We start from the raw sequence: 49,468 nt of genomic DNA on the forward strand, positions 1-49,468 counted from the left end.
TCCCCTGCCCTGGTCAGTTCCACCCTTCTGGTCGAGCGGATGAACAGCGGACAGCCAAGCTCCCTTTCCAGCGACATCACATGATTGCTTAAGGCCGGCTGGGCAATGTGCATCCTGGCAGCCGCCCGCCCGAAGTGCAGTTCCTCGGCCACTGCTTTGAAGTAGGTGAGTTGGCGTAATTCCATGAAGGCTATCCACTTGTGCTAACAAACTGCGTGCTGCGTTCGGTGATTCACGCTTAGATTGCTTTCATAGTTCTATAATACGTGGTTTCATAGATTGTCAAATGTTGTGTTTTCCGCCATGGATGCACGGCAGAGAGTAGCAATGAATCTTCGGCGTTTGCGAGTTTCTAAAGGAATCTCGCAAGATGATCTTGCGCTTACGGCTGATATCGAGCGCTCTTATGCGGGGCACCTCGAACGCGGCAGCAAAAACCCGACAGTGGTCACGCTCGAGAAAATTGCAACGGCTCTTTCATGTGATATCTCGGAGCTTTTCGCTCCCGTGTCTAATGACACAAAGCCAATCGAACCACTTCGTAGCGGACGACGACCTCCAAATCGAGATTGACGTTCGTGACAAGATTTGAACCGCCCCTCGGTTAGACTCGCGACGTTGGCGGCGGCGACGCCCCGATCCGACAGGCGGGGCTAGTCTGCATGGAAGAGCGGGCGGTTTCGTGCCAGCAAGCGGCCGCGATCGGTGGCCGTTTTTACGCGAACTCCAGCACACTTCGTTGCATGGTCGCCAGTTCCCCAGTGAAGTGCACGGAAAACAAATCCTGGTCAGGCGCAGCTGGTTGCGCCTGAAGCAGAGCATCTGGTTTCGTCGATCCGCCGCCGGCCGCGGCGGCATTGATCTACGTGGATACCTCTTCCAGAAGCCAGTTGAGGCAGTAACCATCCGGATCGCGCTCGAGCTGCTCTGTCGAAGCGGATTGTATAAGCAGAAACGGGCCTGGCATCGCGGCGATCTTTGCGAGCATATCGGAGACACGATAAGCATCGCCTTCAAGGACGGGTTTCTAAGGCTTTTAGGCGATGGTGGCACTCCCTCCAGGCCCACCATCCTTATTGAAATCATTACATAATCCGCTTCTGGCCCACCGTGCGGGTGGGCCACCTATTTGACCACCCGAATGGCGGCCCGGAGCTTCTTCACCGAACGGACGGCATCAAGGCGTTCGCTGCTGGCAAAAGCTTAAGCTACCATCTTCCTGCGATTGGCTTCCTCCAGATACGGGGTCGGCTTCATTCAGCGAGGAGTGGCCCATGGCGTTCATGTTTTGCGGACCCGTCGCGCCGTCTTCGGCCAGCTTGATGCCGAAATTCTTGCGCAGCCCGTGCAGGGTGTAGCCGTGCTTGCCTTCCCTCTTGTTGGCGACCGGGATGCCTGCCTGCTTGCACCACTTGGCCATCGTGCCGGTGATGAGCAGCACATGGCCGCTGCGTGTTGCTACCACGTCATCCGGCGTGGTTTGGGCACGACCAGCGAGCGCCAAGCCCCTGCAGAGAAACCGGGTACGCCGTGCTCATGGCAAAATCACTTTTCGGGACTTTTCTCGTGCCCCAGATGTTACCTTTGCGGCAATCATGCGTGGCTGCCTGTCCTGCTGATAGGAGTTCGGGGCCAGTCTGAAGGAGATTTCGGTGACGAGCTTGCGACGCAGCGCCGTGGTGTAGTCACTCGGTTCCTTCGGTGCCATGACGAAGGCCTGGTCGCCGCCGATGACTTCCTCCGCGAAATAGGTTGCCAGGGGGCGGTCGGGATTTTCGTCCCCTGACGGGACCGCGATTGCATTGATCGTGTAGCCCTTGCCGATCGCCGTCGTCCTGGCTTGCTGAACGGGCATACCGTCATTGTTTTCGCCATTGCCGGATATGTCGATGACCTTTCGCTCGGCGTGGCCCGGAAATCTGTCGAGAAGCAGGGTTCCGACCGCGATCGCCGAAGAAATGGATGTGCCGCCCCTGATCCTGCGGCCGATACCCGTGTCGCCCCCGCGGCTGATAATATCGGCGGCTGCTTCGGCATCCTGTGGTCGGCAAATCCTCGTCCATGGCAGGACGGATTTTATACTCTGCGGACTTGCCCACTCGAAATAGCTGATCGCAATGCAGCCTCGGAGGCTGCTTGAAAGAGCCTTCAAGATCTGGGGCGACGTCAAGGCGGCAGCATGACCGTTCCTTTGCAGGTCCGCGGTCGCGGGGTCGATCGAAGACGAGAAATCTACAGCGAAGACCACTGCGACATCGACGTCGAGTCCTTGTGCCTCTTCAGGTCCGGAGGCGCGCGCCTCGAATCCCACCGCCGACATCACAACAAGCGCCGTCGCCAGTTTGGTACAACTACCCATGAGCCCCTCCGCCAGTTCGTGACGAGTGCCGCGCGTAACCTGGCATCGTCGCCTTTACGACGGACTCTAGCCGGAGCAACGATTGCTTTGGCCCCCCTTGTGGGGGTTGCGCGGGCGAAAACGGCTGCCAATGAAACTGAGCCAAGCCTTGGCCAGACCGATTTCCGCGGCGTACGTTGCGCCGCGGATCATTGATTTGCCGATTGTTTCATGTCTTCTATCTGTTTGCTGATGCCAGCAACGCAGGGGTAAGGCGATGGCGATTGACGTCGATCGGCTGCAGCGCGCATCCATGAACCTATCCGAAGTGATCGCCGATCCTGCACGCTGGGACGGTATTCTGGAGGACTTGGCGACGTCGTTAGGCGCGATGGGCGCGGGTCTGATCCCGCAGTCCGGGTCCGAAGGGGCGATTGCAACGGCCAGCCTCAGGGATTGCCTCCACACCTATGTTGCCGAGGGTTGGGCACAACAGGACAGAGAAAGCCATCGACGCGCGCGGGCGATCAACATGCGGGGCGAGGTGGCGCTGGATAGCGATCTGATCGACCGCGACGACCGCTATAACCCGTTCTTCGATGATTTCCTTCCTCGCTTCGACGGAAAAGGCTGGGCGGGCATCGGCCTTCGCGCCGGCCCCGACTTCTGGTCGCTAACCTTCCACAGGTCTGTCTGCCAAGGGGCATTCGAAGAGGCAGAGAGGGCCATTCTGCAACAACTTTCTGTGAGATTGCACGAAATCGGCAGCCTCGCGCATCTGGCAGGGCGCGTGACGCTGTCTGGGGTCGCCAAGTCGTTCGACCAAATCTGCAAGGCCGTAGTGGCGATTGACCAGACAGGGCGGTTCATTCACGCAAATGCCACGGCAAAGCGGCTGTTGGGTACCTCCCTCCATGTCGTCGGTGGCCGGCTGGTGCTTCGTGACCGGCATGCCGCAGACGAATATGAAAAGGTGGTCAACCGGCTGCAAGGGTTGCGCGAGGGTAAGACCTTGCGCGCGGCCCCTATCATCGTCCGGCGCGACGACGCTGCCCCTCTCGTTATCAGGGTCCTGCCCGTCGACGGCGCGGCTAAGTCGCCGTTCATTTGCGCTCGAGCTCTGCTGCTTCTCAACGAAGTGTCACTGCCGGGCAGGAACGAGTGGCAGATTTTCGCCCGCGCGTTCGGACTCAGCCCGGCAGAAGCGCGCCTTGCGGAACTTCTCGCGAGCGGCAGTTCTCTCGAAGACGCCCGAGATTCTCTCGGAATCACCAGGGAGACCGCCAGAAGCAGGATCAAGGCTGTCTTCGAAAAGACCGACACGCATCGCCAGGGCCAACTGGTGGCATTGCTGGCTTCGTTAACCTAACATGTGACGGATCGGCCTAATTTCGTTGAGTGTGTCACAAACGGAAAAGGCTGGTTGGCTCGATCGGGTTTGATGCAGTGGGAAGGTAGGGACATCACGTTGCGATGTAGGTTCCCCAGGTTGAGATGTGCAAAGCCTGTTATCGCCTGTCTCTCGTCCAAATTGGATGGAATCGCAGACCAGTCGTCCAGACTTTTCTCAGGCACGGCCGCGCCGCAGGCGGTATCCTGAATATTGAGACCGGGTCAGGTCAGCATACAATTGCCTCTCGTTCATCAGACTCACCGGATGTTTGCCCGTACGATCATCCTGAAGTCCATTGCGTTCATTGGAAAAAAGGCACTGATCAATTAAAACCAACCCCTGCGCCAGAACCAAAGCAGCGGTGCGACGGCGCTCAGGATGATGATCGCCCACGCGAAGGGATATCCCCACGTCCAGCTCAGCTCTGGCATGAACTTGAAATTCATTCCCCATATTCCGGCCATTAGGGTGGGTGGCACACCAACGACAGAAGCGATTGTCAACACCTTGAAGATGTCGTTCTGTTCGATGGTGATGAAGCCCAGGACGGCATCCAGCAGGAACTGCGACTTGTCGGAGAGGTGCGTCTCATAGTCGCTCAGCGAGGCAACGTCTTTCGTCACCGCATGGAGTTGGTCTCGGAATTCGTCCGACAGCATGTCGTGACACACATCCAGCGTGAACGAAGCCATCCTGCCGACACCCAGCAGCACGTCTCTAGCTTTTGAGGATCGGTCACCAAGTGCCCCAACTTTGGAGAGCGCTTGACGGAGCGTGAAATTGGAGCTGCGGGGAGATGCCGAGCCGCGAAGATTGCCCTTGAAGACACTTTTGGATACCTCGTCGACGGCAGTGGCTAGATGTTCCAGAACGTCTGCGCCGCGGTCTACGATAGCCTCTAGCAGCGCGACGAAAACTCCCATCCCGTCAGCAGGGCTCTCTTCCTGTTTCAGTCGTTCAGCGACGGCATCGAACGCTGGCAAGCTTTCGTATCGGATGGTCACCAGAAAATCGGGACCGACGATAAAGCCGGCCGGAGAAAGCTCGGCGTGCTCGATCGTCGCATGTCCTATGACCGGCGCGCTCAGGTAGAGACGGTTACCCTCCTTTGACAACCTGCTCGACACTTCGATCTCGCTCAGAGCCTCCTTCGTTGGCACCCTCACCTTCGCCCGACGTTTTACAAATTCGATCTCCTTTTCGTCAGGGTTGAGCAGGTCCATCCAGATTACATGACCCGGCAAATCGTCATCGGCTCCGCCCGACCTGACGGTGCCATCCATGTCTCGATATATGTTCAGCAAACTTGGCTCCTGGAAACTCGGGAGGGACGGGTTCAAACGAACTAGCCGGTCCTTTTTTACCCGTCTACGACATTCTTGAGGCTCGTTCAGAGGACCAAATTAACAACCCATTCGCTCATAGACCACAAGCCCACGAAATCGAACTTCATCAGCAAGCGTAATGGAACGCCCGATGCTCGCCTCCTCGCAACATGTGGTGAGGACGCGAGTTAGATAAATCTCTATACATCGAGCAGGACACCTGCCCGCAGCCCCAGTGGATGAATTGCGCCGCCGAGTCGAGATGGCAAGCCGCCCGTCGAAAATGACATGACATCATCGACTGCCATCGTCTCAGTGAGTGTTTGGTTACCCTTGGTCTCGCTGTAGCAGGCCGTCCACCCACCGACGATGTCGGGATAGGAGGAGCGACAGCCCCTCCCACGGCTTGATCAGCGAGCCGATCGAAATCGCGACGGCCGCCCACTGCGGCGACCGCCTTTTTTATTCAGTTTCGGTATTGGTGGTTTCCCTGCTCTCCGACTGCGCCCGTGCCGGGCCAAACACGCGCCGCCTAGCAGAAGCAACGTCAGCCGCAACGTCAAGAAGTCGGTGATTGCCGGGACCGTGCTGAGGATGATGTCGGCGGGCGCGGCGAGCTCGATGAACCGCAGCGACCAGGCGCGCGAAAGCACCGGCGCCAGTCGGGGACGAGTTTTCATAGTGTTCGCTTAGAGGTTGGGCCGCATACCTCTTTTGGATGAGGTGCTATGTACGGCGAGTTGTGTTCCTATGAACCCGACAGCAATGATGCGGTCGACTCGGTAGTATGCAAAATGAAGCTCGCCTCCCCGGCGGGCTTTTTGCTGTCATCCCGTCAGAACGGCTTCGGCTTGAGAAGGTACCTGCCCGCAACGGCCTCGTGCTTCCACCCGAACCATCGGCACTTGTGGCGATAGCCCCAGATGCGGCACCGGATGTCAGTTCGATCACAGTCCAGTAGGAGACCGGCGGGTAAGGCTCGAAGCTCTTGAAGATCAGCTTTGAACCAATCCGATGGATAGCCTGGCACGAAGGCATTAAAGCGACCGACAGCTTCGTTGCGATGCCGGGCATGCTTCGGATCTTGTCCATGAAAATTGACTGAGAGACAAAAGCTCCGATGTCGGTGCTATCTGCAATCGCTGCAGATGTCCTGATCGTGTTGTCCTTACCCCGCTTGAACTTCCGATCAATGCACCGAGTCAGACGACGGAGCATTCACCCGGGTGGCTGCGAGGCCGACGTATGCGCCAATCAGGACAGTCGCCATCTCCTGCACCGAGCGGCAACCATCGTTGTAGAGTTCGATAGCTGCATCGCAGAGAAACGACGACGCTTGATCATCCCAAGCAACATTGTAATGCCGATACCATTCCCTGACAGCCTTCGACATTATCAAACGATCTTGCGGTGCTACCTTCGCCATGCCCGCTCTCATAAGTCGTCAGTGGTGACCGAGCTTGGTTTCGACCTTCTTTCTCGAGTTGCCGACGCTCTTCACCGCTTTTTTCACTGCATCCTTGGAGACGCTTTCCTTCTTGGCTTCGTAGGCAACCTCGTGATCCTGACTGCCGGCGACCCGGACGCGATCCTGAGCTCGGCCTCGTGGTGTCTGCTTCTGTGCCATCGGGCTCTCCTTTAATTGATCAGCGCAAGATAAACTCGCAACGATTCCGGTGGTTCCCGGGAGATGGTGATTGTCGACATGCCCGCTTGAAGCGGGTCCCGAACCCGCTATGCAGTGTCCGAAGCAGGGATCAGGATCAGGATGACGATGATGCGCTACCCATGGACACTGGAACGCGAGGGCCGCGAACCACGCGGCGGTCTCGATACCGCCGATGCCCTGACAGAGATCCTTCGCAGCGAAGATCTGCCCGGTGTCATGCCCCCGGACTGGCTAGTCGCCACACTTCGGATGGACCAGGACGACGAACGCGCTTCCATACACTCGTCGCCGTTTGGATGGACGGTCCGCCGAGGGCGCTTCAGACCTCATGTCGGAGCGCCCTTGGGTCGGAGACGGCGACGCGACCCCTCAGCAGATCGTATCCGCGCCGCAAGACACCTCCTGCGGCCAATCGCTCGTGCTGGCTCATGTTCCCACAAGTCATCCACGGTGTGTCCACACGTTACTCACAGCGTAACCTGTGGCCGTTACATCGGATTTTGTCCATGCGGTCTATCTGTGGATCACATTCCACTCGCAGACTGCGACAACCCGGCCTGTTTTTGTTGCCGCGAATTCCCAGCCGCGTATCCTCGCCAACACCCTTCTTGAGCGCAGGCGGCGGACCTCGAAGGGCGCGGCGGCGGACAGAAATTGTCCCCGCCGCTCTCTCTGGTGTGGAACGCAATCCAACGCGAGATGCGACCGTTTCAACCATCAAGGCAGCGTTTTCGCCGGAATCAATCTGTGAACGTGATTCTGCAAGTTATTGAAAAATGATTCGTTTCGTGTCGGAACGAATCACCCTGGCACGTCTTTGAGTCGCGTATTAGTGATTCGGAGTATGTGTGATGGCCTCAGGACAGCGTGCCCAGTGGAAGGGCTTTATAAAGTTCGGCGAAGTCACGTGCGGGGTGGCGCTCTATACCGCTGCATCCACCTCCGACCGGATCACTTTCAACACCATCAACAAAGCCACGGGCAACCGCGTCAACCGGGTCTTCATCGACAGCGAGACCCAAGAGCGGGTGGAAAAAGAGGCTCAGACCAAGGGCTTCGAGATCGACAACGGTCAATACATCATCGTCGATCCCGAGGAGGTCGCCGCCGCCATCCCTGAGAGCAACAAGACCCTCGACATCGAGGCGTTCATACCCTGCTCCGACGTCGATGATGTCTATTTCGACAAGCCCTATTATCTGACACCGGACAAGATGGGTGGAGACGCTTTCGCCGCGCTGCGCGACGGCATGAAGAATTCGAACGTCGCGGCCATCGCCCGCACGGTCCTCTTCCGCAGAATGCGCACTGTGCTGATACGTCCCCACGGCAAGGGTCTGATCGCAACCACCCTGAACTACGACTACGAGGTCAGGTCGAGCGCCAAGGCGTTCGAGGCGATGCCCAAGATCAAGATCCAGGGAGAGATGCTTGATCTCGCCAAGCACATCATCAGCACCAAGAAGGGTGATTTCGATCCGGCAACATTCGACGACCGCTACGAAGCCGCCCTTGCCGATCTGGTAAAGGCCAAGCTGGAAGGCAAGTCGCTTCCAAAGCCGAAGAAGGTGGAGGTTTCGAAGCCCAATGATCTGCTGGCAGCGCTGCGCGAGAGTGCTGGCATCATGAAGGCCGCAGCGGAAAAACAGAAACGCACTGCGGCCAACGCCAACACTGGTACCGGACGGGAGCGGTCCGCGCGCGGGGCGACAACGAAGTCCGCTGCGTCAAAGGCTGCACCGCAGCGCAAGGCAAGCTAGGAGATAGGCGATGGCTCCGAAATATTATTGGAAGGGCTACCTGAAGCTCTCTCTTGTCACCTGCCCCGTGGCGATGACCCCCGCGACATCCGAAAGCGAGAAGGTGCGCTTTCATACGCTCAACAAGGAGACGGGCAACCGCGTCGTCTCCCAGTATATCGACTCCGTCACTGGCAAGCCCGTCAAGGACGCGAACGAAGCCAAGGGTTATGCCCGCGGTGAGAACGACTACGTGATCCTGACCGACGAGGAACTGGATGTCGTCGCGCTCGACACGGTGAAGACGATCGACATCGACAAGTTCGTCCCGGCCGATAGCATCGAATGGATCTACCTTGAGAAGCCGCACTACCTGATGCCGGACGACGCGGTCGGCAACGAGGCGTTCGCCGTCATCCGCGACGCAATGAAAGCCGACAAGGTTTTCGGAGTCTCGAAGCTGGTCATGGGCCGCCGAGAGCGTGCCGTTGTCCTTGAGCCGCGCGGTGAAGGCATCGTGCTGTGGACTTTGCGTTTCGGCGACGAGGTTCGGCCCGAGGAGAACTATTTCGAGGACATCCACGAAAAGGCAGATCCGGATCTCATTCCGCTCGTCCAGCAGCTTATCAAGCAGAAGACCGCCCGATGGTCGTCGGACATGGCGAGCGATCCAGTCCAGGAGAGCCTGCTCAAGCTCATCGAAGAAAAGAAGAAGCTGCTGAAGCCGAGGAAGAAGGCTGCCAAGGGCAACGCCGGAGAGGCCGCTGCCGCTTCCAACGTCGTGAACATCATGGATGCCTTGCGCAAGTCGTTGGAAGCAGATCTCAAAGGTAGGAAGGCGGGGTAGTCACATGCACTTGCTGGAAACGAAGATTGTACACGAGACAACCGGATGGCGGGTAGACTTTGTCGGCGACGATGGTGAAGCAGTGTCGATCAAGGTCGCTGACGGTCACGCTTCAAGCGAGGATGAGGCAATTCAGCGTGCAAAGGAGGTCATGGTCCAGTTAACGGCATATGGCACGCGCGGAGGCGGACGGAGCATCAATCCGTACGATGCCGCCAGCAACGGCAACTTCGACGACGGCGAGCTGCCGCTCGATGCGCGACACTGACCCAGTGTTGGAGACGACGCGGGCCTTCGGTCAATAAAAAAGGCCGGGGCGAAACCGCACCGACCTTCCTCATCATCGCCTCTTACCAGTGCCAGTACATCCGTGGTCAAAAGCATTTCGGCGATGCGGCGTTGCGAGCCGCGAATTTCAGCGCTCATCAGCAATGCCTGTGAGAGAGTTCTATCTGTGCAATGTGTCCGCAACAAGTCTGACCAGAAAACTAGCCGAAGAATGAGCCACCTGATGTCAGGACGTGGGTCAGGCCTGGGAAGCGGGCCAGTCGTTTGACGGTTCCTCAATAACGTCGTCCGATTGGTCTTCTGCGGGATCCGGGTCGTGGTCGTACGCCACCCTCAGGCGGCCGAGTTCATTCTGGATGGCATCGTAGACATCCGTCGCCTTTGCGCCTTTCACGACGAACGTGTCGATGAATTCTTCGAGCTTCATGCTCAAGTCGTCCGCCAGTCCTTTGTCATTGCCGCTCCTCCGGATGAATAACAATACCCCTGAAGCGAAGGCCCCACGTCGGGCAATGTACGGAAGCACGTATGCTTGGAGTAGCGCCCTCGTCGGGTTCGGGATCTGGAAGCGCTTCCTTGCGGGGTATCCCGTCGGATCGCGCGGTGGCGTGTCAACGGGCGGCGGCGATGGCAGCGGCACGCTGCCTCGTTCGGCACGGACATGGGGATCCTCCACACTGCGAAAACGTGGGAAATCACCGGGTGTTCCGTTGACGCTCGGCCCCTTCGACACCATCTGCTGCGACATGTCCAAGACGAAGACGAAAAGCAAGGAAAGCGACGATCCCGAGCTGATCAGGGAGTGGCCGCTTCCCGTGGTGGCGACCCTCGGTTCTGGTGTCAGGGTGAAGGGAATCCTGCAGGAAATCCGCTCCCGGCTACCATCCCCGGTCCGGAAGTCGCTGGACATGCAGGCGGCAGGGCTCATCCTCGTCATGCCAGAGACTTCGAAGACAGTATTCAGAGCGACTGCATCGGCCGTTTCCAGCTTGCTGGACGGCATCGCAGACCTTCCTATCATTCCCCGCGAGATCGAGGATATCCTGACGATCACGGCATCAGAGCGGAAGCGCTGGCTTGAGGACGGCCGTCTGCCCAGCGCTGGAACACGAACAGTCAGGCTGCAAGGACGCGCAAGGAAGATCACCTTTCACGTGTTCGACCCCCGGGTTGTCGAGGATCTGCTCGACCGTGGCGCCGTGGACGAATGGCGGGAGGACGACGCTGCGGCAAAAGCGGAAAATCGCAAACGAGCCGCATATCAGGCGAAGTTGACGCGTTCGCTGAAGAAAAGCGAAAAAGCCAAACAAACCGAACGACCCGATGAAGCCGCAACCGGGTTAATCGGATGGGACGAGTTCGGTAGCGACGGCCTCCTTCGGTAGGGCAAATGCGCTTCGGGTCAGTGGAAGTTCCGAGCCTTCATCTTCAAGGTATCAATATGGAGATCGGGAAATGAAGACGTCGCGCGGCTGAGCCGCAGGCACTGTTGGCTGACGACCGAGCCGCTGGACAACGAAACGTCCGTGAAAACCGTTGCGACCTTCCTCATCGTTCTATTACCGGTGCCCGTTCGTCCGGACCGAAGCTGCGTTGCGAGCGGCGAATTGATATCAGCGCTCATAGGAACGCCAATGCAGCGTTTTGAACCATGCGCGTCATATATCGAGCGAAAATGCTTGTGTGCTCATCCAGGTCCTGGCGACACCGGGGATGATTGCGAAGTCCTGCCACCGCAAACGAACCAGGCATGGGCTGGTATCCCTTGCGCGCTCGAAGGCGCTCCAACAAACGTGGATCCCACAGGTGACTGAGGCGCAAAAGCAAGATGCGGCGACGTCGATATTGCTTGGTGCGAATTCTCCGCTCGTGACTCCGGCGCGGATCAACTTCCCGATGTCGGTCTTGAGTCCATTGAGATACGGCATGAACGACGGCAAAATACTTCTGAAGCTAGAACAAGAGGCTAAACATTTGGGGGTCGCTATCGCGTGCCTCTGACATCAACTGATGGTGACCGAGAGCGGCTTCCTCAAGACAGCTGGCCGCGTCGCCTGGTTCGTCAATGGCAAGCGGGGGAACGCGCAGGGTGGTCTCCGGGAAATCTCCGACGATGGCGTCCCATATCGAAGCCTTGGAGGGAGGACTCTGTACACGCTGGCCGGGACTTCCCAAGGAGTCGGGCGATGTCAGCGACGCTTGTCTTCGACAGCCCGTACAGCCGACACGGGGCCATGCCGGCTTCTACGGGACACGTGTTCGGCGCGCGGCCGGTGTCTTGCAGGTTTGGCTATTTCCATCTTCCGATCCTAATAAATCCTTGCCGTTGGCGGCAAAACTTCAGTACGCAATCTCCCCATCCTTGATTGGCGCGCCGTCGGAGGAGAGCTCCTCCTTCAGAATCTCCCGCGCCTCGGGGCTGATGACAGCGACTGGTGCCGCGACGGCAAGACGCGCGGCCGAGCCTGCAAAGTTTGCGGCGCTCACGCCGATTTGGTCTGCCGCGCTTGCCTGTCCGCCATCCAGGCTCTGCCCAGCCAGCCGCCGTCCGAGCAGGCGCACGATCTCCGGGCTGTCGGCAAAGGCGTTATGGCCGAGTGGGTCGTTCGTCGCGATCGCGCTCGTGTCGATGACGGAAACGCCGAGTTCATTGAAAAGAGGTGCGTAGGGTCTGAGATCGGAGCCGCCGAGACGTTTGACCCCGCCCGAAAGCCAGCCCGAGACTTCCAGCGCCTTGTCGTTTTTCGATGTCAGGATAGCAAAGTGCGGCCGCTTCGGTCCCATCTCGGTGAACTGGCGGCGGAAGACGTCGATATCGATGTCCGGCGATGCGAGCACAACGTTCTTCACCTTCGCCGGGATCGATTTCTCGCGCATAGCCACGCCGCGGAGTGCCTCCGCCGCCAACCAGCCGCCCATCGAGTGAGCGAGGATCGTCACATCCGAGACGTCGGGGCTCTTCACCGCCTGGAGGATCAGATCCTCGAGGGCGCGGCGCGAGTAGTTGGCGCTCTCCTTGTCGTAGAGGTAGTCGAAGACGCGCCCTCTGGACGGCCAGGTGAAGAGGATCGCCGCGGCGTCGGTTCCCGAGTCATGGACGATCTGCGCGAAGCGGAAGACCGCATCGGCATAGGTGTTGTTGAATCCATGAACGAAGATGATGACCTGGTGCTTCTTGTTTCGATTTGCCCGGTACCAGTCGAGGGCCTGCCCTTCGGACTGGACCCTGGCGACCTGCGTGACCGCGAACTCCTTTTGCGGGTTGGGCGGCATGCGCGACGGCCACTGCACCTCGCCAATCTTGCGGTTCCGGTCGGGGGGAATGGAGACGTCGACGCTGTTAAGCGAGATCGCCGTCCCGCGGTCGCCGGAAAAGAGCTTGCCGGGATCCTCCGAAGGCTTGCGCGTCGTGGCGACAAGCATGGTGACCCGAGTGGTGCCGATCGGGGCGACGGCGAGTGGCCGCAGGACCTCTTGCGCCCGGCTGGCGCAACCCGATGCGGCAAGCGACAGGGCAACAAGCACTGGGACGGCTTTACATGCGTACCGAACGGTCGCGATCGTCGTAGTGCGGCGGTATCCCTGGGCAACGCCTCCAGGGTGCGAGGGCGATCCTGTCATTTCAGTTCTGCTCCACTTCGTGGGGGATACGGAACCAGGCGACGTAGAGCGCCGGCAGGAACAGAAGCGTCAGCGCCGTGCCCACGACGATCCCGCCCATCATGGCGTAGGCCATCGGTCCCCAGAATATCTCGTGCGAGATCGGAATCAGGGCGAGCGTCGCGGCCGCGGCAGTGAGCATGATCGGTCGCATGCGATGCTCGGTCGCCTCCACCACCGCCTTCCATGGCGACATTCCCTCCGCTCGCAACTCCTCGATCTGCACGATCAGGATGACGGAGTTGCGGATGAGGATTCCGACGAGCGCCAGGACGCCCAGCAGTGCGACGAATCCTAAAGGCGAGTTGCTGGCGAGCAGCGCCACGACGACGCCGATGAGGGCCAGCGGCGCCACCGAGAAGACCAGCAACAGCCTGTGGAAGCTCTGGAGTTGGATCATCAGCAGCGTCGCCATGATGACGAACATGGCAGGTGCCACCTTGGTGATCGGGCCCTGCGACTTGGCGCTTTCCTCGACCGCGCCGCCGACTTGGACAGAATACCCGGCCGGTAGCGTCTTTTCGAAGGCCGCGACCTTATCGGAGAGCGCCTTCACGACCGTCGCCGGCTGCGTCGCGTCGCCGATGCCGGCCTTGATCGTGATGGTCGGAACTCTGTCGCGCCGCCAGATCGTCGGCTGTTCGAGTTCGTAGTGGAAGGTCGCCACCGAGGACAGCGGCACGGCCTGGCCACTGCTGCTCTGCAGTTGCAGGTCAAGCAGGGTATCGATCGAGCCCCTCTCCTTTTCTGCGGCACGGCCGACGACATCGACCAGATAGATGTCGTCGCGGACCTGCGTCAGCGCGCTTCCCTGGACGACGGTGTTGAGGGCCGTCGCGATATCCTGGGAGGAGACGCCAAGCTGTCGGGCCTTGTCCTGCAGCACGTCGATCTTCACGACGCGCGCCGGCTCGTTCCAGTTGAAGGCGAGGTTTCTAAGCGAGGGATGGGTGCCGACGATCGTGCCGAGCTTCTGTGCCAGGTCGCGCACCGTCTGCAGGTTCTCGCCGGACACGCGATACTGGATCGGCTTGCCGACCGGAGGTCCGATGTCGAGAAGCTTCACGTAGGCGTCTGTTCCCGGAAAGGTCTTCTGAAGATAAGTTTCCATCTCCCGCTTCAGCTTGTCGCGAACGTCGAGATCCTTGGTGACGATGACCGTCTGGCCGATGGACACGTCTGCCGGCTGCACGTCGAAGGAAAGAAGGAAACGCGGCGCACCCCTCCCGACGTATGTCGACCAATGTTCGACGTCAGGGTTGCCGGCCAGCATCTTATGTTCGAACTGACCCATCTGGCGGCTCGTCTCGGCGATCGAACTGTTCTGCGGCAGGCTCCAGTCGACGATCAGTTCCGGGCGGTCGGAGCTTGGGAAGAACTGCTGCTGCACCATCGACAGACCGACGACCGAACCAGCAAAGACCAAGACCGTCGCGACGATGGTGATCCAGCGCCAGCGCAGGCAGAACTGCAGCAAGGTCGAGAACGCCTTCGCAAAGCGGCCCTTATGCTCGGCATGCTTCTTCATGGTCTTCGGCAGGATGGTCACGCCGATCAGGGGCGTGAACAACACCGCGACCACCCATGAAACGACCAAGGAAACCGCGATGACGACGAAAAGCGTGAAGGTGAACTCGCCCGCGCTGCTCTTGTTGAAGGCGACGGGAATGAAGCCCGCCACGGTGACCAGCGTGCCGGTCAGCATCGGGAACGCAGTGGACGTGAAGACGTAGGTCGCAGCGCTCCTGAGGCTGTCGCCCGCTTCCAGCCGCGCGACCATCATCTCGACGGCGATCATGGCGTCGTCGACGAGAAGACCCAGCGCAATGATCAGCGCTCCGAGCGAGATGCGCTGCAGCGAGATGCCGGTGTAGAGCATCACCAGGAAGGTGATGGCGAGCACCAGCGGGATTGCGACCGCCACCACCATCCCCGCTCTCATCCCGAGGCTGATGAAGCTGATGGCGAGCACGATCGCGACGGCTTCGAACAGGGCCTTGGTGAAGCCGCCGACGGCCTCCTCAACCACCTTCGGCTGATCGGAGACCTTTTCCACGGAGACGCCGATCGGAAGCTCCTGGATGATGTTGCCCATCGTCTTTTCAAGGGATTCCCCGAAGGCGAGCAGGTTACCGCCGGTCTTCATGCCGATCGCCAAGCCGATGGCTGGCTTTCCGTTGAAGCGGAAGAGCGATGTCGGCGGATCGACGTAGCCGCGGGTGATCGTGGTGACGTCCGTTAGCGGGAAGAAGCGGTCGTTTACCCGGAGATTGATCCCGCGCAACGTCTCCTCGGAGATGAACCGTCCGCCGACCCGCAAGGCGACGCGCTCCGGCCCGGTTTCGACGAAGCCGGACTGGGTGACGGCGTTCTGCGCCTGCAGTGTGGCGATGATCGCGGCGCGGTCGATGCCCAGGGCGGCGATCTTGCGGGTGGAGAATTCCAGATAGATCACCTCGTCCTGAGCCCCGACGATGTCGACCTTGCCGACGTCGGGGATCTTGAGAATCTGCGTCCGGGCGTTCTCGGCGTAGTCGCGCAGTTCCCTCTGGCTGAGTCCCCTGTCGCCCGTGAAGGCGAAGATATTGCCGTACACGTCGCCGAACTGGTCATCGAAGAAGGGTCCGACAACACCCTGTGGAAACTCGTGCCTGATGTCATCGACCAGGTTGCGGACCCGCGACCAGGTGGGTTTCACGTCCCGCGCGTTCGTTTCCGGCAGCAGGTCGACGAAGACGGTCGTCTGACCAGCCGTCGTGATGCTGCGCGTGTGTTCGAGATTGTCGAGTTCCTGCAGCTTCTTTTCGATGCGGTCTGTGACCTGCTGCGTCACCTCAGTGGCCGAAGCACCGGGCCACTGTGCCTGGATCACCATTGTCTTGATGGTGAACGATGGATCCTCCTCGCGACCGAGGGCGAGATAGGCAAAGGCGCCCGCCACCGCGAACATGATCATAAAGTACCAGACGAGAGAGCGATGCTCGAGCGCCCAGTCCGAAAGGTTGAATTTTTTCACGGGCGTGGCTCCTGTGCGAGTTTCACTTTCTGTCCGTCGACAAGTTCATCTATCCCGGCAACGACGATCTCTTCCCCCTCCCGCAGGCCCGATAGAATCCTGACGGAACGGGCGTCCGGTGCCGGGCCATCCAGCTCCACCGCTCTCGCGGCGACCGTAGCCGTCGAGCGATCGACCACCCAGACTTGGTCGCCCCCGCCCTCGGCGTGGATGGCGGACACGGGTAGCGCGATCGCATTGGCGCTTTCATCGGCAAGCGGCGTCGTGGTCACCACGGCGCCGAGGCGGAAGATATCGGGCGCCTGATCGATGGCGATCTTCAGCCGATAGGTGCGGGTGTTCGGATCGGCTTGGGGCGCGATCTCGCGGACGACGCCAGTGACCCGAATCCTGCTGTCGAGCTGGAGGGCCACGTTGAACCGGTCGTCCCGGCGTACGTCGCTGAACTGCGCCTCCGGAACGTCGACGACCACATCGCGTTGCTCGAGCCGTGCCAGCTTCAGGACCGGTTGGCCCGCCGACACGGTCTGGCCCATTTCTACGAACGTGGCGGTGACGACGCCATCGAACTCTGCTCTCAGCGCGGCGTAGCCAAGCTGCTCATTCGCCTTGGCAAGGCTGGCCTTCGCTTTCGCAGCATTGGCGGCCGCCGACTTCAGTTGCTGTTCGGCAAGATCGTGATCGGCAATGCTTGCCGCGTTGCTTTGCATTAGCTTTCGCTTGCGCGTTTCCGTCGTAACGGCGTTCTCCAACTGCGCCTGCGCGTTGCGAAGATCGGCCCCCGCGCTCTTGACCGCTAGCTGGAGGCTGAGAGGATCGATCTCACCAAGGACGTCGCCCTTGTGCACGAGGTCGCCAACCTCGACCTTGCGAGACACCATCCGCCCCAGGGTCCGGAACGCCAGATCGGTTTCGATGCGAGCGCGAACGATCCCCGGCACGCTTGGTGCCTGGTTCCGTTCGGCCGAAGCCACGACGACTTTGACGGGACGAGGTCCCGCCTGCTCTTCTGCGGCGGAGTTTTGATCGCAGCCCACGAGCAGGGGAATTGACAGAAGAATTGAAAGAGAGCTGCATATCCGGACGAGTGTCATCTCACTTCCCTTCCCAGGCGACTGCCTGGCCTTCCTTGAGGAATTTGCCGCCTTCGGTGACAATCAGGTCTTGCGCCGCCACGCCGGTGGTGACGACGAAATCGTTCTGGCGGTACCGGCCGACCGATATCTTGCGGAGCGAAACCGAGTGGTGCTGGGGACTGACGAGCCACACGGCTGGTTGGCCTCCCGCGGAGGCGATCGCGGTATAGGGCAATATGATTCCGTCGCGCTGCGAGGCCTGCAGCTTGCCCACGACCGGCGTCCCGAGCGGCCATCGTGCCGCTTCCTGAAGGCCGACCTTGATCCGGATCGTGCCACCCTTCCCGTCGATCACGGGAGAAACTTCGCGTATGCCGGCGTGCACATTGCGCGCGGCATCGGAGACTGACGCGACCTCGACGTCGTTCAGCGGTCGTCCGTCGAGGAAGAACGCCTCGAAGACGTCGAACACCGCGTCCCGCGGACCGTCATGGGCGAGCGTGAAGGCGGACTGCGCCGGTGACACCACCTGCCCTGTCTCGATCCCGCGCGCGGTGACGATGCCGTCCGCGGCGGCCCTCAACTCGGTGTAGGACAGAGCGTCCTCGGCGGTCGCAAGCGCGGCCTCGGCCGCCTCGAGAGAAGCCTGGGAGCTCAGCAGTTCCTTCTGGGCGTCGTCGAAGATCGCCCGTGGCACCGCCTGGGATTGCAGGAGCGACTTTGCCCGGTCGAATGCGAGGGTTTTCTGCGCAACCACCGCCTGCGCCGACTCCAGCGCGGCGCGGGCGACGCTGACGTCGGCCTGCTGTTCGGTGTCGTTGAGCCGCGCAAGGACGTCGCCAGCGTGGACGTGTGACCCGACGTCGACCTTTCTCTCGACAACCCGGCCGCTGACGCGAAACGAGAGCTCGGTCTGGACACGCGCTCTCACCTCGCCGGTAATCTCGGCTCCCGGTTGGAAGCGGGTCTCCGCCGCCGCAACGACGCGGACCTGCTGCGGCGGCGGGGCCACCGCGGCTTTCTCGTCGCAGGCAGCCAGAACTGCACAGGCGAGACCAATTCCCATCAATCGAAAGGACTTCATTTTTGCTCCGGTACGGTTTGAGTCCCCCAGAGGAGCCAGGATGTCCGGCAACTCCAGTTTTCAGGGCATGCCCAATGTTGACAGCGACCACTTAAGGTGAATGGTGGGCATTGTCAACATTGTCGACGAAAAAAGTTGACAGGCGCAACTTACAAACCTAAATGAAGGAATATGGCCAAAGACAATTCCACCAAAGAACAGCGCCCATATCACCACGGCGACCTTCACAGGGCGATCGTCGAGGCCGCACTGGACGTCCTTAGCGAATCCCAGAGCACGGAGTTTTCGCTTCGGGAGCTCGCTCGTCGCGCAGGCGTCAGTCACAACGCCCCCTACAAGCACTTCGCCGACAAGCGCGAATTGCTGGCCGCCGTCTCGGCAGTTGGGTTTGAACTGCTGGCAAAGCGCATGGCCGAAGCGACAAGCGAGCTCGACAGTCCTCGTCAGAGGCTTGCAGCCATGGCGCGCGCATATGTCTGCGGCGGCGTCGGCAATCCGGCGCTCTACAGATTGATGTTCGGCGGTTTTCTTGGCGGACAGGACGAAAGCCGTCCGGTGATCGAACGAACCGCGGCTCACGCCATGAAAGCTCTCATAGTGAGCGCGATCTCCGACGGCGCTCTCGGGCACCGGATTGCAGACACTGAGTCAACCACCCGCACGATCGATGGGGCTATCCTCGTATTCTGGTCCCAGATGCACGGTCTGACCCTGCTGCTGGTCGATCGCCTCGTCGGTCCCGGCGACAAGATGGAGGAGCTGACCGAGAATGTCCTGCAGGGAATGCTCGAAGGGCTCGTGAACAATATTCCCACTGTGCCGGAAGGCGTCTGGGTAGGGCCTCCGCTAGCGGGCTAGAAGCGTTGACGACGAACCTGCTTGAGAGCGGCCTCGTCATCCTTCCTTGGCCGTGGTCGGCCGAATAGGAGAAATCTCATGGAGGCTTACATCTCTGCCCTGACGGGCCTTGCCGGGGTCGCAATCGGCGGTCTGGCCTCTTTCGCCACCGCCTGGATGACGCATCGGTCACAGGTGAGAGAAAAGCATCGCGAGGCGGAGGTCGCCAAGCGCGAGAGGCTGTTTTCGGACTTCATCGCCGAAGCCACGAGGCTCTATGGTGATGCCTTAAGCCATCAGAAGGACGATGTCTCCGATCTCGTTCTGCTTTATGCACTGGTCGCTCAGATGCGTCTGATCTCGTCCCGAACAGTTATAGATGCCGCGGAGCTGGCAATGGAAAGGATTGTCGACACCTATCTGACGCCCAATCGCTCACTCTCCGAGATGCGCGACCTCGCGCATTCAGGAGCGATGAATTTTCTTTTCGATTTTGGCGAGGCTTGCCGCGCAGAGTTGGCGAGCGGGCGTGCAGCCCCCTCCGCTGCAGGATTCAAGGAAGCTCGTCGGCGAGAAGAAACCTCGCATTCCACCCCGTCACTTTCACCAGCTCGTTGACGCTCCAGGGGGCCTATCTGTACAGGTATGTCAAATGCCGGGAAGACTCACGTCGATGCTCGAAGATCTCTCTCACGAAGTGGTAGATGTCGCCGGACGGCTTCGAGTCTCACCTGCTCTCAATGTGCTCAAGACATTTGCGGAGCATCTTGGGGCGGAACACGCAGTCTCGTTGCGCCCATGCCCGTCAAGGCCCACCGGACGGTGCGGAGGTGGGATGCAAACGATCTCGTCTTGCGCATAAGCGTTGGCCTTGAAGATCATCAGGACCTTGTCGATGATATCGAAGCGCTTCTCGCAGAGATTTCCAGATGACGGCAGCTCCCCACCCTGAGCCACCTGGCCGGGCCCCCTGCTCGCCCCAGCCGTCGGCATGCGCGCGATCTATCCCGGCGGGTTCGGATAGAGTTCGTCTTGGCGGACGGTCGATGGTGGAGACCCAGCGTTCGAGAGTGATCAACGGGAAGAAGCGGGTCATCGTCGTTGGTTTCGATCCCGCAGGAACGAAACGAAGGCCCGCATGGAGGCACTGAGATGGCGGTGTCTCGGGTAATAGAGATGCAGGCCTGGATAAGGCGGCGTCCATTCTCCTAGCAGTTCGACCAAGGCGCCAGCTTCAAGAGCGGCGGAGGCCATTCACTTCGTCACGTAAGCCAAGCCGTAACCGTGGACTGCCGCCGCCAGAATGAGCCTTGAATTGTCGAGCACGAGGCCGCCAGTCGTCTCAACGACGAGCGCCTCTCCTCGCCTTTCGAACTCCCAGCGGTACAGGCCGCCTCCCGGCATACGAAGCTGGATGCACCGATGGCCCCTCGACGTCCGCCCGCTCGACGTCGCGAACCCACAGTCGGTTCGAACGTTCGTCGACGACTGGGACAAACCGATCCACGCCCTTGTCAACAATGCGGGCATCATGATGGTGCCGGAGCTGGAGCGAACCGCGGAAGGCTGCGAGCTGCAGTTCGGCACGAACTTCCTCGGTCACTTCGCGTTGACGCTGGGCTGCGTCGCCAGCTTGCGGCCGCCAAGGGAGCACGCATCGTATCCGTCAGTTCGACCGGCAGCCTCTTCGGCCCGGTCATTTGGGATGATCCCCATTTTCATTTCACCCAGTACAATCCGCTTCTGGGTTATGCGCAGTCGAAGACTGCCTGCATACTGCTGTCGGTTGGCATTAGGGAGCGCTGGGCGTCTGACGGCATCGTCTCGAACGCCCTCAATCCAGGGGCCATCGCGACAAACCTCCAGCGACACACCGGCGGCCTCAAGACGCCCGAGCACCTTCGCAAGACCCCCCAGCAAGGCGCCGCGACATCCGTGCTGCTGGCCGCCTCCCCGCTTGTCGAGGGCGTCAACGGTCGATATTTCGACAACTGCCAGGAGGCGCCTCTGATCGCGCGCCGACCGGACGCGACGCTCGAAGGTGTTGCGCCTTACGCGCTCGACAGCGCCAATGCGGACAGGCTTTGGGAGATGGCATTACACATCGTGGGAGAGCCGAAATGAGTGACGCCCTTCGCGTAGGCTTCATCGGCCTCGGCGACCAGGGTGCGCCGATGGCTGCTGCGATCGCCGACAGGTTCGAGTTACACGTCTGGGCGAGACGTGCAGTCTCGTTCGATGCTCTTGGCAACGCCCGGCACGTAAAAGAGGCTGACCCTGTCGAACTCGCGGCAAACGTTGACCTGCTGTGCCTGTGCCTGCGTGGCGATACCGATTTGCATGACCTCTTAGCTGACCGTTCGTTGCTCCAGGCATTGGGCAAAGGGCGACCATCGTGAACCATGCAACCGGCGACCCCGCTAAAGCCGAGAACTTTGAACGTATCGCCGAGGAGCTCGGCGTGCACTTTCTTGATGCGCCCGTCAGTGGTGGGCGACCTGGTGCGGAAGCGCGGTCGCTAACCTGCTTTGTCGGAGGCCGCGCTGAGGCACTTGACGCAAGTCGGCCTGTTATCGAGTGCCATAGCACTCATATCGTCTCGATGGGTCCGGCCGGTTCAGGCCAAATGGCGAAGCTCTGTAACAACGCTCTTACAGTCTCGAACCTGCGTAACATTGTCGAGGTGTTCGGGATGGCCGAGAAGCTGGGCATCTCCCTCGCGGGCCTCCGCGACGCGTTCGATCACAGCAGCGGCGGAAGCTTCATTCTGCAGGCTCTGGGTACCAAGGTGACGGTGGGCAATGCAGCACATATCGCCCAGCTGAACCGGGTGGACGTCGACGAATTCGCGGAAGCGATGCGCCGAAAAGGCATCGATCCGACGGCGGTCCAGGAATGGGCGATCAAAGGCTCCGACGGACTGGAGGCGCTGGTCCAGCGTCTGCAGTAAGAGATCCTGGCCGGAAAGCGGCGGACCTCCGTCCGTTCGTCGGTGAGGTCATAGACGGCGTGGCTTCCCGCGGGCCATGTCCTTGCACTCGACACCGAGGCGATCGCCGTCGCTCGTAGAGCTTTGCGCCTAAGGCCCGTTCGCGAGCTGGCGTCAATAAGCGTGGCAGCACTCCGCGAGGAGAGCGTGGCGGCGACGAACAGCGCTCGCTTGATCAAGCCATCAAGCGGCTGGGGAAGTCGAGGAGACAGACGGCCCGAGAGCGTCGTCTGTCAGGTGGCGTAGCGCCGATCGAGTTCTCGGAGGGCAGACTGAACCTCATCGATCGAAACTGGCTCCGGTGTTCCTGGAACATGACGGAGGGACGGTTTCGAATCGATCGCGTAAAAGTCCGAAGCCCATGCCGCGAGGATCGTTCGCTTATCGTCGACAGAAAGTGCTGGCGCCCTTACCACATCGATTGGCCGTCGAAACAGCAACCCTTGGGGTGCTAGAACTGTTGGCCCGATCGCCATGGCATTGCTGGCAGCCAGTTCCAACATCTTGTCCATCATCGATTTACCTCAGCGTATGTGCGGATCCCTGTCCCGGCGCAGGCGAGACGCAACGAGGACGTTGGTTTCCGGCGCCAGCAGATCGTGCCTTTCAGCAAAGGCGGTAAACAGGCCGCGAGCGGTCTCCGCTTCGATTTCACCGCGCAGCGCAGCTCCGCAGGCCTTAAGCGCAACGGAGTGCGCGTTATCTCTGAACGCCTCCGGCCACTCGACGAGATGCCTGTAGGCATCCATCGCGCTGCGAACCTCCGCCGGAAAGCCGAGGCCGACAAGAATAGAAACAGGCTCTTTGAACATATCGGGTTTCATTACGCTCTCCTTCCCAACCCGCGATGTTGACGGGCGCCGCCACCGCGACGCCCTCCTTGAGGGTTCTGCTTAAGCCGCCTTCTGCGCTTCGATCTGCGCGGGAGAAGCCGACGGCTCAACACTTGAAGCGGTCTCGATGGCGATTTTTCGCGGCTTCATTTCCTCCGGGACCTCACGAACGAGATCCACGGAAAGCAAACCGTTCTTGAGATCCGCTCCGTCCACCCTGACATGGTCGGCGAGCTCGAACCGGTGTTCGAACGGCCGGCCGGCTATGCCGCGATGAAGGTAGGCTTCGGCAGCCGCCTCCTGCTTCTTGCCGGTCACGGTCAGAAGGTTGGACTGGAATGTTATGTCGAGATCGTCCTGGACGAAACCTGCCACCGCTATCAAGATCCGATAGCTGTCATCGCCAGTCTTGACAATGTCATAGGGCGGCCAGTCGTTGATCGAGCGGGCTCGCTGAGCATTTTCGAGAAGATTGAAGACCCGATCAAAACCGACGCTGGACCGGAACAGCGGTGCATAGTCGTAGGATGTTGCCATAGCCATATCCTCCTTGAAGCAACATGGGTACGAAGCGTCGAAAGACGGCGCTACCAGCAAGGCCAGCCCTATCCTCAGCGGCTGGCGGATATCGATTTGGTTTTTGAGAATTTCGGATTCAAGAGCTGCGCCTGAGAAAAATTTGCGTGTTTCAGTCCTGGCGAACCGCTCAATCGAGCTCATAGCTTGCAGCTATACTCTGTATCGCGCAGGCCTTCACATAAAGCAGGCGCAGAAAGCAGGCGCAGATTGCCGCCGTCGGCCCCGCCACGGAATTTCAAAGCCGACAATCAAACGTGGGCGGCGCAGAAAGACACCGTTGCTCTTCAACGGCACATTCAGCGATCCAGTCGTCAGGCCATCTCTGGTGCTCCGATGCCGCAGCCATTGAAATCCTCCTCGATGGCGACTGTTCACTATCATACACCCCCAGCGAAACCCAGACCGGCGGGATTTGTCCGTATCAGATATTACGGGACGTGCTTGTATTCTCCCCGAGCGGAGTGCCCTTATCGACGATGTGTGGGTTCGGATATATTCGAAACTTGGCCGCCCGCCGCCGAACACGCGGGGCTCTTTTCCACACCGACATCCGAAGTTTCGCACGCTCGCATGACCGTCATAGGTGTGAGGAAGCATGGGCGGTTGAATTCAACCTGACCGGTTGGTCGCGATCCGATCTGACGCTCCAGATCCGATGACAATCGCGTGCTTCGTCTCCGTTTCGCAACAGTCTGAAGGTGGCGCAAATTTTTTCCGCCATCAACGAATTTTTGAACGCTCAAGTCGAGGTTCGTGTTTCTTTCCAGCAGGTTAGCAAGGATTGCTGATTTTCTTGTATTGACCTCTTGAAATCGAAAAACCGCCAAACCAGATCATTTCGCGCAAAACGCTCGATAGAGGATTTGCACCCGCCCGGACTGGTCATCTGGTCCGGCAAGGGGAACAACGTCATCATTGTTTGTCCATCGGAGGAAAACATGTCGTTCCGACCGCTTCATGATCGCATTCTTGTCCGCCGGGTTGAGTCCGAAGAGAAAACCAAGGGCGGCATCATCATTCCAGATACCGCCAAGGAAAAACCGCAGGAAGGCGAGGTCATCGCCGTCGGACCCGGCGCGCGTAACGATGCCGGCCAGATTCAGGCGCTCGACGTCAAGGCCGGTGATCGCATCCTGTTCGGCAAGTGGTCCGGCACCGAGATCAAGATCAACGGCGAGGATCTGCTGATCATGAAAGAAAGCGATGTCATGGGCATCATCGAAGCCCGGGCAGAGCAGAAGCAGGCCGCCTGAGACCGACCATCAGATTAGCTGCCTATTGAGGAGTTAAAGAAATGGCTGCGAAAGAAGTCAAGTTCCACACCGATGCCCGTGAACGCATGCTGCGTGGGGTCGATGTGCTTGCCAATGCTGTGAAGGTGACGCTTGGCCCGAAAGGCCGCAACGTCGTTATCGAGAAGTCCTTCGGCGCGCCGCGCATAACCAAGGACGGCGTTTCGGTCGCCAAGGAAATCGAGCTCGAGGACAAGTTCGAGAACATGGGCGCCCAGATGCTGCGCGAGGTGGCATCGAAGACCAACGATCTCGCTGGCGACGGCACAACGACCGCGACCGTGCTTGCCCAGGCAATCGTCAAGGAAGGCGCCAAGGCGGTGGCGTCGGGCATGAACCCGATGGACCTGAAGCGCGGCATCGACATTGCCGTCGACGCCGTGGTCAAGGAACTGAAGACCAACGCGCGCAAGATCTCCAACAATTCGGAGATCGCCCAGGTCGGTACGATTTCGGCCAATGGCGACGAAGAGATCGGTCGTTATCTTGCCGAGGCAATGGAAAAGGTTGGCAATGAAGGCGTCATCACCGTCGAGGAAGCCAAGACGGCCGAAACCGAGCTCGAAGTCGTCGAAGGCATGCAGTTCGATCGCGGCTATCTGAGCCCTTACTTCGTCACCAATGCCGAGAAGATGCGCGTCGAGTTCGAGGATCCTTACATCCTCATCCACGAGAAGAAGCTTTCCAACCTCCAGTCCATGCTTGGGGTCCTTGAAGCCGTCGTGCAGTCGGGCAAGGCGCTTCTCATCATCGCTGAGGACGTCGAAGGCGAGGCTCTCGCGACCCTCGTCGTCAACAAGTTGCGTGGTGGCCTGAAGATCGCCGCCGTCAAGGCACCGGGCTTCGGCGATCGGCGCAAGGCTATGCTGGAAGATATCGCTATCCTGACCGGCGGCACGGTCATTTCCGAAGACCTCGGCATCAAACTGGAGAACGTGACGCTGAACATGCTTGGGCGTGCCAAAAGGGTCGCGATCGAGAAAGAGAACACGACGATCATCGATGGCGTCGGTTCCAGGGCCGAGATCGACAGCCGCGTTGCGCAGATCCGCGCGCAGATCGAGGAAACCACCTCCGACTATGACCGCGAAAAACTGCAGGAACGTCTCGCCAAGCTCGCCGGCGGCGTTGCCGTCATCCGCGTCGGTGGCTCGACGGAAGTCGAAGTCAAGGAAAAGAAGGACCGTGTCGACGACGCGTTGCATGCGACCCGCGCGGCGGTTGAGGAAGGCATTCTGCCGGGCGGTGGCGTGGCACTGCTGCGGGCCATTAAGGCGCTCGACAATCTTGATGTGGCAAACCCGGACCAGCGTGTCGGAGTCGACATCGTCCGACGTGCGATCGAGGCCCCTGTCCGTCAGATCGCCGAGAATGCCGGCGCAGAAGGTTCGATCATCGTCGGCAAGCTGCGCGAGAAGTCCGACTTCTCCTACGGATGGAACGCCCAGACCGGAGAGTATGGTGATCTCTACGCACAGGGCGTCATTGACCCGGCCAAGGTCGTACGCACCGCGCTTCAGGATGCAGCCTCCGTTGCCGGCTTGCTGGTGACGACGGAAGCCATGATCGCCGAAAAACCTAAGAAGGAAGCCGCTCCGGCGATCCCCGCTGGCGCCGACATGGACTTCTAGGTGGATCAGCCAGGCCCGCCCGTGTCGGGCGGGCCGTTCCCGGAGTGCGAAATGAATCCGACGTCTTTGCGAACAAAGGAGGAGGCGCGTTTGTGCGCGAGTATCGTCAAGGAAATCTCCCAGACAAGGGGAGTTTCCAAGGACCCGGTCGCTATCGGAAAGTTAACCGTGCTGGTGGCGCGGCTCTTCAACAGCGGGCTGCGCGAACGCGATGATCTTATGTCAGCCGCCATGCGATCATCCGATTTGCAGGGTGACCTGATGCATACAGATACCGGAATGCGCACGTCGTCAAATAGCAAAGAATGAAAGGCGAGGCGCGCTGGCGACCTGCAAACTGGAATTTTTTGGAGGCCACCAGCCGCCGGGGCTCACAACCATCAAGCAAGGAAAGTATTTTGTGCAGGAAATAACAGGGGCTCGATGACGCTTTTCTTCTGGACGGGTGGCCGAAGGAACAGCGCGATCTCCCTCAGGGTCTGCCGAGATGCCGCGGCGGGCACCTATCACGTGCGGTTCGAATCTCCACCGGTCCACCATCATTTCCAGAGTTTTCGTCGTGCCTGGCCGTTTCGCCGGCGTTTGTGGGCGGCGGATCGAAATCTTTACCGGCACCGTCCGTCATCTTTAGTAGCCGCTCGCGCTATGGCCGGCAGGGAGGATGGAGCGGAATGCTTTGCTTCCTTATGAAACCGCACTAACCAGCTCGGCCTTCGACCGCCCGAAATCAAGATGTCTTCGATATCGACCGCCGTACAGGTGGCGCTTCCAATGATTTGCCACCTGTTTCCGGCGTGGCCGAGGGAGCAAGGCAAATCAGCGGATGAGCTTCGGTCGAAACTATCCTCCATGAAACCCGCGCGATCGCGGGCTTCATGGAGCGTCGGCCGATTAATTAGACAACCGAAACATTCTCAGCCTTGGATTTGCCGGTCTTGCGGTCCTGTCCGACCTCATAGCTGACCTTGTCGCCTTCACGCAGAGAACTGCCGCGTACCAACGCGGAGACGTGGACGAACACGTCCTGGCCGCCGTTGTCGGGAGTGATAAACCCGAAGCCCTTGTCGTCGTTGAAGAATTTTACCGTTCCAGTCGCCATGTAACCTATTTCCGTGTGGTTCTGCGGATTCGCAACACGAACCTATCGTGAGCGAGACTGCTCATCAATCGCCAACGCCCCGTTTTTTAGCACTGGAGGACGGCCGCGTGGAAAATAACTTCGGCCACGAATGGCGACTATGCAGACGTTTGACCGCATTCTCGGGGAATGGCGCGTATGCAGGCGTCCTCCGAACAGTGCCCATGCACAAGCAAAAGCCAAGACACTCGTCGATTGGTTCGAATTCGGGGTGCGCGGCGAGGATGATCTGGCAAGGGTCATCAGGGATGACATCCAGCTTGCGGACGTCCCGCGTTAGGGGGAGTGGCTTCCGCGGTCTTATCAGAGTATGCCTACGAGCGCCATAAAAAGCGGGGACGCCAATTTGGAATGGGTCTCAATCGGCGTTTTGGGTCAAATCGCGCCTGCCCGACCTGGTGTACACTCCGCTGAGAATTGAGCTGCCTGTAAGGTTCACGATGTCCTGGAGTTCAGCGTCGGCATTTGCTCCCCTGGGATTGATCTTACGCGAAAGCGGCTCGAGGGTTGTCAGCCCGCACAAGAACGCAGACGTCGTGCCTTTGAATGATTGGCTCATGACGATGGTGAGGAATGGGTTATTGCAGTCAGGCTTTGCGTCGACGCGATAAGGGGCCATGGAAGCGCATAGCGACCTTCTCCGTGGCTACGGGAGATGCCGCCTGAAGTCGGGCGTCCGGGCTAAGCTACTTACCCCACATGACACCAATTTCCATGCTACAATGATTTTCAACGTGAAAACGGTCTAAGCCCTAAAAAAAGAGAGCTGTGTTTTTGCGATGTCGCCGATTCAACAGCCTTCCACATTGGACGCGGATATTCTCCGAGGGCATTTGGCAAAGATTGTCAGTCGCTGTACTTGGCCAAGGGAACGATTGCTTGCGCTTCAGAGCGAGCGGCTGAAAGCCACACTGCGACATGCAGCGGCGGCGTCTCAATATTATCGAGAATTTATTGGCGACCTCGTTGCCCGCAAGGCTCCGCTCGAGGAGTTTCCCGTTCTCACCAAGCGTCTGCTGATGCAAAACTTCGATCGGATCGTCACGGACGCGCGTTTGAGCCGGAAACTCGTTGAGGACCACCTGGGTGGAGACGATCCTGGCTCTCCGTTGCTCGGGGAGTATCGGGTGGCCGCCACAGGGGGCACGACCGGAGAGAAAGGCCTAGCGGTCTTCGACGGACCTGCCTGGCTTGACGCGATCGGCAACACCCTGCGATTTCAAAAAATAGTCGGCATCGACGAGACCACTAAAAGCATAGCGATCTTCGCATCGTCTGCCGTCCACATTTCCCATCGCATTGGAACCGAGCTACGCGCCTTCCGGCCACCTGCGCCCAAGTTAAACGTCCTGATGCGAATTGAAGATATCGTGGAGACCCTCAACAACCACCAACCCGAGGTCATTTCCACCTACCCTTCCTTTGTTCGCGTGCTGGCAAAAGAAGAGGCTGCCGGTCGCCTTCGGATCGGGCCAAGGCTTGTGCGAACTAGCGCAGAGACGCTGACAATAGACGTCAGGGAGATTGTCACGGCAGCGTGGGGAGCTACCGTCGCTAATAGCTACACATGTACCGAAGCGGGAGCGATGGGCCACGAATGTCTCCTCGCATCCGGGCTTCATTTGGCGGAAGATGCCTTCCTGTTCGAAGTGGTGAATGCAGACAATCGCCGGGTTCCGAACGGTACCGCCGGGGCGAAGCTCCTTGTGACGACCCTCACCAATCGGGCGCTGCCACTAATTCGATACGAAATCTCAGACATCGTGACGTTGGCCACGGAACCCTGCAGATGCGGCCTGCCCTTTTGGCGCATTGCCTCCATCGACGGGCGTCGGGAAGAGGTCCTTCAATTCGTGGGTCGTGAGGGCGAAACGATCGACGTTCATGCGCATCGTCTCCGTTCACTGCTAACTGGCGCTAAAGGTGTCCGGCAATTCCAGTTTTGCCAGCTGCTCGATGGTCTCGAGATTACAATCTCAGTGTTTCCGGAATTCGACCGCGAAACCGTTGCTTCCGAGGTGGAGATGGCAGTGCGCTCAACTCTGGAGACAGTTGGCGCGAGACCCGAACGCGTTGCGGTTCGCACGGTTGATCTGATCGCACGCTCAGGTTCTGGAGCGAAGGAAAAGCTGGTGATCCGAGAAAACGAACCTGGAAAACAGTAGCCCCATTTCATCAATGGAAAACATGAGGACGAACCTGCCTTTGGTCGAGGCCTTTAGCCCAAACGAACTCATCTCCGCTGTTGGCCGCGCTGTTTCCGGCGCATTGAGACCCTTTTGCTGATCAGGCGCACATCCGCTCTGGGCATTCCAGCGCTCAGTGGCAATATCTCCATTTAACCCTCTTGTTCCTCTGGTCGGGAGACGTTTCGCGCTCGCTGTTGCTCGCCTTGGCAGTTCTCGCTGGCAAATGCCCGCCTCGCGTTACAGAGTGGTCCAACGCAGACTCGCCTGCCCTAGAAAAAAAGCGGACACATCGATGACAACGCATCGCTTCACCCCGACCTCCTACCACAACGTCATCGGAACTATGCCGGCCGCCCTTCGGATTGCCGACGGCGACACTGTCGTCACACGGACGATCGATGCTGCCGGGTATGATTGCGAAGGCATACAGCGCGCATCCGGACCAAATCCAATGAACGGTCCAATCTTCATTGAAGGGGCAGAGCCGGGGGACGCGCTCAAGGTAGAGATTTTAAGAATGGTGCCTACGCGGGATTCCGGCTTCACGCGCAGTGTTCTAGCAGGCAACGTGGTCGATCCAGAGACCGTACGAGACCTACCCAGGCCGGAAAAAACACTGTGGACGATTGATCGTGAGAATTCCACTGTTCGCCTGTCCGAGCCGGTCAGCGGACTTCATGGTCTTACCCTGCCCGTCGACCCGATGATTGGGTGTTTCGGTGTCGCTCCGAGCTTGGGACAGGCGATCTCGACTGCGACGAGTGGCGAGTATGGCGGCAACATGGACTATCGCCGGTTTGGTCCAGGTTCTACTGTTTGGTTTCCGGTCTTCGTTTCGGGCGCATTGTTCTTCCTCGGCGACTGCCACGCTATCCAAGGCGACGGCGAAATTGTCGGGACCGGGGTCGAGACGACGTTCGAGATCACAGTGCGCTTGTCGGTGGATAAGAGGCGGCGAATTTCATGGCCCCGCGCAGAGACGGCCGATGACATCATAACAGTTGGCAACGCGCGGCCGCTCGATCAGGCGCTACAGCACGCGACGACGGAGATGCTTGATTTGCTGAAAACAGATTATGGCCTGACAAAGGTTGCCGCTAGCCACCTGCTTGGCCAAGTCGTTCGCTATGACGTGGGCAATGTGTTCGACCCTGCATTTACTGTTGCCTGCAGGGTAGCAAAGAAGTGGCTGCCAGTTCGCTGAATTGCTTTTGGCTGTGACTAACGAAGCTCGCTGAGTAGCGATCGCGTGCAACAGCTTTCTGCATCCGAGCCCTTGCAGGGTCGGCATTGCCGGCCGATTGGTCGAAGGGCGCAATGCACCCTGCTGGCCTCTGGGTAAAGTCTTGCCGCCGCCAGCGACGAATGACGTCTCCGATTGTTACGCTCTCGCAGATATCTCTGCGAGCAGCGCCTCGATGTCGGCTTGGAGGTCTTGGGCATCCTCCAAGCCGACGCTGAGTCTAAGAACCAGGTCATCTCCGCTCCACGCCGTGGCGGAGCGATTGGCTTTAACAGACATCGGCGCGGCCAAGCTCCTCGTGCCGCCCCAGGAAGCGCCAATGGCGAAGGTCTTGAGCACGTCGAGCGCCGGGACGACATGCTGCGCCACACCTGGCTTGAACACAACGCTGAACACCCCGCTTGCTCCGAGAAAATCTCGCTTCCAGATGCTGTGGCCAGGATGGCTCGGCAGGGCGGGATGCAGCACCCGATCGACCACATCGGCTCTTTCGATGATGTCGATGAGCTGCATCGCACCGCTAAAAGCGTGGTGCATCCGGACGCCCAATGTCTCGAAACCGCGCAACACCAACGAGGCATCATCGGCTGAGACCCCGATCCCAAATCTGCCAAGAGTAGACCGGATCGGAGCAATAAGGCTCTCGTCTTTGACGCTCAGCGAACCCATCAAAAGATCGGAGTGGCCGGAGACATATTTCGTCAGCGCCTCCGTCACGATGTCGACTCCCAGTGTCAGAGGTTTGTAGTTCAGTGGCGTCGCCCAGGTGTTGTCGCAGGCAACCAGCGATCCATGCCGATGGGCGATCTCCGAAATGGCTGGCAGGTCCTGGACTTCCATCGTGGTAGAACCGGGGGACTCGCACCAGACGATCTTCGTCCGGTCATCGATCAACCGATCCAAGTCGTCGATGTTGGCTGGATCATAATAGGCCACCTCGACGTCGAAACGGGCGAGATCGGCATTCGCGAAGTCACGCACAGGAGGGTATGCGGTATCGGCAATAAGGACTTTGTCGCCGGAGGTGAGAAATGGGAGCATTGTAATGGCGTTTGCTGCCTGTCCCGAAGGGACGAGAAACGTCCTGACGCCATGCTCAAGCGCCGTCAGTTTGGCTTCGAGTGCTCTGGTGGTTGGGGTGCCATAAAGGCCATAGCTGTAGCCATCCGGTCCACGCTTGCCACGGCTTGCATATGCTTCGGCGTTTTCAAACACGATTGTCGATGCCCGATGGACGGCCACGCCCAACGATGCAAATCCGTCCGTGTTGACATCAGGTGTCAGGACGCACTGCGTGAGGTCGTTCATTCCAATACTCCCTGCTGTCTCTCATTTGATGAGCGATTACAGCATTGACTGGCCCATTCCGTCCAATACTAAGATCGACGTGCGCTATTCGTCAGGGTTATGGTTATGAACATTCGACAGGTCGAGATTTTCCACGCCGTTATGACCAATGGTACGGCCTCGCGGGCGGCCGACGTCCTGCGGATTTCCCAACCCGCCGTCAGCAAGACCATTCAGGAGCTTGAACGGGAAATCGGTTTTCTCCTGTTCCATCGCGTAAAGGGTAGAATGACGCCCACGTCTGAGGGTCGCCTCTTCTTCCGGGAGGTGGAGCAATCTTTTTCCGGTCTTATCCATTTGCGCAGCGCGGCCGCCCGAATTCGCGATTTCGGCTCTGGCGAGATCAAGGTCGCCAGCCTCTCGGCTCTCAGCACGAACATTGTCCCGAAAGCGCTTCGTGGCTTCCAGCAGCGGCATCCTAACGTTGCCATCACGTTTCAGGCGCAGATGTCGTCGGTGGTCAAGGACTTGATCGCGGGAGGCCAGTTCGATGTCGGACTGGCCGCCGACGAGATCGAAATTGCTGGCGTGGAGGCAACGCCGTTTTCTCGCTTCCGGGCAGCAATCGCACTGCCAAGCGACCATCCGCTCGAAAGGAAGGAAATCATCGAGCCCACCGACCTGGATGGTCAGCCATTCATTGCCCTCGCGCCCGAGGACACCACCAGGCGGCAGTTGGACACGATCCTGTTGCAGGCGAATGCACAGCCGAAGGTGGTTTTAGAGACGCCCTATTCGACGACGATATGTGCGATGGTTCAGGCAGGACTGGGTGTCGGCCTCGTGAACCCCCTGACAGCGGAGCCGTATGTAGGAAAGGGCCTGACGCTAAGGCCTTTTCGTCAGGGAGTGTTTTTCAGGACGCTATTACTGCTACCGCCTAACCGTCGGCCAGCGCTTATCGTCTGCGACTTCATTGAAGAGCTAACGGCGTTCTCGAAATTTGAGGACTGAATTGACCTGCGTTTTCCCGATCGGCACGTCCATATCATTGCCTCTACCGCCACCCCGAATGCCCTTTCTAAATGCGCATACCTTGCACTGAGTCATGAATGGACCGGAGACCACCGATGAGTTGCTCTCTGAACTCGCAGAAACGACCGTGCATGCGAAAGCCGCCTGACGATAACGACGCGTGCGTTGCCGTTAGAAGATGGCAACCACGCCATCGGGTATAGCTGTCAAATTTGTTTGCGATCGCGGAGAGAGTACTTCATTGTCCTCGATGGTTGTGTTTGCCCCTTCGAAACGAGTTTTCGCCTGAACTATAACCAACCATTTTCTTAACATTCGTGAGCTGTTGGGCGGTTGAGGGGAGCACAAATCTGATAGAATCCATGGCGGTGGCCATCGCCTCCGAGTTCCCGTCTTCCTTAAACCTTCTTATTACTGAGGATGCCCGATTAAGCGTGTTTCTAAGATCGTCGATAACGCTCTCTGCGCATACGGAGACAACCGCGCGTTCCAAGGCGGTGGCAATTCTAACGTTTTTGCGAGCTCGACGACTTGCCAAAGGCAACCTCCAATCGCACCACATTAGCTTTATCTTATATTATTAGGTGTCCCCTACTGGGAGACAATACTCTCCATGCGAGCGAAGAGTAGCATCCACAAGTTACTTCGCCGAAAATGCGCTCAGCCGCCTTCGCTGCTCCGGCCTCGTCCCTGGAATTCGTTCAATTTGACTGCCGTCGGGTTCTGAGAGGACTGGCTGGCCGGCCACGGCTACCCGCTGGCCCCCTTGAAGGAACGCGAGCCACTAGCCGACCGGCTGGCAAACCGCCAATCGCGGTCATAGCTCCGCGAGCGCCGTCCGCCAAGAGTATCTGTATCGACTTAACCTTTTTAGTGGCTAAGCCCGCACGAAAGTGACTAAGTAGATCATCATCGGCATCCTTTTTGGCCAGTCCGTGACAGAGAGATTCTATGGGCTCCCGCCAAAATGCAGGGAGAACCGCTATCATGGCGCAGTATTACTTTCACGTTATGAATGGCCAAGCCGTTATGGACGATACGGGAATGGACCTGGCCAACATGGAACTGGTTCGGACGGAAGCGATCCGCGCCGCTGGACAAATGCTGAGCGATGGGGATCACTCGTGGAAAGGCCAACAGTGGCAGATGATAGTAACCGATGCATTTAACACAATCGTCTTTGGCGTGAGCTTCTCGGTGGATCGCCACGGTCTCTAGGGTTTTGCTGCAGAACCCACACGCTCAAGCACCCTCAGGGGATGGCCATTGAAGGTGAAGGTACGCGGGATCAAAGCCCGAATATTCTTTTAAGCGATGCACGTCGCGGATAACAATGCGGTTGTCTTTCATCGTTACCAGACCAGCCTCGCGCAGTTCCTTCAGGCTTCTGTTCACGTGGACAACGGACAACCCCATGGTGTCGCTAAGTTCCGTCTGGGTGATAGGAAGTTCGAAAGAGCCGTCGGTCACCAGGCCCACCGCGTTCATCCGCACATGCAGTTCACAGAAGAGATGAGATATGCGATGCGGAGCCGAGCGCTGCCCGAGGTTCACGAGCCACTCCCGCAGCGTGGCCTCGTCGACCAGCGAGCACATCCACAGTGCACGCGTAAGAGTAGGCCGCCGGTCTGTCAACTCTATGATGCTGCTTGGAGGGAGCTGAACGACCTGGCATGCGCTCAGAGTTGCGACGCTGTGGTCCATCGTCTTTAGAAGGGCGACCTGGAAATCGCAGAAGTCCCCGGGGATCAAGTAGGCGAAAATTTGCCTTCGTCCCTCTGGCGTGAGCTTGTAACGCATAGCAAAGCCTTCGAGGATGAGATGTACATTGTCGGGTTTGTCGCCTTCTCTGATCAGATCGTGGTCAGCGCTGACATAGTCCGTCCTACTGGTTAGCGAAAGCAGCCATGCGCGGTCGTCGTCGTTCAGGCGTTCAAAGGCACTGAGCTTGCGGATGAACGCGTTCGACACGGCGCACTACGTCCTCTCTGGATATGCTCGAGGCAGGGCGGTGGCGCTGCCAACGCGCATTCAAAAATACGCCGGTTATTAACCTATGTGAACGCACAGTAGTCAAACGAGTACTAAACTTGCGGACCATGGAACAGCTAAAAACCAGGTCTGTTCTTCTTCTGGAGGACGAGCCAATTATTGCGATGGATGTAAAATACTGGCTACGAGACGCCGGTTTCGAGATCGCAGGTTCTTTTTGCTCATACGTCAACGCATTGGAATGGCTGAAATCCGAGGAAGCCAACGCTGATATCGCAGTACTCGACATCGTCCTCCGGGACCGAGATTGTCTTTCGGTCGCCCAAATCCTTCAGGAGCGTGGTATCCCGTTCATTGTAGATGCGGCAGGTACCAATGATCCTGACTTTCACAATCCCGTGTTCGCAAATAGCAAGTGGCTTTCAAAGCCAAGCGATCTGGTTGATGTGGTCACAAAAACTCTGCTCACACATCGCCAGGCCCTGACGTCAGCTTAGATATCTCGATGGCAGCTTTGGTCCCCCAGTCATTGCGAAACGAGAAGTTCCGGAGTGGCACAGATATTTTGTTGTACTACCTTGAGTTGAAAAGGAGAGCCCGATGACAACACTCAATCCCGAGGAGTTTCAACTGCTGTCTAGAGCTGTTGTTCTTTGGTATCGCCACTATAATGTATCTCCAGTCGAGCACCGCTCTGCGATGCTCTGCCGAGAAGCAGTCGACCTGTTTCGATCTGGGTACGACACTTCCGAGGAAATTGCCGACGTCCTTATCGACAGATACGGAGAGGGTGATTTTCATCGCCTTGCAAGGCCAAGCCTCATTTTCAACTAATCGGATGTTTGGCGTTGAATTTCTTGCTTCTCCTGAGCTTGAGCCAACGGTGTTGCACGCAGAGGTATTCATACAGTGGTTTGCGCTTGATGAGGCTGTAAAACAGGCAAGTCTGCCGGGACTGAAAGAGTTGCTGGCAAACTCGCGCGACAAGGCGGACACACAGCGTAAATGCAAGTTCTTCAGTGAAGGCGCAGTGGTATGAGAGCTGTCGGCATCCGATGACCGCAATTGGCCCCAAAAGAAACCTCATCGCCCCAGCCTTCACGAAAACGCCGGCCTCAGCCGCTTAACCCCTCATTCGAGGGAAATAGTAATCCCTGGCCATGGGATACTTTGGGCAATCTCACTCGTTGTCGTGGGCACAGCCGGGTCAAAGACCCTTTTCGTGAGCATGGCCGTCACGGGAATACTGGCCGTCCTTGTTCAGGTACGTGTCGGCTATGCCGCGGCCATCGCAACGGTTGGTCAGCGGGCAAGGTCATCGGCTCGTTATTGAGCGGCATCGTGACAGGTATTCTTGGAGCAGTCGCCGGTCGTTGCTGACCTCGGCGGCTGGCGAGCCGTGTCTGCGCTGCTCACCCGGTTGATGGTCGGCTTCGTCTTATGGACGCTGCCTTGACTGCCCGTCGGGGAGTATCAGAGGGCTAGCATGGTCTTTTTTAATCTGTCGGCAGCGCGATCGGGGCTGCAGCGACTACTCGGGCTTATGCCCACTACGGTTGGTCGGGCGTTTCCCGGTTGGGAGCAGCTTTCAGCGCGAGTGCGCTTGCGTTATGGGCGGCCAATCTAGGCTCGACGAAGGTGGGCGGGTAGTATTACCTCTTTCGTTGGATGCGGCGATGAGGTCTTTCGCCCGCCAGCGGCCATTAACATTCGCCCGCATACTCTTGAAACACTGTGCAGTCGTTGCGTTATCGAAGCCAGTTTCGATCGCCCTCGCTGGATGACAATCGAAGAGCTAGATCCGGATTCCCGGAAACGGCGTCCACCACGAAGTCCATCACGGCGCGTACCGCAGGAGTTTTGCGTAGGTCGCTGTGAACCAACAGCCATATGTCGCGTGCGAAGTATGGGGCGCGCTCGTCAATCCGAACGAGATCAGGGTCGCGTTCCCCGATAAAACAAGGCAGACCGGCAACTCCCACCCCAGCCCGCACAGCGACTAAGTGCTCGCTCGAGTAGGTCAGTTCGCAAACGACCGAGCGCCCGTTTGCAATGCCGAGCAGCCACGATTGTGCCGGCGAATCAGCAAAAGTCTGGTCCCAGGTTATGAACTCCCACCGTTCGGGTGTGGCGAGATGCGCATAGGATCGGTGCGCATAGAGGCCGAACGCCATTACACCGATCTTCCGAGTCACGCTGCTCGTTTCATCCGGCCTGATGAACCGTACAGCGACATCAGCCTCGCGACGACTGAGGGAAACCCGATGCGCTTCCGCGGAAAGCGAGAGCCGAATATTGGGATACTCCTCCCTGAACCGCGCGAGACGCTCGGTCAGCAGATGTGTGGCGAGCACTGGCGGGGCGCTGAGCGTGATCCGGCCAGCAAGCGGGGCATGAGCGGCTTTCGCCAAACGGGCGATGCCATCAGCCGCGGCCTCCATCTCCACGGCCCGCTCCAATACCTGCCTGCCTAGGACGGTGAGACGGCAGGATCGTGGCATGCGATCCACCAGCTTCACGTCGAGCGCAGTCTCCAGCGCGGCAAGCCGCCGGCTCACTGTCGCATGGTCCACTTTTATTTCGCGAGCCGCGCCGGACAGCGTACCGTTCTCAGCAACGGCAAGGAAATGCCGTACGTCTTCCCAATCGACCATCTGTGCAAAATCTCCAGGATCACCCGCACATATACCGAATTTTCGCAGCGAGCGCATCCATGCACTGTTGGGGCATTAGAAATCAATTAAACGGAGATGGAACACCATGACAGGACAACGGCTCAAGATTGGCATCATTGGCGTGCAACCTGGAAGAAGCTGGGCTGCGCGTGCTCACATCCCCGCCTTGCGCGCCCTTGCCGGCACGTTTGACATCGTCGGGATTGCCAATTCCACGGCGGCAAGTGGTCAAGCCGCCGCAGCCGAAATCGGGGTCGCGAAGGCCTTCGACGGCGTTGCCGATTTGATCGTTGCTCCCGAGGTTGACATCGTCACTGTGGCGGTGAAGGTACCGCCGCATTTCGAGATCGTGAAAGCTGCGATCGAAGCCGGCAAACATGTGTACTGCGAATGGCCGCTCGGCAATGGCTTGGCCGAGGCGCGAGAAATGGCTTCGCTCGCCAAGGCAAAAGGAGTCCTGGGCGTGGTCGGAACTCAGGCGCGCGTCGCGCCGGAGATCGAGTATTTGAGACATCTGATCGCCGACGGCTTTGTCGGCGAGGTGCTGTCGATCACTTTGGTCGCGCGGGGCGGCTCGGCACTGGGCGGAGGCAGTATTCCCGACCGGAAGACCTACGGATATCTGCTGGATCGCGCCAATGGCGCAACTCTGCTGACGATCGCCGTCGGGCATACGCTGGCGGCGTTAAGGGATGTCGTAGGCAACCTCGCTGAAGTGTCTGCAGTAATGGCGACACGCCGACCCACGGCGACGGCAGTCGATACCGGCGAAATGCTGCCTGTATCGGCACCCGACCAGGTGCTGGTAAGCGGGGTCTTGGCCAGCGGCGCTCCCATCTCCATACATTACCGCGGCGGCGCGCCGCGCGACGACGACGGATTGTTTTGGGAAATCCACGGGACGGAAGGCGATATACGGGTTTCAGGCTCCTCTGGTCATACGCAAATGGTGCGGCTTTCCCTCATGGGTGCACGCCAAGGAGAGACGGAGTTCCGTGCATTGGAGGTTCCCGCCCGACACCGCCCCGGCTGGCCGGAGGACGTGGAGGCTGGGAATGTCGCACGTCTCTACGCCAGAATGGCCGAGGATCTGCGGCACGGCACTCGTACCGCGCCAAGCTTCGAGGACGCGGTCGAAGTGCATCGCGTTATTGAGGCCATCGAAAGTGCAGCCGAAAGCGGGCGTCGCGTCGTGCTGACCTGATGGAAAATCCGAGAGAAAGGTGGGGGACTTGTTGTCGGAAGCGCGTAGCTCATCCGGCAGCAAGCAGAATGACCGCGATCGCGGTGGAGACCAGGACACGATTTCATGATCGTTTCCCTGTCAGCGGACCGTGGCTAAGCGGTTCGTTCAGGCCACCATCCTTGTCAGGGCCTCGGTCATCGTGCGTGCGTCATATGGCTTCGCAATGAAGACCCCACCTGCCGGGATCTGGTCCGCCGAAGGTTGCCGTTTTCCAGAGACGATCACAATCTTGATCGGCGGCCACCTGTCGCGGACAGCGGCAGCGAACACCAAGCCGTCCATGCTGCCGGGCATGTCGATGTCGGTCAGGACAATCACGATGTCATCAGTGTTTTCGAGGAGGAGAATGGCATCGTCGGCATTGCTTGCTTCAAGCGCCTCAAATCCGCCGTCCTCGACGACGTCAACCGTCATCATCATGATGAGCGGTTCGTCCTCGACGATCAGTACCTTCGCCTTGTTTCTCACGTGCCCTGCTCCGCTACCCCATCCGCCGAAACTTGCGAAAGGGACTCTAGTTCCCCGGCAGCGAACGAAAGTTCGAAGACCAATCCCTCGGAGAGATAGTCCGACCGGGAGACTGATCGCGCTTTCGACGGGAAGGCTCGCTCGATCAGAACTGAACCGAAGCCCTTTCGGGCAGGCGCGTCGACAGCGGGACCGCCGCTCTCGGTCCAAGTGAGGTCCAGACGTTCGCGCTCCTTGCGCCAGACGATCGAGACCTTCCCCGTCTCGCTGGAGAGGCTTCCGTATTTGGTGGCGTTGGTTGCCAACTCGTGGACCACGAGCGACAGCGGTAGCGCGAGATCCGCGGGAAGGACGACGTCCGGTCCATCGACGCGAATTCGCTCGCAACCACCGTCGAGATGGGCTTCCATTGCGGCCGCAATGACTTCACGCACCGACGACGACGTTGTCTCCTTGGACAGCAGTAGGTCATAGGTCCGAGCGAGCGCCGTCACGCGCGCCGAGAATGAGTGATAGCGTTCGGGTTCGACCTTCGAGAACGTCTGCCTGGATATCGCCTGCACGAGCGTGAAGCCGTTCTTGACGCGGTGCGTGAGCTCCCTCATCAACAGAGCACGCTCGTCCACTCCACGCTCGGTTTCAAGCCGGCGACGGTCAAGCTCATCCAGCAGGCCGTCGAGCGTCGCCCCGACTGCGGACAGCTCGTCAGGCCCTCTCATGCCGGTTCGTGCCTTCGTCTCGCCGTTGCGCCATCGGTCCATTGTCGCCGCGATGCGCTCGATCGGCGCAAGCAGGAACCTATTGCCAATCAAGAACGCGGCGAGGAACGCAAGCAGCACTCCCCCGACAATGCCAAGCGCGCTTGCGAGAGTCGACCGGTTAATCTGATCGAAGGCCTCCTTCTTTGAGAAGCCTGCACTGACATAAAGCGGGCTGCCCGGCAGAGCGATCGGGCGGTATCCGAGGATCCGCTCGGTACCATCTTGGCTCGTGACATCGATTACGCCAGGCTCGTCGGCATGAATGAGCGACTGGAATTCATCCGGAATGACGGTGCCGACGAACCGTTCGGGAAACGGCACCCGTGCAAGGATCGTCCCCTTTCCATCAGCTATCGCCACGGCATTGCCGGGGGAGACGCCGCGCTCGGTGATCCTGTTCTGAAGCCAGTCCAGCCGGACGCCGGTGACCACGACCCCCTTTAGATTGTCACCTTCCATCAACGGCATTGCGATCGGCAACACGGCCGTATCCGAGATCCTGCTCATCGTGTACGTGCCAACCACCGTCTGCCGAGAAACGATGACGCCCTTGAAATAGTCTCGGTCTGCGAACGTCATTCCGGCGTTTATCGGCTGACTGCCGCAGATCGGGCTTCCCTTCGGATCGAGGACGAAGATCGTTCTGACGTTCGGAACGTTTTCCGCCACCGACTTCAGGCTTTCGCTGCAGCTTGCGGCGTCGAGGTGACGAACGGCGGGCATGGCGGAGACAGAGACGAGCATGGCACGGACGCCTTCGATGATCCGCTCGACCTCCGACGAAGCCTCACGAGCGGCTTGCGCGGCGTTCGCTCTAACCTCCTCGTTTCGCTGCGCACGAAGCGCGAACTCGTTGTACACGAGCATCGCGACAACAGGAGCGAGGGCCGCCGCTGCGACCGCTACAAGCTTCAGCTTCATGTATCCCCCAGAACTCCAAGCTAAGGTCGTAGCATGGCCGCGAAATCTTGGCTATCCGGTGAGTTTTGTCCCGCAACGCTCGGATGTGGCGGAACAAACTGGCGTCGCAATCATTTCGCCGCCAGAAAATATAAGGGAGCTAGGAAAGATGCATTCAGATCGTCATTTTGAACGCCGGCGAGCGTTGCGTGGCAACGCGTACACGCTTGAGGAGTTTCGAAGCCGATACGGCCTGCATCAGGACGTGGCCGAGAGTCTGTTTTATCGCTTCGGCCCATCATCGATCGAACTGGACATTTTGATGGCCGCGAAGAAGCGCGTGCCGTCGATCCACGTGATTACGAAGGAAATGGGACGGTACGACGCCGACACCTCCGCGCGATTGTCCGACTGAGGTGCATCTTCCTCAGAAGTAGGTGGAGCCCGAGGCCTCTCGCCACCGCTTGATCATGTCGGCATCGCTAAGATGCTTCGTCTCTATCGCGGCAACAGTGTCGCTGCCGAACGGCATGCGGACGGGCGGTTGAGCGACGTCGGAGAAGGCCACGACCTGCTGGGCGAACCTTTCGGGGTCGCCGGGCTGATTGTGGTTCAGCAACGACGCGCGCTCGCGAACCGCGCGGCGGTCTCATCATAGTCGGGGATCCCATTGGTGCTCGACGCCAATGAGTTGCGATCGAGGAAGTCCGTCCGGAAGGTAGCCGGGTTCGTCACATGGATTGCACGCGTTTCCAGGTCCGCATGGAGCGCCTTAGAAAGTCCTTCGATTGCGAACTTCGCGGAGCAGTAGAGACCGAAGCCCCAATTCGGTCTTGAACTGTCAAAGGTTGGACTTCTGCGAGACATCCCTTTAGTTCAGGAAAGATCGGGGTGTTGCGAAATTCGGATCCATAGACACCCAAGCTCAGGTCTTTTATCGCGGCGGTTGGAGTGCCGCGGGCCTTCAAACGCAATGGCCGACCCTGTATACGCGCCCGAAAAATCGCAGGCGCTGGTTTCAGTACTGCAAGTTTATTTGCCCGAACCGCGCCCTGTCCATATCGTGCATCGACAGCCAAAGCTTACTCGTTTCATTGGGCATTTGCTCGCGCATGTCAGGGAGGAGGAGGCAACTAGCCAATTCGTGTCGAGTCGATCTGCAGTACGCAATTGGCGGAAAGAGGTCTCTCGCTGATGACTGCTATCAGGCCCAAAGCGCGACCCGATAGCACGATCCCGACAGTTCTTAGGCTAGGCAATCGGCTTATCGTTGAGCAGCGACAGCGTCCAAGAGGCCCCGCGCGTCTTTGCCGTGGTAATCGCGCTTGAAGGCCGCGATTTCCTGCTTTTTAGGTATCGTTATCACGACAAAGCGCTTATCAGGCTCCGGTCCTTCATCAATCGCTAGGTCGACCAACCAGACAGTCATCGATGAACCACGACAGAGGGCCATTAGAAGTTCCGCATCCGCATCTTCTTCGTCCATTGGCTGGAATGGAAGCTCGTAAACAAAGGTTTCCTGAAAGGGCGTTCCCTGGAGACTGTCAGTGAACCACTTCCACGCGGATGAGAAATCGATCGGAAACGGTGGCATCTCCAGGTTCAAGTGCACAATATCTCTGCTGAAGATAACCTCGCCGTCGTAATAGGCGTGGATGCCCAGTGAATACTCAGACTCACTTACGTGGTTCGCAAGTGTCCTTCTGAGCTTCTCTAGGGTTGACGACTTTTCGAACATTAGCGCCTCCAAAACTAAGCAAATGGGCGCTGGCGCGGATATGTCCAGTCATAGCAGTGTTGACAATTCGAACCTCCATTAGCCTTGACCACTGGGCAGCGGGCTGGTCTCCCGCAATGGCCGGCGAATTGGCACACGAGGCCCTGCCTATCCGGCTTGGCAATCGACCGCGAAGGCCGCATCAAGATCGCCGCCCCTGTACGGCGTCATAGGGTCCTCTCGCGCCCCCATTGGAGTGTTCCGCGCATGAAACCGACCGACGACTGGAGCATCGTCATCTATAATTTCGGTTGAAGCTTACGCTGACGCGCATCTGCTGGAGTAGCAGACGTTGACTAAGGACAACCTTATCGACGACGCCATCGACGACGCCCAAGCGAATGGTAGCGGTTTCGGCTACACGGAAGCGTTCAAGGGCTCGCTCCGACCGCCGCCCGGCCGTCTACATCACGTGGGTTTAGTTGGCGCGAACCTCGGCATCAGGTCCATGATTTGCATTTGAAGGGGCCGACCGGCTTGGAAAACGATGGCCACGCTCCGCAGCGGCCTTCTCGAGGAGCATCGCGAAATCGCCCAGCTTCACACCGTCGGCGCGGAGCATCTGACGGATCAGCGGATCAGTCAAAACCTGAGACATAGTAAGGTCGAGCATTGCAAGTTCCTCCTATTTTGGAATGGACCTACCACTCTACCTTGAAGGTCAGATGTCGCTGGGGGGGCGAAAACAAGGCAGGCAACTAGAGCAAAACTCCGCCGGATGCTCCGGCCGGAAATTCAACTCGCCACGCCACTTTGATCATCACGGCCAATTCTTCGATGGGAAAGGAGGCCCCGGAGCAACGCGGAACGAAAAAACGGCGGCCGAGTTGGCGCTGGCTTTCACCCTCAGGAACGAACCCGCTGCCAAACCGTTGTGCTTACCCATAGATATTTGGAGAAAGTGCAATGGGTATCGAGCAAGCTACCACAAGCAAGGGTCGGGATGCCGCGCGTGGACTGAGAAAAAACGCAGCAAAAGAGGAGAAGAAGGTAGAAGCTCAAAAAGGTTCGGACCTCGCTAAAGGTGCCGATCGTTTTGAGGAGCGGTCGAAAAGCTCTGACGGCAAAAGTGCCGGGAAAAAGCAGGGGCTTTAGCCGTAGTTTGGAAACCAGCCGGTGAGTCCCAGCAGACCAATAACCCCGGATAATTGCGGATGTCCGTCGGTCAATGCTTTCCACCATCATACCCTGGCGGAAGATGTCCTCAATCTGGCGGAAGCGAGCAACAGCAAACCGCGCCGGCCTCTCGGACGACTTGCTATCGCCCTTCTCATCCGCGTGTAGATAAGAGCTTATGGCCGAATTTTCGCTGTCAACAGATAGGACCGGTCGAATGGAAGCACCGCCGCTTGAACGCAAGCTTGCAGCCATTCTCGCGGCTGATGTAGAAGGCTATTCCCGGCTGATGAATACTGACGAGGAGCAGACGCTGGCGACTTTGACGTCGCATCGCACGATCGTCGACGGTCTCATTGAAAAGGCCCACGGGCAGATTTTCGGCACAGCCGGCGACAGCGTGCTGGCCGAGTTTCCGTCTGTCGTCCATGCCTTCAATGCGGCCATTGCGATCCAGCAGGCAATGTGGCGCGCCAACGAGGAACTTCCCGTCGACCGTCGAATGAACTTTCGCATCGGGATAAACGTGGGCGACGTTCTGGTGAAGAACGGAGACATCTTCGGCGATGGGGTCAATATTGCCGCCCGGCTGGAGGGGCTCGCCGATGTCGGTGGCATCTGTGTGACGCGGGGCGTAAGGGATCATCTCCGCGATCGTGTGGACGCAACCTTCGAAGACCTGGGAGAGCAAATTATTAAGAATATCCCGCGTCCCCTCCGGGTGTTCCGTGTCCTATTCGACCAGCAGGGAGAGCCCGCGCTCGATTTGACAGCCTCCCTTGTCGGAGACCCAAAACATTCCTCTTCGGTAGCGCAGTCGCTATCGCAAGACAGCGACGATGCGCGTCACCTTGTCGAAGTCGCCTTCTGGGAGTCGGTACAGGAGAGCGACGACCCGGCCGAGTATGTTATCTACCTGGAGCGCTTTCCGCACGGACAATTCGTCGAACTGGCCAACGCGCGGCTCGAGAGCGGTTTAGGGAGTGGAGACGATCCTGCAATCGAACTCGCCTTTTGGGAGACGGTGCGGGAGACCGGTAATAAGGATATGTTGGAAGCTTATTTGGTAAAGTACCCCAACGGGCAGTTCAGCGACCTCGCGAACATTATGATAGCCAACCTTCTGAAAGCCAGGAGCGCACCTTCGATCGATTGAACGCTGCATTCTGGAGATCGCGCGCCTGGCGACGACACACACGAAGAACCCGTCCGGGCCCGTCGCCCGGGATCGAAACACTTCACCTTCTCGTCCGCATTAAACGCGAAAGAACATTTCGCTTTCTTCCTCGCTCAAGAACAATGTCACTAACGAGCCGCGCGCCGCCCTCTCTTCGCTCCAACGTGATCTTGCGGCTGTGGAACGCCTCAAGCTCCGCCCGGTGACCGACACTGACGATCGTGACCTTCGGCAACTCACGGACCAGGGTACCCATGAGCGCGTCCTGGCTCGTTTCATCGAGTGCGGACGTTGCCTCATCCAGCACGACGATATCAGGATCGTGAAGCAGCAGGCGCGCAAAGGCGAGTCGCTGCTTCTCGCCGCCTGACAGCGTATGGTCCCAAGGCGCGTCCTCTTCGATCTTTTCAGCGAGGTGACCCAGACCAACCTTGTCGAGCGCTGCACCGATTTCCTCAGGCGTCCAGCTATCCGCGGCTCCCGGATAGGTGACGGCGCGACGCAGTGTGCCTGATGGGATGTACGGTCTCTGCGGCAGCATGAACATTTGCCTGTTAGCATGAAAGTTGACGCTGCCATTTCCCCACGGCCAGAGGCCGGCGATGGCGCGCACCAGCGTACTTTTGCCCGATCCGGATTCTCCGGCAACAAGCACCCATTCCCCCGGTCCGATCTCAACCTGTGTCTCCTTGACCACGGCGGTCCCGTCCCCAAGCGACACCGAAAGATCCTCGAGGCTCAGCATCGTGTCACCTCCCGTCTCACCGTGCTGGATGCGCCCGAGGGCTTTGCTCAATTCCGCGCGTTCCAGCCCGTCTAGCGACATCATCAGAGAGGCAACGCGCCGCGCCGACGCGTTCCAATCAGCCAGACGCGGATAGTTGTCTACTAACCATCCGAAGGCGCTTTGGACGATGGTAAAGGCGGAGGCTGCCTGCATGACCTGTCCAAGCGTCATGCTGCCGTCCAGAAATTTCGGTGCGCAGAGCAAGACCGGGACAACGGGGGCAATGAGCATCGACCCATGCGAAACGAGTGTCGTTCGCATGTATTGTCGCGCAAGCAGCCGCCATTGCCGCCGCACATTGGCGAATGTCCTACCGAGATCGCTCTGCTCTTCTTCCTCGCCCCCTAGCAGGGCTATACTCTCGCCATTCTCGCGTATCCTCGTGAGGGTATAGCGAAACTCGGCCTCCACCTGGTTTTTCGCCTCGGAAACTAGGACAAACTTGCGGCCGATGAATGCGATCGAACCGGAGGTGATTATGGCGTAGAGCACCGCGGTAACGACCAGAAAACCGGGAATAGTGATCATAGCGCCACCCACCGGAAGCGTTAATGCACCGCCGATCGTCCATAGCACGACGATGAACGTCGACGCAGAAACGAATGCGGATATCACGCCCGCGATGAAGTCGACTGGAGATTCGGTTGCAATCCGCAGATCCTCGGACATGCGCGCTTCCGGGTTCTGATGATCCCCGCCGATCAGATTCAACTGATAGTATCGGCCGTTGGCCAACCAGCGGGAGATCAGTGCCCTCGTCAGCCACGACCGCCAGCCCCGCTGTATCTTCATGCGCACGTAGACCTGGATTGTGACCAGAGCAACACTCCCCAGGACAAGCGGTGGGAAGAGTGCCCCCAGGAAATAGACGCTCGGACCGTTGCGCTGCTCAATTGCATCGAAGATTTCTCGGTTCCAGACATTAATGCCGTACTGGAACCCGACATTGGCTGCAATCAGGAAAAGAAGCCCAATAGACAGCGTCCAAGCCAGCCAGCTTCCGCGGCGCAACGCCCAGTAACCACGAGCGCTTATCCAGAAGCGTTTCAGTAGATAGCGCTTTCGCGCTTGTTCCGCCTCTTCGGGCGTCAACCGGATATCGGGTTCAATCGCATCGGGTGGAGGCTCGATGTCGTCCTGGGTCTTAGCATTGTCTGAGGTGATATTGGCCCATGCCTCAACATCTGATTTTGCATCGCTCATGATGGCGATAACGGCCTGAAAATCAAAAGGTTTCATTGCGTCCCTAATGGGAACGACGATTTCGATTTGGCCCGTGTACTGCAAGCGCGAACCAAACCGTAGGGGAACGCAGTATGGGTGAAGAGCCCCGGCGGCAGCTTGAAGTCATGTCACGGTCAGCATTGCTGCGCCCCGATATGAACGACATCCCTTCCCGCTCGATCCGACCTTTGATCTCCGTCATGGATGAACCGAGCATGACTTGGAGGCGCGTCTCGAACAGGCATGGGGCAACGGAAAAGGGAACTCCGGCGGCAATGGCAAGTCCGGCGGCGGAGGCGGCGGTCCGCAGTGTTTCCTGCGCGGGACGTCAATCCTCACAGATTGCGGCGAAAAGCATGTTGAGGCTCTTCGGGTTGGGGATCGCGTCGTGTTGGTTGGTGGAAAAACCAGCCCGATCAAGTGGGTCGGTCGGCAGGCGTTTAAACAGGCCGGAGCGCGCTGGCATCAGGGCGTCGTGCCGATCCGGGTTTCCCGCCAGGCGCTGGATGCCGGCACACCCCATTCCGATCTTTACCTATCACCTGGCCATGCACTGTTTCTAAATGGCGTTCTTATTCGCGTAAAAGATCTGGTGAATGGCACGACAATCGCACCAATCGCGCCCGACGACGATATGACAATCGAGTATTACGCCGTCTTGCTTGCGACGCATGAAGCGATTTTTGCTGAAGGAGCGGCGGCGGAGACATTTCATCCCTCAGAAGACAACTGGGAGAATTTCTCGAACTTTGCGGAGTATAAGCGCCTATTTCCCGGTGAAGAACGCGTGCTGATGACATCGTATGCGCCGGTGCTAGGCGAAGAAGGGGGCTGGCAACATGTGAAAGCACTTCTTCTCCTGCCATTAATGGCGTCTGCGGATCCGTTCGAGGAGGTCTGTAAGAAAATCAGCGACCAAGCCTTGGAACTGTCGAACTGACCAAGTCGATCAAATCCTCAAGTCACTGTTTTATTGTGCATTCAGACTTTGGTCCAACTAGTGAGCTACGCCGCTGCAAGCTAGCAAAGTGCGCCTTTACTGCTTGACGAGGCGCGAGGGGAAGCCTCGAACTACTCCTGCGGAACCAGCAACGCCCGCCGAGGCTTCTCCTCCATGTATTGCGCGATCTTTTTAGTTCCCGTGTGCCAGCGTGCGTAAAAAAGCCCTGCCCGAGAGGGCGGGGTTGAAGTGGGGGTCATGGAAGGCGGAATCGAACACGTGCGTTCTCAGTTCCACCAATTTTCTAACGCTGGGGACAAGTCTTCGGTTCCGGTTCAATAACGAACATAGGGCGTCATAGATTGATATGTCCGCCTAAGAACCCGCAACTGATTGCCGGGAAGAAGTTCGATAGCCTTATCATGTGTTAGCTTGATCAACCCATTAATGATCTCGGTATCGGTAAAGCCCTGAGCCATCATATGCTGCCCCACGTCATAGAGCGCAATGACTTCCTGCCGCCGCCTCGAAAGAAGCGTTTGCAGGGCAGTCTGCGTTTCCGTGCTCCTATTCACCATGCACAGTTCCGAAACAAGCATTTGCAACGGCCCCCCCACAATTGCACAAAGGTCAAAACCACCGATTTTCAAACGCGGCTATAATCTCGTCGGTTCCGGTCGATCATAAAAAAAGCAACGGTGTTAGGCGTCAATCACCGTTGCTCGATAGTCTCTCATTTTGGCATTGAGGATTATGATCATCCTTCGCATGACCGCGACGAGAGCGACCTTTCCGGGCTTTCCTTTCGCTTTCAGTCGTTCGAAGACGGCCTTCATGGCTGGATCGAAGCGGATGGCGGGCAAGGCGGCGATGTAAAGGGCGTCGCGCACTGGTTTGCGGCCGCCGGCAATCATCCT

Annotated in this window: 52 protein-coding genes and 4 pseudogenes; 28 read left to right on the top strand and 28 right to left on the bottom strand. The window is 58.7% G+C overall.

Annotated elements, in window-relative coordinates; all coding sequences use genetic code 11:
* On the bottom strand, positions 1–185 hold a 185-nt coding region (locus C934_RS32575), incomplete at its 3' end, for a LysR family transcriptional regulator (RefSeq protein WP_037090454.1).
* Between the two features lie 142 nt (positions 186–327).
* On the opposite strand from C934_RS32575, the gene C934_RS32580 reads away from it, so the two are divergent.
* A complete protein-coding gene (locus C934_RS32580; RefSeq protein ID WP_335328323.1) occupies positions 328–573 on the top strand; it encodes a helix-turn-helix domain-containing protein in 246 nt (81 codons plus the stop codon).
* A gap of 109 nt (positions 574–682) precedes the next feature.
* Positions 683–1,093, top strand: a complete 411-nt coding sequence (locus C934_RS34835) for a hypothetical protein (protein ID WP_156828799.1) — start codon at positions 683–685, stop codon at positions 1,091–1,093.
* Positions 1,094–1,177: 84 nt separating this feature from the next.
* On the opposite strand, the gene C934_RS0126345 is transcribed toward C934_RS34835, so the two are convergent.
* Together C934_RS0126345 and C934_RS32585 are read right to left on the bottom strand one after the other, a co-directional pair.
* The gene (locus C934_RS0126345; RefSeq protein ID WP_156828800.1) at positions 1,178–1,441 is read right to left on the bottom strand and encodes a hypothetical protein; all 264 of its coding nucleotides are present in this window, start codon (positions 1,439–1,441) and stop codon (positions 1,178–1,180) included.
* A 93-nt stretch (positions 1,442–1,534) separates the two neighbouring features.
* On the bottom strand, positions 1,535–2,359 hold the full coding sequence (locus C934_RS32585) for a DUF1194 domain-containing protein (RefSeq protein WP_018859543.1): 825 nt from the start codon (positions 2,357–2,359) through the stop codon (positions 1,535–1,537).
* 256 nt (positions 2,360–2,615) lie between these two features.
* Here C934_RS32585 and C934_RS0126360 point away from each other — a divergent pair, with 256 nt between their 5' ends.
* Entirely contained in the window at positions 2,616–3,707 is a 1,092-nt protein-coding gene (locus C934_RS0126360) for a helix-turn-helix transcriptional regulator (protein ID WP_018859545.1), read from the top strand.
* Positions 3,708–4,057: 350 nt separating this feature from the next.
* Here C934_RS0126360 and C934_RS0126365 read toward each other — a convergent pair whose 3' ends face one another.
* The 3 genes from C934_RS0126365 to C934_RS0126380 all read right to left on the bottom strand — a co-directional run bounded on the left by C934_RS0126365 (position 4,058) and on the right by C934_RS0126380 (position 6,683).
* Positions 4,058–5,035, bottom strand: a complete 978-nt coding sequence (locus C934_RS0126365; protein WP_026372100.1) for a magnesium transporter CorA family protein — start codon at positions 5,033–5,035, stop codon at positions 4,058–4,060.
* Between the two features lie 1,210 nt (positions 5,036–6,245).
* Positions 6,246–6,482: a hypothetical protein gene (locus tag C934_RS0126375; RefSeq protein WP_018859548.1), complete on the bottom strand. Its 237-nt coding sequence runs from the start codon at positions 6,480–6,482 to the stop codon at positions 6,246–6,248.
* A gap of 18 nt (positions 6,483–6,500) precedes the next feature.
* Complete coding sequence (locus C934_RS0126380; protein ID WP_018859549.1) at positions 6,501–6,683, bottom strand: DUF3606 domain-containing protein; 183 nt, start codon at positions 6,681–6,683, stop codon at positions 6,501–6,503.
* 893 nt (positions 6,684–7,576) lie between these two features.
* On the opposite strand from C934_RS0126380, the gene ku (C934_RS0126385) reads away from it, so the two are divergent.
* From ku (C934_RS0126385) to C934_RS0126395, 3 genes are read left to right on the top strand one after another with little or no spacing between them, the layout of a single operon-like run.
* Positions 7,577–8,485 carry a non-homologous end joining protein Ku gene (ku, locus tag C934_RS0126385; protein ID WP_018859550.1) on the top strand — a complete coding sequence of 303 codons (909 nt, stop codon included), beginning with the start codon at positions 7,577–7,579 and terminating at the stop codon, positions 8,483–8,485.
* Positions 8,486–8,495: 10 nt separating this feature from the next.
* Positions 8,496–9,311: a non-homologous end joining protein Ku gene (gene ku / locus C934_RS0126390; protein ID WP_018859551.1), complete on the top strand. Its 816-nt coding sequence runs from the start codon at positions 8,496–8,498 to the stop codon at positions 9,309–9,311.
* 4 nt (positions 9,312–9,315) lie between these two features.
* On the top strand, positions 9,316–9,579 hold the full coding sequence (locus C934_RS0126395) for a hypothetical protein (protein ID WP_018859552.1): 264 nt from the start codon (positions 9,316–9,318) through the stop codon (positions 9,577–9,579).
* A 258-nt stretch (positions 9,580–9,837) separates the two neighbouring features.
* Here the strand turns inward: C934_RS0126395 and C934_RS0126400 are convergent, their stop codons facing one another.
* A complete protein-coding gene (locus C934_RS0126400; protein WP_018859553.1) occupies positions 9,838–10,026 on the bottom strand; it encodes a hypothetical protein in 189 nt (62 codons plus the stop codon).
* A gap of 319 nt (positions 10,027–10,345) precedes the next feature.
* On the opposite strand from C934_RS0126400, the gene C934_RS0126405 reads away from it, so the two are divergent.
* Positions 10,346–10,984 carry a hypothetical protein gene (locus C934_RS0126405; RefSeq protein ID WP_026372101.1) on the top strand — a complete coding sequence of 213 codons (639 nt, stop codon included), beginning with the start codon at positions 10,346–10,348 and terminating at the stop codon, positions 10,982–10,984.
* 955 nt (positions 10,985–11,939) lie between these two features.
* Here C934_RS0126405 and C934_RS0126420 read toward each other — a convergent pair.
* Genes C934_RS0126420 through C934_RS0126435 form a run of 4 tightly spaced genes read right to left on the bottom strand, consistent with a single transcriptional unit; the run spans position 11,940 to position 18,435 of the window.
* Entirely contained in the window at positions 11,940–13,220 is a 1,281-nt protein-coding gene (locus C934_RS0126420; protein WP_026372103.1) for an alpha/beta hydrolase, read from the bottom strand.
* 1 nt (position 13,221) lies between these two features.
* Positions 13,222–16,275 (bottom strand): efflux RND transporter permease subunit, encoded by a 3,054-nt coding sequence (locus C934_RS0126425; RefSeq protein WP_018859558.1) that lies wholly within the window; start codon positions 16,273–16,275, stop codon positions 13,222–13,224.
* Positions 16,272–17,369 (bottom strand): efflux RND transporter periplasmic adaptor subunit, encoded by a 1,098-nt coding sequence (locus C934_RS0126430; RefSeq protein WP_018859559.1) that lies wholly within the window; start codon positions 17,367–17,369, stop codon positions 16,272–16,274. The genes C934_RS0126425 and C934_RS0126430 overlap by 4 nt, the downstream gene beginning before the upstream one ends.
* Position 17,370: 1 nt before the next feature.
* Positions 17,371–18,435 carry an efflux RND transporter periplasmic adaptor subunit gene (locus tag C934_RS0126435; RefSeq protein ID WP_018859560.1) on the bottom strand — a complete coding sequence of 355 codons (1,065 nt, stop codon included), beginning with the start codon at positions 18,433–18,435 and terminating at the stop codon, positions 17,371–17,373.
* A 171-nt stretch (positions 18,436–18,606) separates the two neighbouring features.
* On the opposite strand from C934_RS0126435, the gene C934_RS0126440 reads away from it, so the two are divergent.
* The 3 genes and pseudogenes from C934_RS0126440 to C934_RS36360 all read left to right on the top strand — a co-directional run.
* Positions 18,607–19,293, top strand: coding sequence for a TetR/AcrR family transcriptional regulator (locus C934_RS0126440; protein WP_018859561.1), 687 nt, complete (start codon positions 18,607–18,609; stop codon positions 19,291–19,293).
* A gap of 78 nt (positions 19,294–19,371) precedes the next feature.
* On the top strand, positions 19,372–19,890 hold the full coding sequence (locus tag C934_RS32590) for a hypothetical protein (protein WP_018859562.1): 519 nt from the start codon (positions 19,372–19,374) through the stop codon (positions 19,888–19,890).
* Positions 19,891–19,996: 106 nt separating this feature from the next.
* Positions 19,997–20,205, top strand: a pseudogene (locus tag C934_RS36360) (PLP-dependent transferase); the annotation flags it as partial.
* A 159-nt stretch (positions 20,206–20,364) separates the two neighbouring features.
* Here C934_RS36360 and C934_RS35895 read toward each other — a convergent pair.
* Together C934_RS35895 and C934_RS35900 are read right to left on the bottom strand one after the other, a co-directional pair.
* A complete protein-coding gene (locus tag C934_RS35895; RefSeq protein WP_245268015.1) occupies positions 20,365–20,526 on the bottom strand; it encodes a LysR substrate-binding domain-containing protein in 162 nt (53 codons plus the stop codon).
* Positions 20,527–20,676, bottom strand: coding sequence for a hypothetical protein (locus C934_RS35900; RefSeq protein ID WP_018859564.1), 150 nt, complete (start codon positions 20,674–20,676; stop codon positions 20,527–20,529).
* Positions 20,677–20,701: 25 nt separating this feature from the next.
* Between C934_RS35900 and C934_RS32600 the strand changes: the two are divergent.
* The 3 genes and pseudogenes from C934_RS32600 to C934_RS35905 all read left to right on the top strand — a co-directional run.
* Positions 20,702–21,396: pseudogene (locus C934_RS32600) on the top strand (SDR family NAD(P)-dependent oxidoreductase); the annotation flags it as partial.
* A 50-nt stretch (positions 21,397–21,446) separates the two neighbouring features.
* A pseudogene (locus C934_RS36525) lies at positions 21,447–21,817 on the top strand (NAD(P)-binding domain-containing protein); the annotation flags it as partial.
* Between the two features lie 81 nt (positions 21,818–21,898).
* On the top strand, positions 21,899–22,222 hold the full coding sequence (locus C934_RS35905) for an NAD-binding protein (RefSeq protein WP_245268018.1): 324 nt from the start codon (positions 21,899–21,901) through the stop codon (positions 22,220–22,222).
* Between the two features lie 272 nt (positions 22,223–22,494).
* Here the strand turns inward: C934_RS35905 and C934_RS35910 are convergent, their stop codons facing one another.
* From C934_RS35910 to C934_RS0126475, 3 genes are all read right to left on the bottom strand, one after another.
* On the bottom strand, positions 22,495–22,776 hold the full coding sequence (locus C934_RS35910; protein ID WP_018859567.1) for a hypothetical protein: 282 nt from the start codon (positions 22,774–22,776) through the stop codon (positions 22,495–22,497).
* A 9-nt stretch (positions 22,777–22,785) separates the two neighbouring features.
* On the bottom strand, positions 22,786–23,085 hold the full coding sequence (locus C934_RS0126470) for a DUF982 domain-containing protein (protein WP_018859568.1): 300 nt from the start codon (positions 23,083–23,085) through the stop codon (positions 22,786–22,788).
* Between the two features lie 69 nt (positions 23,086–23,154).
* Positions 23,155–23,631, bottom strand: a complete 477-nt coding sequence (locus tag C934_RS0126475; RefSeq protein ID WP_018859569.1) for an Hsp20 family protein — start codon at positions 23,629–23,631, stop codon at positions 23,155–23,157.
* 980 nt (positions 23,632–24,611) lie between these two features.
* On the opposite strand from C934_RS0126475, the gene groES reads away from it, so the two are divergent.
* From groES to C934_RS32615, 3 genes are read left to right on the top strand one after another with little or no spacing between them, the layout of a single operon-like run.
* Positions 24,612–24,926, top strand: coding sequence for a co-chaperone GroES (gene groES / locus C934_RS0126480; protein WP_026372104.1), 315 nt, complete (start codon positions 24,612–24,614; stop codon positions 24,924–24,926).
* A 41-nt stretch (positions 24,927–24,967) separates the two neighbouring features.
* A complete protein-coding gene (gene groL, locus C934_RS0126485; RefSeq protein WP_018859571.1) occupies positions 24,968–26,596 on the top strand; it encodes a chaperonin GroEL in 1,629 nt (542 codons plus the stop codon).
* A gap of 51 nt (positions 26,597–26,647) precedes the next feature.
* Positions 26,648–26,905: a hypothetical protein gene (locus C934_RS32615; RefSeq protein WP_018859572.1), complete on the top strand. Its 258-nt coding sequence runs from the start codon at positions 26,648–26,650 to the stop codon at positions 26,903–26,905.
* Between the two features lie 586 nt (positions 26,906–27,491).
* Here the strand turns inward: C934_RS32615 and C934_RS0126495 are convergent.
* Positions 27,492–27,695, bottom strand: a complete 204-nt coding sequence (locus C934_RS0126495; RefSeq protein WP_018859573.1) for a cold-shock protein — start codon at positions 27,693–27,695, stop codon at positions 27,492–27,494.
* Between the two features lie 139 nt (positions 27,696–27,834).
* Between C934_RS0126495 and C934_RS32620 the strand changes: the two genes are divergently transcribed.
* The 3 genes from C934_RS32620 (at position 27,835) to C934_RS0126515 (ending at position 31,127) form a co-directional block, all read left to right on the top strand.
* The gene (locus tag C934_RS32620; RefSeq protein ID WP_018859574.1) at positions 27,835–28,014 is read left to right on the top strand and encodes a hypothetical protein; all 180 of its coding nucleotides are present in this window, start codon (positions 27,835–27,837) and stop codon (positions 28,012–28,014) included.
* Positions 28,015–28,567: 553 nt separating this feature from the next.
* Positions 28,568–29,899 carry a phenylacetate--CoA ligase family protein gene (locus tag C934_RS0126510; RefSeq protein WP_245268016.1) on the top strand — a complete coding sequence of 444 codons (1,332 nt, stop codon included), beginning with the start codon at positions 28,568–28,570 and terminating at the stop codon, positions 29,897–29,899.
* A 316-nt stretch (positions 29,900–30,215) separates the two neighbouring features.
* Positions 30,216–31,127 (top strand): acetamidase/formamidase family protein, encoded by a 912-nt coding sequence (locus C934_RS0126515; RefSeq protein ID WP_018859577.1) that lies wholly within the window; start codon positions 30,216–30,218, stop codon positions 31,125–31,127.
* A gap of 177 nt (positions 31,128–31,304) precedes the next feature.
* Here the strand turns inward: C934_RS0126515 and C934_RS0126520 are convergent, their stop codons facing one another.
* A complete protein-coding gene (locus C934_RS0126520; RefSeq protein ID WP_018859578.1) occupies positions 31,305–32,474 on the bottom strand; it encodes a trans-sulfuration enzyme family protein in 1,170 nt (389 codons plus the stop codon).
* A gap of 105 nt (positions 32,475–32,579) precedes the next feature.
* Between C934_RS0126520 and C934_RS0126525 the strand changes: the two genes are divergently transcribed.
* Positions 32,580–33,467: a LysR substrate-binding domain-containing protein gene (locus tag C934_RS0126525; RefSeq protein ID WP_037090468.1), complete on the top strand. Its 888-nt coding sequence runs from the start codon at positions 32,580–32,582 to the stop codon at positions 33,465–33,467.
* A gap of 1,008 nt (positions 33,468–34,475) precedes the next feature.
* Positions 34,476–34,706 (top strand): DUF6894 family protein, encoded by a 231-nt coding sequence (locus C934_RS32625; protein ID WP_018859580.1) that lies wholly within the window; start codon positions 34,476–34,478, stop codon positions 34,704–34,706.
* Between the two features lie 24 nt (positions 34,707–34,730).
* Here the strand turns inward: C934_RS32625 and C934_RS0126535 are convergent, their stop codons facing one another.
* On the bottom strand, positions 34,731–35,459 hold the full coding sequence (locus C934_RS0126535; RefSeq protein WP_018859581.1) for a Crp/Fnr family transcriptional regulator: 729 nt from the start codon (positions 35,457–35,459) through the stop codon (positions 34,731–34,733).
* 128 nt (positions 35,460–35,587) lie between these two features.
* On the opposite strand from C934_RS0126535, the gene C934_RS32630 reads away from it, so the two are divergent.
* Together C934_RS32630 and C934_RS34160 are read left to right on the top strand one after the other, a co-directional pair.
* A complete protein-coding gene (locus C934_RS32630; RefSeq protein ID WP_018859582.1) occupies positions 35,588–35,977 on the top strand; it encodes a response regulator in 390 nt (129 codons plus the stop codon).
* Between the two features lie 293 nt (positions 35,978–36,270).
* On the top strand, positions 36,271–36,519 hold the full coding sequence (locus tag C934_RS34160; protein WP_156828801.1) for a hypothetical protein: 249 nt from the start codon (positions 36,271–36,273) through the stop codon (positions 36,517–36,519).
* A 709-nt stretch (positions 36,520–37,228) separates the two neighbouring features.
* Here C934_RS34160 and C934_RS0126550 read toward each other — a convergent pair.
* Positions 37,229–38,134 carry a LysR family transcriptional regulator gene (locus C934_RS0126550; RefSeq protein WP_018859584.1) on the bottom strand — a complete coding sequence of 302 codons (906 nt, stop codon included), beginning with the start codon at positions 38,132–38,134 and terminating at the stop codon, positions 37,229–37,231.
* Positions 38,135–38,240: 106 nt separating this feature from the next.
* Between C934_RS0126550 and C934_RS0126555 the strand changes: the two genes are divergently transcribed.
* Positions 38,241–39,359 carry a Gfo/Idh/MocA family protein gene (locus tag C934_RS0126555; protein WP_018859585.1) on the top strand — a complete coding sequence of 373 codons (1,119 nt, stop codon included), beginning with the start codon at positions 38,241–38,243 and terminating at the stop codon, positions 39,357–39,359.
* A gap of 147 nt (positions 39,360–39,506) precedes the next feature.
* On the opposite strand, the gene C934_RS0126560 is transcribed toward C934_RS0126555, so the two are convergent.
* A complete protein-coding gene (locus C934_RS0126560) occupies positions 39,507–39,869 on the bottom strand; it encodes a response regulator (RefSeq protein ID WP_018859586.1) in 363 nt (120 codons plus the stop codon).
* On the bottom strand, positions 39,866–41,551 hold the full coding sequence (locus tag C934_RS0126565; protein ID WP_018859587.1) for a sensor histidine kinase: 1,686 nt from the start codon (positions 41,549–41,551) through the stop codon (positions 39,866–39,868). The genes C934_RS0126560 and C934_RS0126565 overlap by 4 nt, the downstream gene beginning before the upstream one ends.
* A 148-nt stretch (positions 41,552–41,699) precedes the next feature.
* Here C934_RS0126565 and C934_RS35305 point away from each other — a divergent pair, with 148 nt between their 5' ends.
* Positions 41,700–41,945 carry a hypothetical protein gene (locus C934_RS35305; protein ID WP_018859588.1) on the top strand — a complete coding sequence of 82 codons (246 nt, stop codon included), beginning with the start codon at positions 41,700–41,702 and terminating at the stop codon, positions 41,943–41,945.
* 12 nt (positions 41,946–41,957) lie between these two features.
* Here C934_RS35305 and C934_RS33320 read toward each other — a convergent pair whose 3' ends face one another.
* The 3 genes from C934_RS33320 to C934_RS32645 form a co-directional block, all read right to left on the bottom strand.
* Positions 41,958–42,149 carry a hypothetical protein gene (locus C934_RS33320; protein WP_018859589.1) on the bottom strand — a complete coding sequence of 64 codons (192 nt, stop codon included), beginning with the start codon at positions 42,147–42,149 and terminating at the stop codon, positions 41,958–41,960.
* Positions 42,150–42,794: 645 nt separating this feature from the next.
* Positions 42,795–43,268, bottom strand: coding sequence for a hypothetical protein (locus C934_RS35310; RefSeq protein ID WP_018859590.1), 474 nt, complete (start codon positions 43,266–43,268; stop codon positions 42,795–42,797).
* Positions 43,269–43,725: 457 nt separating this feature from the next.
* Positions 43,726–43,920, bottom strand: coding sequence for a hypothetical protein (locus C934_RS32645; RefSeq protein ID WP_018859591.1), 195 nt, complete (start codon positions 43,918–43,920; stop codon positions 43,726–43,728).
* 293 nt (positions 43,921–44,213) lie between these two features.
* Here C934_RS32645 and C934_RS0126590 point away from each other — a divergent pair, with 293 nt between their 5' ends.
* Together C934_RS0126590 and C934_RS0126595 are read left to right on the top strand one after the other, a co-directional pair.
* Complete coding sequence (locus tag C934_RS0126590; RefSeq protein ID WP_018859592.1) at positions 44,214–44,402, top strand: hypothetical protein; 189 nt, start codon at positions 44,214–44,216, stop codon at positions 44,400–44,402.
* A gap of 238 nt (positions 44,403–44,640) precedes the next feature.
* Positions 44,641–45,579: an adenylate/guanylate cyclase domain-containing protein gene (locus C934_RS0126595; protein WP_018859593.1), complete on the top strand. Its 939-nt coding sequence runs from the start codon at positions 44,641–44,643 to the stop codon at positions 45,577–45,579.
* A gap of 82 nt (positions 45,580–45,661) precedes the next feature.
* Here the strand turns inward: C934_RS0126595 and C934_RS0126600 are convergent, their stop codons facing one another.
* Entirely contained in the window at positions 45,662–47,626 is a 1,965-nt protein-coding gene (locus C934_RS0126600) for an ABC transporter ATP-binding protein/permease (RefSeq protein ID WP_018859594.1), read from the bottom strand.
* A 205-nt stretch (positions 47,627–47,831) separates the two neighbouring features.
* Here C934_RS0126600 and C934_RS0126605 point away from each other — a divergent pair, with 205 nt between their 5' ends.
* Entirely contained in the window at positions 47,832–48,551 is a 720-nt protein-coding gene (locus tag C934_RS0126605) for a Hint domain-containing protein (RefSeq protein ID WP_018859595.1), read from the top strand.
* Between the two features lie 335 nt (positions 48,552–48,886).
* Here C934_RS0126605 and C934_RS32650 read toward each other — a convergent pair whose 3' ends face one another.
* Together C934_RS32650 and C934_RS35315 are read right to left on the bottom strand one after the other, a co-directional pair.
* Positions 48,887–49,129, bottom strand: coding sequence for a hypothetical protein (locus C934_RS32650; protein WP_018859596.1), 243 nt, complete (start codon positions 49,127–49,129; stop codon positions 48,887–48,889).
* A 123-nt stretch (positions 49,130–49,252) separates the two neighbouring features.
* Positions 49,253–49,468 (bottom strand): annotated as a pseudogene (locus C934_RS35315) (IS110 family transposase); the annotation flags it as partial.

This window comes from Rhizobium sp. 42MFCr.1 (assembly GCF_000377185.1).
Lineage (GTDB): Bacteria > Pseudomonadota > Alphaproteobacteria > Rhizobiales > Rhizobiaceae > Rhizobium > Rhizobium altiplani.

Bases quoted from the DNA above. Each gene is read 5' to 3' on its own strand.
- C934_RS0126435 (WP_018859560.1), bottom strand. From the start codon at position 18,435: ATGAAGTCCTTTCGATTGATGGGAATTGGTCTCGCCTGTGCAGTTCTG.
- C934_RS32625 (WP_018859580.1), top strand. From the start codon at position 34,476: ATGGCGCAGTATTACTTTCACGTTATGAATGGCCAAGCCGTTATGGAC.
- C934_RS0126590 (WP_018859592.1), top strand. From the start codon at position 44,214: ATGGGTATCGAGCAAGCTACCACAAGCAAGGGTCGGGATGCCGCGCGT.
- C934_RS0126495 (WP_018859573.1), bottom strand. From the start codon at position 27,695: ATGGCGACTGGAACGGTAAAATTCTTCAACGACGACAAGGGCTTCGGG.
- C934_RS0126360 (WP_018859545.1), top strand. From the start codon at position 2,616: ATGGCGATTGACGTCGATCGGCTGCAGCGCGCATCCATGAACCTATCC.
- C934_RS35905 (WP_245268018.1), top strand. From the start codon at position 21,899: ATGGCGAAGCTCTGTAACAACGCTCTTACAGTCTCGAACCTGCGTAAC.
- C934_RS32650 (WP_018859596.1), bottom strand. From the start codon at position 49,129: ATGGTGAATAGGAGCACGGAAACGCAGACTGCCCTGCAAACGCTTCTT.
- C934_RS0126400 (WP_018859553.1), bottom strand. From the start codon at position 10,026: ATGAAGCTCGAAGAATTCATCGACACGTTCGTCGTGAAAGGCGCAAAG.
- C934_RS35895 (WP_245268015.1), bottom strand. From the start codon at position 20,526: ATGGCCTCCGCCGCTCTTGAAGCTGGCGCCTTGGTCGAACTGCTAGGA.
- ku (WP_018859551.1), top strand. From the start codon at position 8,496: ATGGCTCCGAAATATTATTGGAAGGGCTACCTGAAGCTCTCTCTTGTC.
- C934_RS0126440 (WP_018859561.1), top strand. From the start codon at position 18,607: ATGGCCAAAGACAATTCCACCAAAGAACAGCGCCCATATCACCACGGC.
- C934_RS0126550 (WP_018859584.1), bottom strand. From the start codon at position 38,134: ATGGTCGATTGGGAAGACGTACGGCATTTCCTTGCCGTTGCTGAGAAC.
- C934_RS0126375 (WP_018859548.1), bottom strand. From the start codon at position 6,482: ATGGCGAAGGTAGCACCGCAAGATCGTTTGATAATGTCGAAGGCTGTC.
- C934_RS0126470 (WP_018859568.1), bottom strand. From the start codon at position 23,085: ATGAAACCCGATATGTTCAAAGAGCCTGTTTCTATTCTTGTCGGCCTC.
- C934_RS0126395 (WP_018859552.1), top strand. From the start codon at position 9,316: ATGCACTTGCTGGAAACGAAGATTGTACACGAGACAACCGGATGGCGG.
- C934_RS0126475 (WP_018859569.1), bottom strand. From the start codon at position 23,631: ATGGCAACATCCTACGACTATGCACCGCTGTTCCGGTCCAGCGTCGGT.
- groL (WP_018859571.1), top strand. From the start codon at position 24,968: ATGGCTGCGAAAGAAGTCAAGTTCCACACCGATGCCCGTGAACGCATG.
- C934_RS0126600 (WP_018859594.1), bottom strand. From the start codon at position 47,626: ATGAAACCTTTTGATTTTCAGGCCGTTATCGCCATCATGAGCGATGCA.
- C934_RS35910 (WP_018859567.1), bottom strand. From the start codon at position 22,776: ATGATGGACAAGATGTTGGAACTGGCTGCCAGCAATGCCATGGCGATC.
- C934_RS32590 (WP_018859562.1), top strand. From the start codon at position 19,372: ATGGAGGCTTACATCTCTGCCCTGACGGGCCTTGCCGGGGTCGCAATC.
- C934_RS35310 (WP_018859590.1), bottom strand. From the start codon at position 43,268: ATGTTCGAAAAGTCGTCAACCCTAGAGAAGCTCAGAAGGACACTTGCG.
- groES (WP_026372104.1), top strand. From the start codon at position 24,612: ATGTCGTTCCGACCGCTTCATGATCGCATTCTTGTCCGCCGGGTTGAG.
- ku (WP_018859550.1), top strand. From the start codon at position 7,577: ATGGCCTCAGGACAGCGTGCCCAGTGGAAGGGCTTTATAAAGTTCGGC.
- C934_RS0126405 (WP_026372101.1), top strand. From the start codon at position 10,346: ATGTCCAAGACGAAGACGAAAAGCAAGGAAAGCGACGATCCCGAGCTG.
- C934_RS32585 (WP_018859543.1), bottom strand. From the start codon at position 2,359: ATGGGTAGTTGTACCAAACTGGCGACGGCGCTTGTTGTGATGTCGGCG.
- C934_RS35900 (WP_018859564.1), bottom strand. From the start codon at position 20,676: ATGCCGGGAGGCGGCCTGTACCGCTGGGAGTTCGAAAGGCGAGGAGAG.
- C934_RS32630 (WP_018859582.1), top strand. From the start codon at position 35,588: ATGGAACAGCTAAAAACCAGGTCTGTTCTTCTTCTGGAGGACGAGCCA.
- C934_RS32615 (WP_018859572.1), top strand. From the start codon at position 26,648: ATGAATCCGACGTCTTTGCGAACAAAGGAGGAGGCGCGTTTGTGCGCG.
- C934_RS0126595 (WP_018859593.1), top strand. From the start codon at position 44,641: ATGGAAGCACCGCCGCTTGAACGCAAGCTTGCAGCCATTCTCGCGGCT.
- C934_RS32580 (WP_335328323.1), top strand. From the start codon at position 328: ATGAATCTTCGGCGTTTGCGAGTTTCTAAAGGAATCTCGCAAGATGAT.
- C934_RS0126520 (WP_018859578.1), bottom strand. From the start codon at position 32,474: ATGAACGACCTCACGCAGTGCGTCCTGACACCTGATGTCAACACGGAC.
- C934_RS0126525 (WP_037090468.1), top strand. From the start codon at position 32,580: ATGAACATTCGACAGGTCGAGATTTTCCACGCCGTTATGACCAATGGT.
- C934_RS32620 (WP_018859574.1), top strand. From the start codon at position 27,835: ATGCAGACGTTTGACCGCATTCTCGGGGAATGGCGCGTATGCAGGCGT.
- C934_RS0126565 (WP_018859587.1), bottom strand. From the start codon at position 41,551: ATGAAGCTGAAGCTTGTAGCGGTCGCAGCGGCGGCCCTCGCTCCTGTT.
- C934_RS0126430 (WP_018859559.1), bottom strand. From the start codon at position 17,369: ATGACACTCGTCCGGATATGCAGCTCTCTTTCAATTCTTCTGTCAATT.
- C934_RS0126420 (WP_026372103.1), bottom strand. From the start codon at position 13,220: ATGACAGGATCGCCCTCGCACCCTGGAGGCGTTGCCCAGGGATACCGC.
- C934_RS0126555 (WP_018859585.1), top strand. From the start codon at position 38,241: ATGACAGGACAACGGCTCAAGATTGGCATCATTGGCGTGCAACCTGGA.
- C934_RS0126380 (WP_018859549.1), bottom strand. From the start codon at position 6,683: ATGGCACAGAAGCAGACACCACGAGGCCGAGCTCAGGATCGCGTCCGG.
- C934_RS32645 (WP_018859591.1), bottom strand. From the start codon at position 43,920: ATGCTCGACCTTACTATGTCTCAGGTTTTGACTGATCCGCTGATCCGT.
- C934_RS35305 (WP_018859588.1), top strand. From the start codon at position 41,700: ATGCATTCAGATCGTCATTTTGAACGCCGGCGAGCGTTGCGTGGCAAC.
- C934_RS0126515 (WP_018859577.1), top strand. From the start codon at position 30,216: ATGACAACGCATCGCTTCACCCCGACCTCCTACCACAACGTCATCGGA.